The organism is Streptomyces sp. NPDC015131, from assembly GCF_043079975.1.
Lineage (GTDB): Bacteria > Actinomycetota > Actinomycetes > Streptomycetales > Streptomycetaceae > Streptomyces.
This window is the reverse complement of record NZ_JBIBVB010000006.1, coordinates 333,936-390,400: the sequence shown is the minus strand read 5'-3', so window position 1 is coordinate 390,400 and position 56,465 is coordinate 333,936. Positions and strand designations below refer to the sequence as shown.

The 56,465-nt window shown below is 74.1% G+C and carries 50 protein-coding genes and 1 tRNA gene (2 of these 51 cut by a window edge); 18 read left to right on the top strand and 33 right to left on the bottom strand.

The window, feature by feature from the left end:
* Nucleotides 1-50: the end of a sodium:solute symporter family protein gene (locus ACF08D_RS25050; RefSeq protein ID WP_392225379.1), read on the top strand. The gene continues 1,621 nt to the left of window position 1, outside the view; only the last 50 of its 1,671 coding nucleotides appear in the window; its start codon lies beyond the left edge, outside the window; the stop codon is at nt 48-50.
* 20 nt (nt 51-70) lie between these two features.
* Complete coding sequence (locus ACF08D_RS25045) at nt 71-358, top strand: hypothetical protein (RefSeq protein ID WP_392225377.1); 288 nt, start codon at nt 71-73, stop codon at nt 356-358.
* A 16-nt stretch (nt 359-374) separates the two neighbouring features.
* Here the strand turns inward: ACF08D_RS25045 and ACF08D_RS25040 are convergent, their stop codons facing one another.
* The 4 genes from ACF08D_RS25040 to ACF08D_RS25025 all read right to left on the bottom strand — a co-directional run bounded on the left by ACF08D_RS25040 (nt 375) and on the right by ACF08D_RS25025 (nt 6,933).
* Entirely contained in the window at nt 375-1,079 is a 705-nt protein-coding gene (locus ACF08D_RS25040) for a response regulator transcription factor (RefSeq protein WP_392225376.1), read from the bottom strand.
* Between the two features lie 215 nt (nt 1,080-1,294).
* Entirely contained in the window at nt 1,295-3,043 is a 1,749-nt protein-coding gene (locus ACF08D_RS25035; protein ID WP_392225374.1) for a PQQ-binding-like beta-propeller repeat protein, read from the bottom strand.
* Nucleotides 3,044-3,083: 40 nt separating this feature from the next.
* Entirely contained in the window at nt 3,084-4,886 is a 1,803-nt protein-coding gene (locus tag ACF08D_RS25030; RefSeq protein WP_392225373.1) for a PQQ-binding-like beta-propeller repeat protein, read from the bottom strand.
* A gap of 244 nt (nt 4,887-5,130) precedes the next feature.
* Nucleotides 5,131-6,933, bottom strand: coding sequence for an ABC-F family ATP-binding cassette domain-containing protein (locus ACF08D_RS25025; protein ID WP_392225371.1), 1,803 nt, complete (start codon nt 6,931-6,933; stop codon nt 5,131-5,133).
* A 107-nt stretch (nt 6,934-7,040) separates the two neighbouring features.
* Here ACF08D_RS25025 and ACF08D_RS25020 point away from each other — a divergent pair, with 107 nt between their 5' ends.
* Nucleotides 7,041-7,673 (top strand): lipoprotein, encoded by a 633-nt coding sequence (locus tag ACF08D_RS25020; protein ID WP_392225369.1) that lies wholly within the window; start codon nt 7,041-7,043, stop codon nt 7,671-7,673.
* A gap of 34 nt (nt 7,674-7,707) precedes the next feature.
* Here ACF08D_RS25020 and ACF08D_RS25015 read toward each other — a convergent pair whose 3' ends face one another.
* From ACF08D_RS25015 to rsmI, 7 genes are all read right to left on the bottom strand, one after another.
* Nucleotides 7,708-8,994, bottom strand: a complete 1,287-nt coding sequence (locus ACF08D_RS25015; RefSeq protein WP_392225367.1) for an acyltransferase — start codon at nt 8,992-8,994, stop codon at nt 7,708-7,710.
* A 48-nt stretch (nt 8,995-9,042) separates the two neighbouring features.
* Nucleotides 9,043-9,942 (bottom strand): 4-(cytidine 5'-diphospho)-2-C-methyl-D-erythritol kinase, encoded by a 900-nt coding sequence (locus ACF08D_RS25010; RefSeq protein WP_392225365.1) that lies wholly within the window; start codon nt 9,940-9,942, stop codon nt 9,043-9,045.
* Nucleotides 9,939-10,802 carry a 16S rRNA (adenine(1518)-N(6)/adenine(1519)-N(6))-dimethyltransferase RsmA gene (gene rsmA, locus ACF08D_RS25005; protein ID WP_392225363.1) on the bottom strand — a complete coding sequence of 288 codons (864 nt, stop codon included), beginning with the start codon at nt 10,800-10,802 and terminating at the stop codon, nt 9,939-9,941. The genes ACF08D_RS25010 and rsmA overlap by 4 nt, the downstream gene beginning before the upstream one ends.
* Nucleotides 10,799-12,328: a ubiquitin-like domain-containing protein gene (locus tag ACF08D_RS25000; RefSeq protein ID WP_392225361.1), complete on the bottom strand. Its 1,530-nt coding sequence runs from the start codon at nt 12,326-12,328 to the stop codon at nt 10,799-10,801. The genes rsmA and ACF08D_RS25000 overlap by 4 nt, the downstream gene beginning before the upstream one ends.
* A 96-nt stretch (nt 12,329-12,424) precedes the next feature.
* Nucleotides 12,425-13,294 (bottom strand): TatD family hydrolase, encoded by an 870-nt coding sequence (locus tag ACF08D_RS24995; protein WP_392225359.1) that lies wholly within the window; start codon nt 13,292-13,294, stop codon nt 12,425-12,427.
* Between the two features lie 28 nt (nt 13,295-13,322).
* Complete coding sequence (locus ACF08D_RS24990) at nt 13,323-13,736, bottom strand: hypothetical protein (RefSeq protein ID WP_392225357.1); 414 nt, start codon at nt 13,734-13,736, stop codon at nt 13,323-13,325.
* A gap of 128 nt (nt 13,737-13,864) precedes the next feature.
* Nucleotides 13,865-14,743 carry a 16S rRNA (cytidine(1402)-2'-O)-methyltransferase gene (gene rsmI / locus ACF08D_RS24985; protein ID WP_392225615.1) on the bottom strand — a complete coding sequence of 293 codons (879 nt, stop codon included), beginning with the start codon at nt 14,741-14,743 and terminating at the stop codon, nt 13,865-13,867.
* A gap of 73 nt (nt 14,744-14,816) precedes the next feature.
* Here rsmI and ACF08D_RS24980 point away from each other — a divergent pair, with 73 nt between their 5' ends.
* From ACF08D_RS24980 to ACF08D_RS24960, 5 genes are all read left to right on the top strand, one after another.
* Nucleotides 14,817-16,550: a dolichyl-phosphate-mannose--protein mannosyltransferase gene (locus tag ACF08D_RS24980; RefSeq protein ID WP_392225356.1), complete on the top strand. Its 1,734-nt coding sequence runs from the start codon at nt 14,817-14,819 to the stop codon at nt 16,548-16,550.
* A gap of 573 nt (nt 16,551-17,123) precedes the next feature.
* Nucleotides 17,124-17,672, top strand: coding sequence for a hypothetical protein (locus ACF08D_RS24975; RefSeq protein WP_392225354.1), 549 nt, complete (start codon nt 17,124-17,126; stop codon nt 17,670-17,672).
* Nucleotides 17,673-17,709: 37 nt separating this feature from the next.
* A complete protein-coding gene (locus ACF08D_RS24970) occupies nt 17,710-18,384 on the top strand; it encodes a hypothetical protein (protein WP_392225352.1) in 675 nt (224 codons plus the stop codon).
* 173 nt (nt 18,385-18,557) lie between these two features.
* Nucleotides 18,558-20,204: a penicillin-binding transpeptidase domain-containing protein gene (locus ACF08D_RS24965; RefSeq protein WP_392225350.1), complete on the top strand. Its 1,647-nt coding sequence runs from the start codon at nt 18,558-18,560 to the stop codon at nt 20,202-20,204.
* 151 nt (nt 20,205-20,355) lie between these two features.
* Complete coding sequence (locus tag ACF08D_RS24960) at nt 20,356-20,799, top strand: DUF6003 family protein (RefSeq protein WP_392225348.1); 444 nt, start codon at nt 20,356-20,358, stop codon at nt 20,797-20,799.
* Between the two features lie 189 nt (nt 20,800-20,988).
* Here ACF08D_RS24960 and ACF08D_RS24955 read toward each other — a convergent pair whose 3' ends face one another.
* The 5 genes from ACF08D_RS24955 to ACF08D_RS24935 all read right to left on the bottom strand — a co-directional run bounded on the left by ACF08D_RS24955 (nt 20,989) and on the right by ACF08D_RS24935 (nt 25,804).
* A complete protein-coding gene (locus ACF08D_RS24955; protein WP_392225347.1) occupies nt 20,989-21,813 on the bottom strand; it encodes a response regulator transcription factor in 825 nt (274 codons plus the stop codon).
* A 207-nt stretch (nt 21,814-22,020) separates the two neighbouring features.
* Nucleotides 22,021-23,187 carry a serine hydrolase domain-containing protein gene (locus ACF08D_RS24950; RefSeq protein WP_392225346.1) on the bottom strand — a complete coding sequence of 389 codons (1,167 nt, stop codon included), beginning with the start codon at nt 23,185-23,187 and terminating at the stop codon, nt 22,021-22,023.
* Nucleotides 23,188-23,233: 46 nt separating this feature from the next.
* The gene (locus tag ACF08D_RS24945; protein WP_392225345.1) at nt 23,234-24,016 is read right to left on the bottom strand and encodes an energy-coupling factor ABC transporter ATP-binding protein; all 783 of its coding nucleotides are present in this window, start codon (nt 24,014-24,016) and stop codon (nt 23,234-23,236) included.
* Nucleotides 24,004-24,765 carry a cobalt ECF transporter T component CbiQ gene (cbiQ, locus tag ACF08D_RS24940; RefSeq protein WP_392225344.1) on the bottom strand — a complete coding sequence of 254 codons (762 nt, stop codon included), beginning with the start codon at nt 24,763-24,765 and terminating at the stop codon, nt 24,004-24,006. Before cbiQ ends, ACF08D_RS24945 begins: the two co-directional genes overlap by 13 nt.
* A 1-nt stretch (nt 24,766) precedes the next feature.
* On the bottom strand, nt 24,767-25,804 hold the full coding sequence (locus ACF08D_RS24935; protein ID WP_392225343.1) for an energy-coupling factor ABC transporter permease: 1,038 nt from the start codon (nt 25,802-25,804) through the stop codon (nt 24,767-24,769).
* Between the two features lie 161 nt (nt 25,805-25,965).
* Here ACF08D_RS24935 and ACF08D_RS24930 point away from each other — a divergent pair, with 161 nt between their 5' ends.
* A complete protein-coding gene (locus tag ACF08D_RS24930; RefSeq protein WP_392225342.1) occupies nt 25,966-26,322 on the top strand; it encodes an SsgA family sporulation/cell division regulator in 357 nt (118 codons plus the stop codon).
* Between the two features lie 42 nt (nt 26,323-26,364).
* On the opposite strand, the gene ACF08D_RS24925 is transcribed toward ACF08D_RS24930, so the two are convergent.
* Together ACF08D_RS24925 and ACF08D_RS24920 are read right to left on the bottom strand one after the other, a co-directional pair.
* Nucleotides 26,365-28,533, bottom strand: a complete 2,169-nt coding sequence (locus ACF08D_RS24925) for an MMPL family transporter (RefSeq protein ID WP_392225340.1) — start codon at nt 28,531-28,533, stop codon at nt 26,365-26,367.
* A 98-nt stretch (nt 28,534-28,631) separates the two neighbouring features.
* Nucleotides 28,632-29,204, bottom strand: coding sequence for a TetR/AcrR family transcriptional regulator (locus ACF08D_RS24920; protein ID WP_392225338.1), 573 nt, complete (start codon nt 29,202-29,204; stop codon nt 28,632-28,634).
* A 160-nt stretch (nt 29,205-29,364) separates the two neighbouring features.
* Between ACF08D_RS24920 and ACF08D_RS24915 the strand changes: the two genes are divergently transcribed.
* Nucleotides 29,365-32,625, top strand: coding sequence for a S41 family peptidase (locus tag ACF08D_RS24915; RefSeq protein WP_392225336.1), 3,261 nt, complete (start codon nt 29,365-29,367; stop codon nt 32,623-32,625).
* Nucleotides 32,626-32,909: 284 nt separating this feature from the next.
* Here the strand turns inward: ACF08D_RS24915 and ACF08D_RS24910 are convergent, their stop codons facing one another.
* From ACF08D_RS24910 to ACF08D_RS24895, 4 genes are all read right to left on the bottom strand, one after another.
* A complete protein-coding gene (locus tag ACF08D_RS24910) occupies nt 32,910-33,122 on the bottom strand; it encodes a hypothetical protein (RefSeq protein ID WP_392225334.1) in 213 nt (70 codons plus the stop codon).
* A 97-nt stretch (nt 33,123-33,219) separates the two neighbouring features.
* Nucleotides 33,220-34,116: an SDR family oxidoreductase gene (locus ACF08D_RS24905; protein ID WP_392225332.1), complete on the bottom strand. Its 897-nt coding sequence runs from the start codon at nt 34,114-34,116 to the stop codon at nt 33,220-33,222.
* Nucleotides 34,113-34,991, bottom strand: coding sequence for an alpha/beta fold hydrolase (locus tag ACF08D_RS24900; RefSeq protein WP_392225330.1), 879 nt, complete (start codon nt 34,989-34,991; stop codon nt 34,113-34,115). Before ACF08D_RS24900 ends, ACF08D_RS24905 begins: the two co-directional genes overlap by 4 nt.
* Nucleotides 34,988-36,493: a flavin-containing monooxygenase gene (locus ACF08D_RS24895; RefSeq protein WP_392225328.1), complete on the bottom strand. Its 1,506-nt coding sequence runs from the start codon at nt 36,491-36,493 to the stop codon at nt 34,988-34,990. Before ACF08D_RS24895 ends, ACF08D_RS24900 begins: the two co-directional genes overlap by 4 nt.
* Nucleotides 36,494-36,783: 290 nt before the next feature.
* Here ACF08D_RS24895 and ACF08D_RS24890 point away from each other — a divergent pair, with 290 nt between their 5' ends.
* Nucleotides 36,784-37,410 (top strand): MerR family transcriptional regulator, encoded by a 627-nt coding sequence (locus ACF08D_RS24890; protein ID WP_392225614.1) that lies wholly within the window; start codon nt 36,784-36,786, stop codon nt 37,408-37,410.
* A gap of 34 nt (nt 37,411-37,444) precedes the next feature.
* On the opposite strand, the gene ACF08D_RS24885 is transcribed toward ACF08D_RS24890, so the two are convergent.
* Together ACF08D_RS24885 and ACF08D_RS24880 are read right to left on the bottom strand one after the other, a co-directional pair.
* Nucleotides 37,445-38,527, bottom strand: coding sequence for a DUF6528 family protein (locus tag ACF08D_RS24885; protein WP_392225326.1), 1,083 nt, complete (start codon nt 38,525-38,527; stop codon nt 37,445-37,447).
* Nucleotides 38,528-38,653: 126 nt separating this feature from the next.
* Nucleotides 38,654-39,451, bottom strand: a complete 798-nt coding sequence (locus tag ACF08D_RS24880) for an exodeoxyribonuclease III (RefSeq protein ID WP_392225324.1) — start codon at nt 39,449-39,451, stop codon at nt 38,654-38,656.
* 128 nt (nt 39,452-39,579) lie between these two features.
* On the opposite strand from ACF08D_RS24880, the gene ACF08D_RS24875 reads away from it, so the two are divergent.
* Nucleotides 39,580-40,059 carry a GNAT family N-acetyltransferase gene (locus tag ACF08D_RS24875; RefSeq protein WP_392225322.1) on the top strand — a complete coding sequence of 160 codons (480 nt, stop codon included), beginning with the start codon at nt 39,580-39,582 and terminating at the stop codon, nt 40,057-40,059.
* Nucleotides 40,060-40,259: 200 nt separating this feature from the next.
* On the top strand, nt 40,260-41,231 hold the full coding sequence (locus tag ACF08D_RS24870) for a trypsin-like serine peptidase (RefSeq protein WP_392225320.1): 972 nt from the start codon (nt 40,260-40,262) through the stop codon (nt 41,229-41,231).
* A gap of 46 nt (nt 41,232-41,277) precedes the next feature.
* Here ACF08D_RS24870 and ACF08D_RS24865 read toward each other — a convergent pair whose 3' ends face one another.
* The 8 genes from ACF08D_RS24865 to galU all read right to left on the bottom strand — a co-directional run bounded on the left by ACF08D_RS24865 (nt 41,278) and on the right by galU (nt 48,845).
* Complete coding sequence (locus ACF08D_RS24865) at nt 41,278-42,987, bottom strand: ricin-type beta-trefoil lectin domain protein (protein WP_392225318.1); 1,710 nt, start codon at nt 42,985-42,987, stop codon at nt 41,278-41,280.
* Between the two features lie 395 nt (nt 42,988-43,382).
* A tRNA-Ala gene (locus ACF08D_RS24860) sits at nt 43,383-43,456 on the bottom strand.
* 85 nt (nt 43,457-43,541) lie between these two features.
* Nucleotides 43,542-44,615: a gephyrin-like molybdotransferase receptor GlpR gene (glpR, locus tag ACF08D_RS24855; RefSeq protein ID WP_392225316.1), complete on the bottom strand. Its 1,074-nt coding sequence runs from the start codon at nt 44,613-44,615 to the stop codon at nt 43,542-43,544.
* Nucleotides 44,616-44,756: 141 nt separating this feature from the next.
* Nucleotides 44,757-45,380, bottom strand: a complete 624-nt coding sequence (locus tag ACF08D_RS24850) for a GNAT family N-acetyltransferase (protein WP_392225314.1) — start codon at nt 45,378-45,380, stop codon at nt 44,757-44,759.
* On the bottom strand, nt 45,377-46,006 hold the full coding sequence (locus tag ACF08D_RS24845; protein WP_392225312.1) for a molybdenum cofactor biosynthesis protein B: 630 nt from the start codon (nt 46,004-46,006) through the stop codon (nt 45,377-45,379). Before ACF08D_RS24845 ends, ACF08D_RS24850 begins: the two co-directional genes overlap by 4 nt.
* Entirely contained in the window at nt 46,003-46,503 is a 501-nt protein-coding gene (moaC, locus tag ACF08D_RS24840) for a cyclic pyranopterin monophosphate synthase MoaC (RefSeq protein ID WP_392225310.1), read from the bottom strand. Before moaC ends, ACF08D_RS24845 begins: the two co-directional genes overlap by 4 nt.
* A gap of 126 nt (nt 46,504-46,629) precedes the next feature.
* On the bottom strand, nt 46,630-47,937 hold the full coding sequence (glp, locus tag ACF08D_RS24835; protein ID WP_392225308.1) for a gephyrin-like molybdotransferase Glp: 1,308 nt from the start codon (nt 47,935-47,937) through the stop codon (nt 46,630-46,632).
* On the bottom strand, nt 47,934-48,845 hold the full coding sequence (galU, locus tag ACF08D_RS24830) for a UTP--glucose-1-phosphate uridylyltransferase GalU (RefSeq protein ID WP_392225306.1): 912 nt from the start codon (nt 48,843-48,845) through the stop codon (nt 47,934-47,936). Before galU ends, glp begins: the two co-directional genes overlap by 4 nt.
* A 92-nt stretch (nt 48,846-48,937) precedes the next feature.
* On the opposite strand from galU, the gene ACF08D_RS24825 reads away from it, so the two are divergent.
* Nucleotides 48,938-49,531: a 5-formyltetrahydrofolate cyclo-ligase gene (locus tag ACF08D_RS24825; RefSeq protein ID WP_392225305.1), complete on the top strand. Its 594-nt coding sequence runs from the start codon at nt 48,938-48,940 to the stop codon at nt 49,529-49,531.
* Between the two features lie 71 nt (nt 49,532-49,602).
* Here the strand turns inward: ACF08D_RS24825 and ACF08D_RS24820 are convergent, their stop codons facing one another.
* Entirely contained in the window at nt 49,603-52,491 is a 2,889-nt protein-coding gene (locus ACF08D_RS24820; RefSeq protein ID WP_392225303.1) for a penicillin acylase family protein, read from the bottom strand.
* A gap of 298 nt (nt 52,492-52,789) precedes the next feature.
* Between ACF08D_RS24820 and ACF08D_RS24815 the strand changes: the two genes are divergently transcribed.
* From ACF08D_RS24815 to ACF08D_RS24800, 4 genes are all read left to right on the top strand, one after another.
* A complete protein-coding gene (locus ACF08D_RS24815; protein WP_392225301.1) occupies nt 52,790-54,244 on the top strand; it encodes a potassium/proton antiporter in 1,455 nt (484 codons plus the stop codon).
* A 254-nt stretch (nt 54,245-54,498) separates the two neighbouring features.
* Complete coding sequence (locus tag ACF08D_RS24810; RefSeq protein WP_392225299.1) at nt 54,499-55,803, top strand: MFS transporter; 1,305 nt, start codon at nt 54,499-54,501, stop codon at nt 55,801-55,803.
* Between the two features lie 68 nt (nt 55,804-55,871).
* Nucleotides 55,872-56,201, top strand: a complete 330-nt coding sequence (locus ACF08D_RS24805; protein ID WP_392225297.1) for an FmdB family zinc ribbon protein — start codon at nt 55,872-55,874, stop codon at nt 56,199-56,201.
* A gap of 88 nt (nt 56,202-56,289) precedes the next feature.
* Nucleotides 56,290-56,465, top strand: the beginning of a protein-coding gene (locus tag ACF08D_RS24800; RefSeq protein WP_392225295.1) for an S-methyl-5'-thioadenosine phosphorylase. It continues 850 nt past the right edge of the window; the window shows 176 of its 1,026 coding nt (coding positions 1-176); its start codon is at nt 56,290-56,292; its stop codon lies off the right edge, out of view.

Below are 56,465 nucleotides of genomic sequence, written 5' to 3'. Positions count from 1 at the left end.
GGGGCGCCGTCGTCCTGGCCGCCGCCTGCTACCTGCCGTACTCCTTCTGACCGCCCCGGAGGCACCGACCATGACCGAGTCCGAACTGCACCGCGAAGTCACCGAGCTGGAGAGGAAGTCGGCCACCGCCGCCCGCCTCTTCGACATACGCCGCATCATCGGGGGCCTGTTCACGGTGTACGGGATCATCGTCACCGCCGCCGGGTTCACCGCGTCCGACGCGGACCTGCGGAAGGCCGCCGGCGTCAACATCAACCTCTGGACGGGCCTGGGCATGCTGGCCCTCGGGCTGTTCTTCCTGCTCTGGCTGCGGCTGCGGCCCACCGCGCCGCCGCCGCCCGCGCCGCCCGCCGGGTGAGCCGGCCGGCCGGACGTCACCCGGCGTCCGGCCCCGCCGCCCCCGGGGCCGGGCGCGACGACGCCGCCCGGTCCAGCAGCCCCGTCCGGGCGGCGAGCGCGGCGGCCTCCAGCCGCGACCCCACCCCGAGCTTCATCAGCACCCGCTGCACATGCGTCCGCGCGGTGCTGGGGGCGATCCGCATGCCCGCCGCGATCAGGCGGGTGTCCTCGCCGTCCGCCACCCGCAGCAGCACCTCCGCCTCACGGGGCGTCAGCAGCCGCAGCAGCCGCTGCCCCTCGTCGTCCGGCTGCGCGGCCGGGTTGAGCAGCTCGGCGAAGGCGCCCTGGAGCAGCTGGGGCGCCACCGCCGCCTCGCCCGCCCTGGCCTTGGTCATCGCCCGTTCGACGCCCTCGATCCGCTCGTCGTGCCGGACGTAGCCGGAGGCGCCCGCCGCGAACGCCGCCGCGATCCCGCGCGGGGACGGCACCGGCCCGAGCACCACCACGGCCACCTGGGGGCGCTCCCGCTTGATCGTCACGATCGGGTCGAAGACGCCCGGTTCCGCCGGGGCGGCCGTGCCCAGCAGGCAGACCTCCGGGGCGCGGCTCACGACCAGTTCGGCCGCGCCCGCCGCCGGCGCGGTGGCCGCGAGCACCCGGTGCCCGCGCAGCTTGAGCGCCGAGGCGAGCGCCTCGGCCAGCAGCCGGTGCTCGTCGACCACCATGACCCGCACGCCCATCGGTGCATCCCCCCATCCCCCGGGGCCGGCTCCCCCGCCGCCCCCGGCACTGTTGACCCGGCAAGCTACACGCTTGTTCGACGCCATGAGCGCCTTACGCGGGACAACCCCCCGGATTGTCGAATTCTCCGCCGCCGGGGCGTGCGCCCGCGTGAACGCCGACGGCCCGGCGCACCGGGGTCACCGGTGTGCCGGGCCGTCGGGCCGGGCGGCGGTCAGTTCGTGGTGAACGAGATCGCCAGGTACTCCCTGCGGTCCCCGGCCGAATCCCTCGGCGCGTCGAACAGGGTGTCCGAGATGAACAGCCGCCCGCCGGTGTACTGGATCTCGGCGGAGTCCAGGTTGAAGGACTGCTCGGCGTCGCGGACGGACTCGTCGGACGGGTTCTTCATCAGCACGGTCTGCTCGAAGGTGCCGCCGTCGATGCTGACGATCTGGCCGCCCTCGGAGTAGGGCGCCTTCTTGTACGCGACGATGTCGCCGCCGTCCATGCGCAGCGGGAAGAGCGAGTAGCGGTCGCCCGCCTCGGCCTTGTCGGTGGTCGGCTTGCCGGTGTTCAGGTCGAAGGACACGATCTCGTTGGTCCGGCCGGCCTCCCCGCCCGACTCGTGGTCCTCGGTGGGCACATAGAGCCGGTTGTTGCCCACGACCACCCTGCGGCACTGCTCCACCGCGAGTTCGCACTCCGCCGCGTACCGGTCGCCCTCGGCGGCGATCTTCGCCTTGAGCTTGCCGGTCTTCTCGTCGATGGAGAAGAAGTCGGAGATGCCGGAGCCGTCGCCCGCCGTGCGGCCCACGTCGGCCGCGACGACCAGCGGCTTGGTGGAGATGACGCCCGCGTCCTCGACGCCGGGCGGCATCTTGTACGTGGACAGCGGCGCGCCCGTCTTCGGGTCGAGGCTCTGGATGAGCAGCGTCTGGTTGTCGAGCGGGCCGCAGGCGCGGGCCGCGACGAGGGCCTCGCCGCCGGCGTAGCCCTTGTCCTCGCAGTCCTCGGCGTTGATCTGGGGCCGCCACAGCTCCTTGCCGGTGGCCAGGTCCCAGGCCGCTCCGCCGTCGAGGCCGCCGGCCGCGACGGTGGAGGCGCCGACGGTGACCTCGTCGAAGGCGGCCTTCTCGTCACCGGAGTCGGGGCTGGTGACCGACTTGCGCCACAGCAGCTTCCCGGTGTTCAGGTCGATGACGCCGACCTCGGTGCAGGGCTGGAAGTTCTTGGGCGCGACCCGCTTGGCGGCCTCGAAGGCGATGGCCGTCTTGTTGTCCTTGACGTGCCGGGAGGCGGCGCAGACCTGACCGGGGAGCGGCGTGGTCCACAGCGGGGTGCCCTTGGCGATGTCGTACCCGACGACCGACTCGACGCCCGGCTTGACGAAGGCGGTCGGGGTGACCCAGGAGCCGCCGACGTTGGTGAGGTCGGTGACCTTGGGCAGCGGCAGCTGGAAGGCCACCTTCGCCTGGGTGTCCGACGGCGCCTTCTCCTTGCCGGCGCCGTCCGGGGCGGTGCCGCCGCCCTTCTTGCCGCCGCCCTCACCGGTGCCGGTCGAGCCCTTGCCCTCGTCCCCGGACTCGCCCTGGGAGGCGGCGTACCAGAGACCTCCGGCGATGATGAGGACGACCGCGACGACCGCCGCGATGATGATCTTCGCCACGGTGGACAGCTTCCCGCGGCCCCCGCCCGGCACCGGCTGCTGCGCCGGCACGGTCGGGTAGCCGTAGCCCGGCTGCTGGTGTCCGTACCCGGCCGGCTGGGTGGGCGGCTGCTGCGGGTAGCCGTACCCGGGCGGCGCCGGGGGCTGCTGCGGGGCCTGGGGGTAGCCGTAGCCCGGGTTCTCCGGCGGCGGGGTCGGCGCCCCGAAGCCCCCCTGCGGCGGGGGCTGGTTCGGCGGGGGGCCGGCGGGCGGGCCGGGCGGCTGGTTCGGCGGGGGGCCGGGCGGCTGGTTCGGCGGCGGCGGTGGCTGCGTCATGGGGTGCGTACCTCTGGCTGGGGAAGGGGGCGGCGCGGCGTCACTTGCCGAAGGCCATCATCGTCTTGGTCTGCTTCTCCTCGGTGTCGTTGCGGGCGCTGACGCGGCCGCTGGCGATGAAGAAGCGTCCGCCGGAGTAGGCGTACTTCGGCGAGTAGAAGTCGCTCTCGATCTCGGCGGTCGACGCCGGGTGCTGGAGCAGCACCTTGGGGGCGCCGCCGGTGGGGGCGAGGGTGGCGACGCCGCCGCCCTTGTCCCACGAGCCGCTCATGTACATCAGGACGTTGCCGCCCTCCATGCGCAGCGGGGTCATCGTCCGCTCCGGTCCGGCGGCGGCGCGCCACTTGGGCTTGCCGGTGTTCAGGTCGAACGCCACGACGTCGTTGGTGCCGTTGCTGAGCTGGGCGGGCTCGGTGGACATGTAGAAGGTGTTGGCGTCGGCGGCGACGCCGGTGCAGCCCTGGAGGTTCTCGCCGAAGACGACGAACCCGCCGCCGCACTTGGGGTTGAACTTGTCCTTGCCGCCGTCGAGCGTGGAGCGGGGCTTGCCCGCGTCGGTGAGCGCGACGATGCTCCACTGCTTCTTGTCGGGCTCCTCGGTGGAGACGACCAGCGGGCTCACCGAGAAGACCTTGGTGACCTCCCAGTTCGCCGGGAACTTGTACGTCCACTTCGGCTTGCCGGTCGCCGGGTCGACCTCGCTGACCTCGTGCTGGATCTTGTCGTAACTGCCGGTGCGGCAGCTGGAGGCCGCGATCAGCTTGGGGCCGCCCGCGAAGGCGAAGGGCTTGCAGTCGCTGTCGGGTGTGCCGAAGAGGTGCTTGCCGTCGGCGAGGGAGAAGCCGTGCGCGTTGTTGCTGCCGGCGGCGGTGACGGTGTTGCCGCTGATGGCGAGCGTCATGTCGGACAGCGCGTTGAAGCCGGTGCCCTGCGGGACGGGCTTCTTCCAGCCCGCCTTGCCGGTCTTGAGGTCGATCTGCTGGAGGACGGTGCAGTCGGCCTTCTCGCCCGCCTTGTCGTTGACGCCGACGACGATGGTGCCGTTGTCGGCGGGGGCCACCGGGGCGGTGCACACCTCGGTGGTGAACGGCACTTCCCACTTCTTCTTGCCGTCGGCGACCGAGTAGCCGACGACGCTCTTGTACATCGCCTTGACGACGGTGTCGCCGACGACCCACGGGCCGTACACGTCCGCGCCGTTGCGGGGCAGGTCGACGTCGTTGGTCGTCAGCCACTCGACCTTGGCCTCGCCGGCCTTGCGCCCGGCGTTCAGGTCGTCGTTGGCCTCGCGGCCGTCGCCGCTGCCGTCGCCCTCGTCGACCGAGCCGCTGGGGGCGGGGGCGGCGCTGCTGCCCTTGGCGTCGGGCTGCTTGGGGTCGGTGTCGTCGCCGCTCAGCGCGAGGTACGTACCGCCGCCGACGACGAGCAGGGCGGCCACGGCCGCGCCGATGATGGCGGCCGGCCTGCCCTTGAAGGGGCCGCCGCCACCGGGCGGCGGGGTGGGCGCGCCGGGGTGGGGCGGCTGGGTGCCGTAGGGGTGGGGCCCGCCGCCGCCGTACGGGTTGGGCTGCCCGTACGGGCCGGGCTGGGCGCCGTACGGTCCGGGCCGGCCGGGCGCCTGCGGGTAGCCGTACCCGGGCGGGCCGGGCGGGGTCTGGGGGTAGCCGTAGCCGGGTGCGGCGGCCGGGGGCTGGGCGGGCGGCTGGGCCGGGGGCGCCGGCGGGTGGCCCGGCGGGGCGGCGGGCGGCGCGGGCGGGGCCTGGGGCGGCTGAGGCTGCTGGTGCGGGTCCTGCGGAGACCCGAAGCCCCCCTGCGGCGGTTGCTGGCTGGGCGGCTGAGACATCAGCGCTTCCCCCTTCGTGCGGCCCGCTGCCCGACCGGCCTCCCCCGCGATTCCGGCGTGCACGCACCGCCGGAAAGGAGCGAATCGGACATGGATTCCGCAGTGTCACAAGTGTCGAGCGGGGCTTCTTTCTATCACCCGGCCCGTGCGCGAAAGGGGCCGGTCCGCCCCTGTTCCCAAGGGAGGACCGGCCTGTGATGCCCTCGTTATCGGCTCTCCACGCCTTCCCCACGTCCCTCTGAGGTCAGGCGTCCTCGGCGAGTTCCAGCCATCGCAGCTCCAACTCCTCGCGCTGCGCGGCCAGCTCCCTCAGCTCGCCGTCGAGCTTCGCCACCTTCTCGAAGTCGGTCGCGTTGTCGGCGATCTGGGTGTGCAGTTTCGCCTCCTTCTCGGAGACCTTGTCGAGCTGCCGCTCGATCTTCTGCAGCTCCTTCTTCGCGGCCCGCGCGTCCCCCGCCGACTTCTCCCGGGCGGGCGCGGACGCGGCGGCCGGGGCGGGCGGCGCCGTCTCGGTCATCCGCTGCCGCCGCTCCAGGTACTCGTCGATGCCGCGCGGCAGCATCCGCAGGGTGGGGTCGCCGAGCAGCGCGTACGTCTTGTCCGTCGTCCGCTCGATGAAGAACCGGTCGTGCGAGATGACGACCATCGAGCCCGGCCAGCCGTCGAGGAGGTCCTCCAGCTGGGTCAGCGTCTCGATGTCGAGGTCGTTGGTCGGCTCGTCGAGGAAGAGGACGTTGGGCTCGTCCATCAGCAGCCGCAGCAGCTGGAGCCGGCGCCGCTCGCCGCCGGACAGGTCGCCGACGGGCGTCCACTGCTTCTCCTTGCCGAAGCCGAACTGCTCGCACAGCTGCCCGGCCGTCATCTCCCGGCCCTTGCCGAGGTCGACCCGGTCGCGCACCTGCTGGACCGCCTCCAGCACCCGCAGCGCGGGCGGCAGTTCGGCCACGTCCTGCGAGAGGTAGGCCAGCCGTACGGTCTTGCCGACGACGATCCGCCCGGCCGGCGGCTGCTTCTCGCCCTGGGTGGCGGCCGCCTCGGCGAGGGCGCGCAGCAGCGAGGTCTTCCCGGCGCCGTTGACGCCGACCAGGCCGATGCGGTCGCCCGGGCCGAGCTGCCAGGTGAGGTGCTTCAGCAGCAGCTTGGGGCCGGCGGTGACGGTCACGTCCTCCAGGTCGAAGACCGTCCTGCCGAGGCGGGCATTGGCGAACTTCATCAGCTCGGAGGTGTCGCGGGGCGGCGGCACGTCGGCGATCAGCGCGTTCGCCGCCTCGATGCGGAAGCGCGGCTTCGACGTCCGCGCGGGGGCGCCGCGCCGCAGCCAGGCCAGCTCCTTGCGCATCAGGTTCTGCCGCTTGACCTCCTCGGTGGCGGCGATGCGCTCCCGCTCGGCGCGGGCGAAGACGTAGTCGGAGTAGCCGCCCTCGTACTCGTGCACCGTGCCGCGCTGGACGTCCCACATCCGGGTGCAGACCTGGTCGAGGAACCAGCGGTCGTGCGTCACGCAGACGAGCGCGGAGCGCCGGGCCCGGAGGTGGCCGGCCAGCCAGGAGATGCCCTCCACGTCGAGGTGGTTCGTCGGCTCGTCGAGGACGATCAGGTCCTGCTCGGCGATCAGCAGCTTGGCCAGGGCGATCCGCCGCCGCTCGCCGCCGGACAGCGGCCCGATCACGGTGTCGAGCCCCTGCGGGAAGCCCGGCAGGTCGAGCCCGCCGAACAGCCCGGTGAGCACGTCCCGGATCTTGGCGTCGCCGGCCCACGCGTGGTCGGGGAGGTCGCCGATGACCTCGTGCCGGACGGTGGCGGCCGGGTCCAGCGAGTCGTGCTGGGTGAGCACCCCGAACCGCAGCCCCCCGCTGTGGGTGACGCGCCCGGAGTCGGCCTCCTCCAGCTTGGCGATCATGCGGATGAGGGTGGTCTTGCCGTCGCCGTTCCGCCCGACGACCCCGATCCGGTCCCCTTCGGAGACGCCGAGGGAGACCCCGTCCAGCAGGGCACGTGTGCCGTACACCTTGCTGACTGCCTCGACATTGACCAGGTTGACGGCCATTTCACTCCTGTGCAGGGGGACGGGTCGGCCTACCAGGGTAGTCGCCGCCGGGCGTGCGATAGCGTGCGGCGTTCGTTCGGACGGTCGGCTCAGGGGTGGGGTTGTTCATGGGGCGGTACGCGGTGGCGCGGGGCGCGGGCGCGGTGGCGGTGGCCGGGGCGGTGCTGACGGGGTGCTCCTCCGGGGCGGACGCGCCGGCGCCCGCGGTGACACCCGCGGCGGCGAAGCCGGCCGGCGGGGTGGGCAAGGGCGTCGTGCTCGGGACGAAGGGGACCCCGTGCGTGCTGCCGGTGACCTTCGAGACGGCGCCGAAGTGGACCGCGGAGGCGGTGTCGGCCGCCGCGGACCCGGACTTCGCGGCGCTGGCGAAGCAGGGCACGGTGACCCTGGTGTGCGAGGTGGACGCCAAGCCGGCCGGGCACGTCGGGTTCCTGCGCGTCTGGACGGGCGGCGACCCGAAGGAGACGCCGCGCGAGGCGCTGGAGGCGTACGCCGGCGAGGAGGAGAGCGCCTCGAAGACCACGTACCGGGAGACGAAGGCGGGGGCGCTCGCCGCCACCGAGGTGTCCCTCACCATCAGCAGCGAGTTCACGGACGGGCCCAAGCCGGAGCGGGCCTTCGCCGTCAGCACGCCGCGCGGCGTGGTCGTGGTGCACCTGGGCGGCCTGGACGCCGCCGAGCACACGGCGATGCTCCCGGCGTACGAGCTGGCGAAGCGGACCGTCGCGCTCGCGGGCTGAGCCCACGCGGGCCGGGCCGCCCGCCGGGCGCCGCTCAGGCGCGGCGGCCCGCCCGCTCCACCAGGAGCCAGCCCGCCAGCGCCATGCCCACAGCGGCCGGGGCGGTCACGGGGACGGCGATCAGGAGCGCCGAGCGCCCGGTGAGCAGCCCCCCGAAGCCGACCGCCGACAGGCCCAGCACCCCCAGCAGGCACAGGGTGATGCCCAGCGCGGCCACCGGTGACGAGCCCCCGGCGGCGGCCGGGCGGGCACCGGGCCGTTCGAACCGGCGGAACGCGGCGACCAGCAGGGCGGTGACCGCGGCGGCGGCGGCCAGCCGCAGCGGCACCTGGGCCCACCAGGCGGCGGACGCGGGCTCCGGGAGCGGGGCGCCGAGCGCGAGCATCGCGCCGTACACCCCGAGCATGGCCGTCAGGTGCCACAGGAACGCGGTCATGGCGACGCCGTTGGCGGCGACGACGGCCCGCCACACGGCGGGGCGGCGGGCGAGGCGGGCGCCCGGGCCGCGCAGCAGCTCCACGGCGCCGACCAGCCACAGGCCGTGGCAGAGCAGGGCGAGGGTGGGCGGCGCCATGTTGGAGACCTTCTCGCCCGGCATGCCGACCATGGACAGCGGGTACGGCCCGAGCGCGACCAGGGCGGCGGCGCCCGCGAGCCCGCCCGCGGCGAGCACCGCCGGCGCCCGGAGGCGGCCGTCGGCGCGGAGGAAGCCGAGCTGGTGCACGGCCAGCCACACGAAGGCGAAGTTGAGGAACTCGACGTACGGCACCCCGGCCGCGAACCGCAGCGCGTCCACCGCGACGGCGCCCGCCACCAGCGCGGCGAAGGCGCCCCAGCCGTACCGCTCGTGCAGCCGCAGCAGCGGCGGGGTGAGCGCGACCATCGCCAGGTAGATGCCGATGAACCACAGCGGCTGGGCGACCAGGCGCAGCGCCGTGCCGGTCAGGCCGCCGTCGCCGCCGGCGAGCTGGACGGCGAGCGCGGCGGCCGTCCAGACGCCGATGAAGACGGCGGTGGGGCGCAGCAGCCGCTGGAGCCGGGCCCGCAGGAACGCCGCGTAGCCGGGGCGGGAGCGGTGCGACAGGGCGTGCGAGAAGCCGCCGACGAAGAAGAACACCGGCATGATCTGGAGTCCCCAGGTGAGGACCTGCAGCTCGGGGACGACGGCCAGCAGGTTGCCGACGGTGCCGTCGGCGGTGACGGCGGCCATCAGCCAGTGGCCGAGCACCACGGTGGCGAGGGACGCGACCCGCAGGAGGTCGATGTACCGGTCGCGGGTGTCGGGGGTGCGGGCGGCGAGCTCGGAGACGCTGAGGGACATGCCGGTACGGTCCCGCGCGGGGCCGTACCGGGGTCAGCGTCCTCGTACTCAGGTACGGATCTGAGTAGCCCCGGGCGCGGGGGAGGTGGCCACGCGCGCGGTGCGGCAGGTGCCGGAGGCGAGCAGCGCGCCGGCGACCGCACGGGCGGCCTCCTCGTCCTTCACCAGGAACGCGGTGGTGGGCCCGGAGCCGGAGACGAGGCCGGCCAGGGCGCCGGCGTCGGTGCCGGCGGCGAGGGTCGCGGCGAGCGAGGGGCGCAGGGAGAGGGCGGCGGGCTGGAGGTCGTTGGCGAGGGCGCCGGCCAGCGCCGTGGCGTCGCCGGTGCGCAGCGCCTCCAGCAGGGCGGGCGAGGCGGCCGGGACGGGCACGTCGGTGCCGGCGGTGAGCCGGTCGAACTCGCCGTACACCGCCGGGGTGGACAGGCCGCCGTCGGCGACGGCGAAGACCCAGTGGAAGGTGCCGCCGGTCTCCAGGGGCTCCAGCCGTTCGCCCCGGCCGGTGCCGAGCGCGGCGCCGCCGACGAGGCTGAACGGCACGTCGCTGCCCAGCTCGGCGCAGAGGGCGAGGAGTTCGTCGCGGGAGGCGCCGGTGCCCCAGAGGGCGTCGCAGGCGAGGAGCGCGGCGGCGCCGTCGGCGCTGCCGCCCGCCATGCCGCCGGCGACGGGGATGTCCTTGGCGATGTGGAGGTGGACGTCCGGGCTGATGCCGTGCCGGGCGGCGAGGGCGGTCGCGGCGCGGGCGGCGAGGTTGGTGCCGTCCAGCGGCACCTGGTCCGCGTCGGGGCCGGAGCAGGTGACGCGCAGGCCGTCGGCGGGGGTGGCCGTGACCTCGTCGTACAGGGAGACGGCGAGGAAGACGTTGGCCAGGTCGTGGAAGCCGTCGGGGCGGGCGGCGCCCACGGCGAGCTGGACGTTGACCTTGGCGGGTACCCGTACGGTGATGCTCACGCTGCCTTGGCCTCCGCGATGCGTGCGAACTCTTCCACGGTGAGGGACTCGCCCCGGGCCTGGGGGGACACCCCGGCGGCGACGAGGGCCGCCTCGGCGGCGGCGGGGGAGCCGGCCCAGCCGGCCAGCGCTGCGCGCAGCGTCTTGCGGCGCTGGGCGAAGGCGGCGTCGACGACGGCGAAGACCTGCTCCTTGGTGGCGGTGGTCCGCACCGGCTCGGTGCGGCGGACCAGGGACACCAGGCCGGAGTCGACGTTGGGCGCGGGCCAGAAGACGTTGCGGCCGATGGCGCCGGCGCGCTTGACCTCGGCGTACCAGTTGGCCTTGACGGAGGGCACGCCGTAGACCTTGTTGCCGGGTCCGGCGGCGAGCCGGTCGGCGACCTCGGCCTGGACCATCACGAGGGTGCGCTCGATGGTGGGGAAGCGGTCGAGCATGTGCAGCAGGACGGGCACGGCGACGTTGTACGGGAGGTTCGCCACGAGCGCGGTGGGCGGCGGGCCGGGCAGCTCCTGGACGTGCATCGCGTCGGAGTGGACCAGCGCGAAGCGGTCCTTCCGCCCGGGCATGCGGGCGGCGACGGTGCCGGGCAGCGCGGCGGCGAGGACGTCGTCGATCTCCACGGCGACGACCCGGTCCGCGGCTTCCAGCAGGGCGAGGGTCAGCGAGCCGAGTCCGGGCCCGACCTCCACGACGACATCGTCGGGGCGGACCTCCGCGGTGCGGACGATGCGCCGGACGGTGTTGGCGTCGATGACGAAGTTCTGGCCGCGCTGCTTGGTGGGGCGTACGCCCAGCGCTGCGGCCAGTTCGCGGATGTCGGCGGGGCCGAGGAGGGCGTCGGGCTCAGTGGTGCTCACCGATACAGCCTACGGCCGCAGTGCGGCCAGGGACTCGCCCCCCGTTGCACGTAGAGCTTCTTCGCCCGGAATGTCTGCTCGGAGGCGGGCGCCTGCTGGGCGGTGCCGGTGCCGCCGAGGGAGCGCCAGGTGCCGGGGTCGAACTGGTAGAGCCCGCCGTAGGTGCCGGAGGGGTCGACCGCGTCGGGCCGGCCGCCGGACTCGCACTGGGCGAGGGCGTCCCAGTTCAGGTGGTCGGCGCCGGAGACCGCGGTGGGCATGGGGCGGGTGCCGACCAGCACCCTGCGGGAGACCGGCTCGCGGACGATCTCGTCGGCGATCCGGCGGGGTCTCTGCCGGACGCCGTTGACGGTGCGCAGGGAGTACGTGATGCGGCGCACGCCCTGCCGTCCCTGGCGCTCGACGACCTCGGTGCCCTGGTGGAGCGCCGGGTCCTCCACCCGCTCGACGTCGTACGGGATGGGCTCCTCGTGGATCTCGCGGGTGTCGGTGATCCGCATGATGGTGACGGTCTGCCCGTCGCGCGGGAAGCTGCCGGCCGGTACGGAGGTGGTGTCCCGCCGGCCGAGGGTGATGCCGGCCTGGTCGAGGGCCTCGCCGACGGTGGCGGCGTTGGTGCGGATGGTGCGCTCGCGGCCGTCGGCCATGAAGGTCACGGTGCGTTCGGTGCGGACGTCGAGGGCGAGGCCGCGCCGGGAGATGGCGGCGGAGCGGGACACCGAGAGGTAGGCGCCCTCGGCGCGGACGCCCAGCGCGCGCAGCGCCTCGTCGACGGTCCGGGCGGTGGTCCAGATGCGGCGGCGCTGCCCGTCGAGGGTGAGGGTGACGGGGCGGCCGTAGCGGAGGACGACCTCGTCCCCGGCGGCGAGGGCCTCGCCCGGGGCGGGGGCGACCAGGTCGTGCTCGCCGGGGGTGAGCCCCTCCTCGGCGAGGAGTTCGGAGACGTCGTCGGCGAAGGTGTGCAGGGTGCGCGGGGCGCCGTCGACGCTGAGCCGTACGGCCTTGTCGTCGGCGACGAACGCGGTGGTGCCGCCGGCCAGGAACGCCACGACGAGGGCCTGCGGGACCAGGCGGCGCAGCCCCTCGGAGGCGCCGGCCCGCTCCGGTGCGCGGCGGCGGGCGGCCCGGCGGGCGGCGGCCCGGCCACCGGCGGGAGCGGCGGCGGGGACGGCGGTGAGGGTGGGCGCCGCGGGGTCGGCGAACGGTGCGGGACCGGGCCGGGGGCCGGAGCCCGGAGCGGGGCCGGGGCCGGGGCCGGGTTCCAGGGCGACGACGAGGGTCTCGGCGTACGCGGGCTCGGCGTACGGGGCCCCGGTGTACGCGTTCTCGGCGTACGGGGCCCCGGTGTACGCGGGCTCGGCGTAGGGCGCGGCCTGGTGCGGCACGTCCGCCGCCAGGGGGGCGCCCGCCGCGGCCGGCAGGTCCCACGCGGTGTGCCCCGGCCCCGGGGCGGGGGCGGGCGCGGGCCCGGAGGCGCGGCGTCCGCCCCGGGGGGCGGCGCGGTGACTGCGCGGGGAGTTGCTCACGAGGCCGGGACCCTAGCGGAGGGTCGGTGACTCTCCAAAGCGACTCGGCCACAGAGGGTGGCGGCGCTGCCCTGGGCGGCTCAGGCCCGTTATCGCTCAGTAATCAAAGGCGCGCGCGGTGTTGACGGCGAGGGCGGTCGACATGGCCTCCTCGTCGATGCCCCGGACCGCCGCCATCGCGCGGACCGTGACCGGAACGAGATACGGGGCGTTGGGCCGTCCGCGGTACGGCACGGGCGTCAGGAACGGGGCGTCCGTCTCGACCAGCACGAGGTCCAGCGGGGCGACGGCCAGCGCGTCGCGCAGCGGCTGGGCGTTCTTGAAGGTCACGTTGCCGGCGAAGGACATGTAGTACCCGGCGTCGGCGCAGATCCGCGCCATCTCGGCGTCGCCGGAGTAGCAGTGGAACACGGTCCGCTCGGGGGCGCCCTCCTCGGCGAGGATGCGCAGCACGTCGGCGTGGGCCTCGCGGTCGTGGATGACGAGGGCCTTGCCGTGGCGCTTGGCGATCTCGATGTGGGCGCGGAAGGAGCGCTCCTGGGCGGCGATGCCCTCCGGTCCGGTGCGGAAGTGGTCGAGGCCGGTCTCGCCGACGGCCCGCACCTCGGGGAGGGCGGCGAGCCGGTCGATCTCGGCCAGCGCCTCGTCCAGTGCCCGGTCGCCGCCCGCCTCCCGGGCACCCTGCCGCGACCAGCCGTCCGGGTCCCCGAGCACGATCCTGGGGGCCTCGTTGGGGTGCAGGGCGACCGCCGCGTGGACGTTGTCGTGGGCGGCGGCCGTCTCGGCGGCCCAGCGGGAGCCCTTGAGGTCGCACCCCACCTGGACCACCGTGTCGACACCGGCGGCGGCGGCCTTGGCGAGGGCCTCCTCCACCGTGCCGGACTGCATGTCCAGGTGGGTGTGGGAATCGGCGACCGGGATCCCGAGGGGTTCGGGCAGCGGCGGCGGGGCGTCCTTGGAGCTCATGCCCCGATCGTACGGAAGGGGCCGGGCGCTACTTGCGGTGGAAGGCGTGCAGCAGGTCGGACAGGTGCCAGCGGTGCGGCTCCGTGGCGGCCGCCGGCCCGTCCGGCGGTGGGGCCTGCCGCTCCTGGGTGAGGGTCGGCCCGGCGGAGCCGACGGTGCCGGTGGTGGGCGCGGCCTGGTGCTGGGCCAGCAGTTCGAGCACCGAGGAGACCTGGCCGGCCCGCATGATGCGCACCAGGTGCCCGCCGCAGTTGGCGCACGTGGGGTTGGACAGCGGGGACGGGACGCGGCGTCCGCCCTCCGCCTTGTAGACGACGAACTCGTGACCGCTGATGTCGGTGTGGTGCTCTATCTCGTACGCCTGCTCCCAGCCGTGCCCGCACCGCATGCAGGCGAAGGCGTATGCCTCATGGCCGACCGGAGTGCTTGTGGTCTCGCTCATGCCAGCTCCTCTCCACTGCACCAGTGGACGCCTTCACGGGCGGGAGTGCGCGGGCACCTGCCGAATGTTGGGCCGGTCTTGGGACATCCCATGCCGAGAGGCCCGCCGGACGGCACGGTCTTTGCCTTTCACGATAGTCCTTTGCCCTCCGCCGGGCCCGGCCGAGAGGCGTTCTTTGCCGCCACGACGGCGTCGAAGACCTCCCGCTTGGGCAGGCCCGCCTCGGCGGCGACGGCGGCGATGGCCTCTTTGCGGCGCTCCCCCGCCTCCTCGCGGACCCGGACGCGGCGCACCAGCTCCCCGGCGTCCAGCTCCTCCGGTCCGGTCTCGGGGGCGCCCTCCACGACGACGGTGATCTCACCGCGTACGCCTTCGGCCGCCCAGGCGGCGAGCGCGCCCAGGCCGCCCCGCTTGACCTCCTCGTACGTCTTGGTCAGCTCCCGGCACACGGCGGCCCGCCGGTCCGCGCCGAACACCTCGGCCATCGCGGCGAGCGTGTCGTCCAGGCGGTGCGGGGCCTCGAAGTACACGAGGGTGCGGCGCTCGGCGGCGACCTCGCGGAGCCGGGACAGCCGCTCGCCGGCCTTGCGCGGCAGGAAGCCCTCGAAGCAGAAGCGGTCGACGGGCAGGCCGGACAGGGCGAGCGCGGTGAGCACGGCGGACGGGCCGGGGACGGCGGTGACCCTGACGTCCCGCTCGACGGCGGCGGCGACCAGCCGGTAGCCGGGGTCGGAGACGGACGGCATGCCCGCGTCGGTGACCAGCAGCACGCGCGCGCCGCCGGTGAGGGCGTCGACCAGCTCCGGGGTGCGGGCGGCCTCGTTGCCCTCGAAGTACGACACGACCCGGCCGGTGGTGTGCACCCCGAGCGCCTGGGTCAGCCGGCGCAGCCGCCGGGTGTCCTCGGCGGCGACGATGTCGGCCGTCTCCAGCTCGGCGGCGAGGCGGGGCGGGGCGTCCGCGACGTCTCCGATCGGGGTCCCTGCGAGTACGAGCGTTCCGGTCACCGTTCCTGTCACAGGGGTCATCCTCGCAGCCCGGACGGGCGACTCGCACAGGCGCGTTCCCTACGATGGCGCGGTGACCAGTACTGCCCATAGGGCCCTGCACGGGCAGGACGCCGGGAAAGAGCCGCCGCCGTGGCAGCGGCGCCTGCGCCGTTTCGGCCATGTGCCGAGGCCGGTGACGGGCCTGCGCGAGCGGTTGGTGCCCCCGTACGCCCGGCCCTCGGACCGGGTGTGGGCGGTGCTCGGTGTGCCGCCGGACGCGGTGGGGACGCTGGCGCGGCTTGCGGCGTGGGGCGGACCGCTGCTGGTGGCGCTGGTGGCGGGGCTGACGCGGTTCTGGAACCTGGGCTCGCCGCACGCGGTGATATTCGACGAGACGTACTACGCGAAGGACGCCTGGGCGCTGTTCAACCAGGGCTACGAGGGGGCGTGGCCCAAGGACGTGGACGCGTCCGTCCTCAAGGACCCCGGCGCGGTGGCGATCCCGGCGGACCCGGGGTACGTGGTGCACCCGCCGGTGGGCAAGTGGGTGATCGGCCTCGGTGAGCACCTGTTCGGCTTCACCCCGTTCGGCTGGCGCTTCATGGTGGCGGTGCTGGGGACGCTGTCGGTGCTGATGCTGTGCCGGATCGGGCGGCGGCTGTTCCGCTCGACGTTCCTGGGGTGCCTGGCGGGCGCGCTGATGGCGGTGGACGGGCTGCACTTCGTGATGAGCCGCACCGCGCTGCTCGACCAGGTGCTGATGTTCTTCGTGCTGGCGGCGTTCGGGTGCCTGCTGATCGACCGGGACCGGTCGCGGCGCCGGCTGGCGGACGCGCTGCCGGTGGACGAGGACGGGGTGCTGCGCCCCGACGCGGGCGTCGCGGAGCGGCTGAGCCTGGGGTGGCGGCCGTGGCGGATCGCGGCCGGGGTGATGCTGGGCCTGGCGGCGGCCACCAAGTGGAACGGCCTGTACATCCTGGCCGCGTTCGGGGTGATGACGGTGCTGTGGGACGTGGGCGCCCGCCGCACGGCCGGTGCCTTCCGGCCGTACGCGAGCGTGCTGCGGCGGGACCTGCTGCCGGCGTTCGTCTCGACGGTGCCGGTGGCGCTGGCGACGTACATCGCGTCGTGGACGGGCTGGATCGTCACCGGCAAGGGCTACTTCCGCGACTGGGCGGCCACCGAGGGCCGGGACAGCTCGTGGTCGTGGCTGTTCCCCGACTGGTGGCGCAGCCTGTGGCACTACGAGTCCGAGGTGTACGGCTTCCACGTCAACCTGACGTCGGGCCACACCTACGAGTCGAACCCGTGGAGCTGGATCGTCCTGGGCCGGCCGGTGTCGTACTTCTACGAGGACCCGCCGGCCGGGCGGGACGGCTGCCCGGCGGACGCCGCCGAGAAGTGCGCGCGCGAGGTGCTGGCGATCGGCACGCCGCTGCTCTGGTGGGCGGGGTGCTTCGCGCTGCTGTACGTGCTGTGGCGCTGGTTCTTCCGCCGCGACTGGCGGGCGGGCGCGATCGCCTGCGCGGTGGCGGCGGGCTGGGTGCCGTGGTTCCACTACCAGGAGCGCACCATCTTCCTGTTCTACGCGGTGGTGTTCGTCCCGTTCCTGTGCCTGGCGGTGACGATGATGATCGGCGCGATGCTGGGCCCCCCGGGCACCGACGCGGCAGCCGAACGGCGCCGCACGGCCGGCGCGGTCGGCGCGGGGGTGCTGGTGCTGCTCATCGTGTGGAACTTCATCTACTTCTGGCCGCTGTTCACCGGCGAGGCGATCCCGATGGAGGACTGGCGCGACCGGATGTGGCTGGACACCTGGGTCTAGCAGGGCACACACCATGAGGGCGCGGCTGCAGGGCTCAACGTGGCGATGCCAAGGACGCCGCGCTCGCTGTGCTGCCGGCTCGACACCTCGGTGGATGGCGAGTGCTCCATACGGCCAGCGCAGCCGAGCAGCGCCCCGCCGCGGCGGTGGATCGCGCGCAGCCGCATCGTTGGCCCACGTGCCCCGCGCCGAGCTCGGCGGCCGACGCCACGACCGGCACGAGCACTTCGCAGAGGAAGACCGTCTCCTCGCTCACGTCCTTGCTCCCTGAGCGCGACCCCGAGCCAGGCCGGACGTGACGGGGAGTGAGGGGCTTCGGCGACAGCCATTGGTGCGACCGGATGTGGCTGGACACCTGGGTGTGGGGCGGGCGTTCGGCCCGCTCCGGACTTCCCCCGGCGTTGTCAGTGGGTCTGTGTAGGCTGATCGACAGCCGGGGGGAACGGGCCGGGGGCGGGGTGCGCGACGTGTGCGGGAGCACAGGGCGCGGGCTGCCGTCCGTGGCGTGCGGGCTTGTGCGTGATCGCTGTTTCCCCCCGCGACACACGCATCTACGGGGATACGGGGAAACACATGAGACGGAGCACACGTGTGCTCTCGGCGCTGGGCGCCGCCGCCGGCGCGCTGATACTCGTCGCGCAGCCGGCCTCGGCCAACTCCTTCGGGCCGACGTTCGCCGACAACAAGGCGCACAGCTTCTTCTACGACGACGACCTGTCGTCCCAGCAGCGGTCCGGCATGGACTGGGCGCGGAAGAACTCGCTGGCGCCGACGGACATGACGACGAGCCTGAACTCGACGTACAACAACCAGGTCGACGTGTGGGCGTACGCCACGTGGAACCCCACGGGCGACCAGAAGAACTGGTACGCGTGGACGACCTGTGTGAAGAAGGTCAACTCCAGCAAGTGCGACCAGCACACCATCGTGTTCAACCACAGGATTCCGCACAGCAACTACAAGTCGCTGTCCTGCCACGAGATCGGGCACAGCGTCGGACTGGGCCACTCCAGCGGCAAGAACAGCAGCTACTCCTCGGCGAATCGTTCCTGCATGCGGAGCAACCCCGATCACAACTACTACGCCACCCATGACAAGGGCCACATCAATGGCCGTTACTGAACAGCGCACCGGGATCGCAGAGGAGAGTGGGCAACCGATGAGGACACGTAAGCGCCTCGGACCGGCCGCCGCCGGCGCCGCCGCCCTGGCCGTCCTGCTGAGCACCGCCGCGTGCTCCTCCGGCGCGCCGGAGGCCGGGCGGGCGCCGGAGGCCACGGCCGCGCCCGCCGGGTTCTGGGGGGCGCACGCCGGGGCCGCCGCCTCGGAGGCCAACCCCCCGGCGGACGTCGCCGATCTGGCCGGCCGGTCCGACCTGGTCGTCCTCGGCACCGTCACGGGCGCCGAGGAGGGCAAGGAGTACGCCGACCCGGGCAAGCCGGTCAGCCGCACGTCGAACATCCGCATCGCGGTCGACAAGGCCAGCAGGCCGGGGGTGAAGGAGGCGGTCGTCGAGTTCACCCGCGACCCGGCGCACGATCTGAAGGACGTCACCGGCAAGCTCCCCCAGGGGCAGTACGTCTTCTACCTGACGTCCTGGTACGAGGGCCCGGACGGCCCCGTCTACAGCTGTGCGGCTACGTCCGCGTGCGTGGTCGCGGCCAAGGACGGAGTCCTGGAGACACCCCGTGACCCCGAGGCGGCGAAGGAGCTGACCGAGGGCACCCGGGCGGCGGCCTCCGCCGGCGGGGCGGCGAAGGGCGCACGGTCGGCGGCGGCGCAGCCGCGGCTGAACAGTGCCGCGGACGTCTTCGCCCTCGGCGCGGCCGGCTGATCCACCTGGCCACCGACGGCGGACCGCCCCGGGCACCGGCGTGCCGGTGCCCGGGGCGGGGCGTGTTCCGGTCGGGTAACAGTCCGGCCGGGTGTCACAACTGTCCCGTAGGGTGACTCCCGTTACTCGCTTGAACGCGTTCAAGCGAGCTCCAGGGGAGGGGGCACTGCACGATGCGCAGTGGAGCGAGGACCGCCGTGGTCGGCGGGGTGTTCGTCGTCGTGGCGAGCGGCGTGGGGTACGGGGCGTACAACCTGTGGAACGGGATCACCGGCGGCAACGACGGCACGGGGGCCACCACCACCTCGGCCGCCGCGCCCCGGATCGCCGGCAGCGGGCCCGTGAGCGCCGAGGAGGCCGAGCGGACCGCCAAGGACTTCCTGGCCGCCTGGGCGAAGGGCGACGAGGCGGCGGCGGGCGACCTCACCGACGACCCCGCCACCGCGACCGCGGCCGTCGCGGGCTTCCGGGACCGGGCGCACGTCTCCCGGGCGGTCATCACCCCCGGCACACCGGCCGGTACGACGGTGCCGTTCACCGTCGACGCGACCGTCACCCACGAGGGGCGCTCCGCCCGGCTCGCGTACTCCTCGGAGCTGACCGTCGTCCGCGGGGCCGCCACCGGGCTGCCGCAGGTGGACTGGAAGCCCTCGGTGCTCCACCCGAAGCTGACCGACGGGGCCTCGCTGCGCACCGGCGAGGCGCCGGACCCGCCCGTGAAGGCGGTCGACCGCAAGGGCGCGGAGCTGACACCGGAGAAGTACCCCTCCCTCAAGCCCGTCCTGGAGCAGCTCCGCGAGCGGTACGGCGCGGAGGCGGGCGGCCGGCCGGGCGTCGAGACCTGGATCGAGTCCACCCGCGAGGGCGTGCCGAACCAGACCCTGCTCACCCTCGCCAAGGGTGTGCCGGGCGCGCTGCGGACCACGCTGGACGCGGACGTGCAGGCGGCGGCGGAGCGGGCGGTGAAGCGCTACCCCGAGTCCTCGGTGGTGGCCGTGAAGCCGTCGACCGGTGAGATACGGGCGGTGGCCAACAATCGTGCGGACGCCTTCAACGCGGCGTTCGAGGGGAAGCAGGCGCCCGGCTCGACGATGAAGATCGTCACGGCGGCGCTGCTGCTGGAGCGGGGCCTGGTGGCGGCGGACCGCCCGGCGGAGTGTCCCGAGGACGTGCTGTACCAGGGCCGTTCCTTCCACAACCTGGACCACTTCGCGCTGCCGCCGGGCAGCACTTTCGAGGACAGCTTCAAGCGGTCCTGCAACACCGCCTTCATCAAGCTGATCGACGACGTCGGCGACGACGCCGCGCTGGGCGCCGAGGCCCGGGACGTGTTCGGCATCGGCCTGGACTGGCAGACGGGCGTCGTCACCTCCGACGGCTCGGTCCCGGCGGAGAGCGGCGGGGTCGCGGCGGCCCAGTACATCGGGCAGGGCACCGTCCAGATGAACGTGCTCAACGTGGCGTCCATCGCGGCCACCGCCAAGCACGGCTCGTTCAAGCAGCCGGTCATCGTGGCGCCCGGGCTGGGCGACCGGACCGTCGCCACCGCCTCCCGCGCGCTGCCGGAGCCGGTGGCCCGGCAGCTGCGCGACATGATGCGCGCCACCGCGACCAGCGGCTCGGGCGCGGCGGCCATGGCCGGGGTGGGCGGCGACAAGGGCGCCAAGACCGGGTCGGCCGAGGTCGGCGGGCAGAACGACTCCAACAGCTGGTTCGCCGGCTTCTCCGACGACCTGGCGGCCGCGGCGGTCGTCCAGTCCGGTGGCCACGGCGGCGACGCGGCGGGCCCGCTGGTGGCGTCGGTGCTCAAGGCCGGCTGACGGGCCCGGGGACCCGGCGCCCCGGGGCTCGCCGCGGCGGGGGTGAAGGTGGTCGGCATCGGGCTGATGCCGCACCCGGGACGAGCGCTGAATCCGGCGAGCCTGGGTAAGGACACCGGTGCCACCCCCTGACCGGCGGAGAGTGAACGACATGACGGATGACGCCTACTTCTTCCTCACGGACGACCCGGCCACGCCCCTCGGGGTCCCGCTGCCCGTCGTGGGCGGCCTGGAGTGCCTGGAGACGTCCGCCGTACGGGCCTGGCTGGACGCCCAGGGCGTCTCGGCGTCCTCGCCGGAGGTCCGGGTCCTGCCCCCGGAGGAGACCGGGTTCATCCCGGAGGGCGCCGAGCGGCTGCCCGTCCCGCTGAGCGCGGAGGAGCTGGAACGCGTCCGCCTCGCGGGCGCCCCGGGCGCGGTGGCCCGGATCGAGGCGGAGCTGCTGAACTACCGCGACAGCGCCGAGGGGCGGGACGAGCTGCTCCACAAGGCGCGTGCCGCCGGGGTCCCCGCGCACCGGATCGTGGAGCTGACCGGGGTGGACCCGGCGACGGTCGCGGCCCTCACCGACGAGGGCGCCCCGACCGCGGGCTGACCACCCCGGCGCCGACCGGGGCCCACCCCGGCCGGCCCCGGCCCCGCACGTCCGGCCCCGGCCCCAGCCGCCCCGCCCCCGCGCCGACCGGGCCCCGCGCCGGCACGCCGCGCCCCGCCCCGCCCCCGCACCGCCCGCGCCCCGCACCGCCCCCGCGCCGGCCGGGCCCGGCACCCCCGCGCCGACCCGTCAGCCCGTCCGGCGGCGCGGTGCCGGGGGCAGCAGGCCCAGCTCCTGGGCGCGCAGGACCGTGCCGAGCCGGTCGGCGGTGCCGAGCTTGCGGTACAGGTTCTGCAGGTGCTTGTGCACCGTCCGCACCGAGACCCCCAGCCGGCGGGCCATGGCCGTGGCGGGCAGCCCCTCGGCGAGGGTGAGCAGCACCGCGGTCTCACGGGGCGTCAGCCCGCCCGCCCCGTCCGGCTCCTGGGGCCGGGGCCCGCCGTGCCACCGCTCCGCCAGCAGCCGGTGGTGGGCCGCGGCGGCGGCCAGCAGGGGCTGCACCCGCGCCGCGTACCGCAGCTCCCGGGTGCCGAAGTCGGCGCCGGGGCGGAAGACCATCAGGCCCCGGACCGCGCCGGCGGGCGTCCCGTCCCCGGGGGCGTCCTCCCCGTCGGGGAACGGCAGCCCCAGCGCGTGCCGGGTGCCGAAGGACCGCCGCAGGGCGCCGGCCGTCTCGCTGTGCCGCCACGCCCGCTCCCCGGCGAGCCGTGCCGCCGTGCGCGGGAACCGGTCGCCGCCGGGGCCGTAGTGGCCGGCGAAGGGGTAGCCGGACCGGATCAGCCGGGCGGTGTCGCCGTCCGGTTCGACCGGGCCGGGCGCGTCCCGCAGCCAGGCCCCGACCGTGCCGCCGGACGGGGTCCACTCGCCGTCCTTGACGAGCAGGACCGCGCCGCCGAGCGCGCGCAGCAGCTCTTGGGCGACCGACCGCCACACCTCGTCGGGGTGCCGGCTCTCCAGCACGGCGACGGCGAGGTCCAGCATCCTCCGGTAGTCGTCCTCATCCGGGTACGGCACCGCCGCGCCCCTCACTCGGCTCCTGGTCCATACGCACTTCTCCCCATGGCCCTCGCCCCGGCCGGCTGCCATCGTAGGCGTACCGGGTCCTCCTCACGGACGGATCGGGGGACCGTCCGCCGGGCCTCCCCCACAGCGTGCCCCGTACGGCCAGAGCCGGCCCGTACGGGGCGCGCGCACGTCCGCGCCACCCGCCCGGCCGGGGGCTCAGCCGACGCACTCCCGGACCGCCCGTATCAGCGCCTGGGCGCGCGGGTCCGCCGTGACGCCCTTGCGCATGCCGTTGGTGACATAGCCGAGCGCGACGCCCGAGGCCGGGTCGGCGAAGCCCAGGGAGCCACCGCGTCCGGGGTGACCGAACGAGCCGGGCGACAGCAGCGGCGAGGCCGGGCCGTGCAGCATGTAACCGAGGCCGAACCGGGTGGAGACCACCAGGACCCGGTCGGGCCCGGCGGACTCCTCGGTGCGGGCGACGGCGAGGGTGGCGGGGGCGAAGAGGCGGTGGCCGTCCACCGGGCCGAGGGTCGCGGCGTAGAAGCGGGCCAGCGCGCGGGCGGTGGAGATGCCCGCCGACGCGGGCAGTTCGGCGGCGCGGTGGGCCGGGTCGTTCTCGTCGGGGGCGGGCGCGATCGCGCCGAACGCGCGGCGGGTGAGCGAGGCCGGGTCGGCGTAGGCGTCGGCGACGGACCGCTTGGCGCGCAGCTTCAGCGCCCCGCCGCCCGCCGGTTCCGCCACGGGGCCGATGCGGCCGACCCGGTGGGCCTCGTCGGCGGGGAGGCCGATCCACAGGTCGAGGCCGAGCGGGCGGGCGATCTCCTCGGCGACCCAGCGGCCGATGCTGCGCCCGGTGACCCGCTGGACGAGCGCGCTCAGCAGCCAGCCGTAGGTGTGCGCGTGGTAGCCGTGGTCGGTGCCCGGCTCCCACACCGGCGCCTGGGCGGCGACGGCGGCGGCCGCGGTCTCCGGGTCGGCCGCCTCGGCCGGGGTCAGCGGCCGGTCGACGGCGGGGACGCCCGCCTGGTGGGACAGCAGGTGGCGGACCAGCGCCCGCTCCTTGCCGGCCGCCTTGAACTCGGGCCAGTACGTGCCGACGGGCGCGTCCAGGTCGAGCTGCCCGCGCTGGTGGAGCAGCAGCGGTACGGCGGCGGCGACGCCCTTGGTGGCCGAGCGGACGATCTGCGCGGTGTCCACGGCCCAGGGGGCGGTGCCGTCCACGTCGCGGGTGCCCGCCCACAGGTCGGCGACCTTGCGCCCGTCCCGGTAGACGGCGACGGCCGCGCCGCGCTCGCCGCGCTGCTGGAAGTTGCGCAGGAACGCGTCCCTGACCGGCTCGAAACCCGCCTGCACCGTCCCCTGGATGTCCTGGACGTCCACGCTTCCCACGCTCCTCACCCGATCGTTCACCCCATGGTGCAACGTGTCAGCGGGGCGCCGGCTTCCGGGTCGGCCGTGCGGTGGGGTCGAAGCCGAACGGCAGCTCCAGCCGGTGGCGGCGCATCAGTTCCGCGTCGGCCAGGAGGTCCCCGGTCGGGCCGTCGGCGGCGATGACGCCCTCGCTCAGCACCACCGCGCGGGGGCACAGTTCGAGGGCGTACGGCAGGTCGTGGGTGACCATCAGGACGGTGACGTCCAGCGCCCGGAGGATGTCGGCGAGTTCGCGGCGCGAGGCCGGGTCGAGGTTGGACGACGGCTCGTCGAGGACGAGGATCTCGGGCTCCATGGCGAGGACGGTCGCCACCGCGACGCGCCGCCGCTGGCCGAAGGAGAGGTGGTGCGGGGGCCGGTCGGCGTACTCCGCCATGCCCACGCGGTCGAGCGCCGTGCGGACGACGGCCTCCAGTTCGGGGCCGCGCAGTCCGGCCGCCGCGGGGCCGAAGGCGACGTCCTCGCGGACGGTCGGCATGAAGAGCTGGTCGTCCGGGTCCTGGAAGACGATGCCGACCCGGCGGCGGATCTCCGCGAGGTGGGCCTTGGCCACGGGCAGCCCGGCGACGGTGACGGAGCCCGCCCCGGCGGTGAGGATGCCGTTGAGGTGCAGGACGAGGGTGGTCTTGCCGGCGCCGTTGGGGCCGAGCAGCGCGACGCGCTCACCGCGCCCGACGGTCAGGTCGACGCCGAACAGCGCCTGGTGCCCGTCGGGGTAGGCGTAGGCGAGGCCGCGGACGTCGAGCGAGGGCGGGGAAGCGGGAGTCATAGCGTCCATCCCAGCAGACAGACGAGCAGGGCCGCGGACGGCAGGGCGGCGGCGGCCGACCACTGGGCGCGGGAGGCGGTGACCTCGTCGAGGACCGGCATGGTGCCGGTGTACCCGCGGCTGACCATCGCCAGGTGGACGCGTTCGCCGCGCTCGTACGAGCGGATGAACAGCGCGCCCGCCGACTGGGCGAGGACCTTCCAGTGCCGGAGGCCGCTCGCCTCGAAGCCGCGTGAGCGGCGGGCGACGGACATGCGCCGCATCTCGTCGGTGATCACGTCGCCGTACCGGATCATGAAGGTGGCGATCTGGACGAGCAGGGGCGGCAGCCGCAGCCGCTGGAGGCCGAGCAGCAGGGCCCGCAGCTCGGTGGTGGCGGCGAGCAGGACGGACGCGGCGACGCCGAGGGTGCCCTTGGCCAGCACGTTCCAGGCGTCCCAGAGGCCGGGCACCGAGACGGAGAGGCCGAGCACCCGGGTCTGCTCGCCGGGCACCACGAACGGCATCAGCAGGGCGAACGCCACGAACGGCACCTCGATCACCAGGCGGCGCAGCACGAACCCGGGCGGGACGCGGGCCGCCGCCTCGACGGCGCCGAGCAGCGCGGCGTACGCGGCGAAGGCCCACATCGCCTCGCGCGGGGTGCAGACGACGACCACCACGAAGGCGAGGACGGCGGCGAGCTTGCAGTGCGGCGGGAGCCGGTGCACGGGCGAGTCCCCGTGCCGGTAGAGCTTGTGGACGTGCCCGGCACCCATGTCAGGCGTCGTGGTCCGGGCGTGACGCGGCGCGCCGGCGGCGCACCGTCCAGAAGACGCCGGTGCCGACCACGACGGTCGCGGCCACCCCGATGACGCCGGCGAGGCCGCCGGACAGGCGGGCGTCGTCGAGGCCGCTGACGCCGTAGTCGGCGAGCGGCGAGTCGGCGGCGGCGTGCTCCTCCACCTTCTTGTCGATGCCCTGGTCGGCGGCGACCCTCTCCAGGCCGTCGGGGCTGGCGGAGGCGTAGTAGGAGACGCCGCCGGCCAGGACGAGGGCGGCGGCCAGGCCGGCGAGCCAGACCTTCCGGGTGGGGCGGGCGGGGGCCGGCGCGGGCTCGGCGGGCGCCGCGTCGACCAGTTCGCCGCCGACGCGCAGCTTCAGCGGCGCGCTCAGGCCGCGCGCGCCGTACACCAGGTCGGGGCGGACGGCGAGGACGGCGCCGACGGTCGCGGTGGTGATCAGGGCCTCGCCGATGCCGATGAGGACGTGGACGCCGGTCATGGCGGCGAGGACCGTGGTGACGGGGACGTCGGTGGTGCCGCCGATGGCGTACAGGCCGGTGAAGGCGATCGCCGCGGCGGGGACGGAGACCAGCGAGGCGACGAAGGTGGCCGCGGTCACCGAGCGGCGGGTGCGCGGCAGGACCGTGACCAGGCCGCGGAAGATCCCGTACGCGACGAGGACGGTGACCGCGCCCATCACGGTGATGTTGACGCCCAGCGCGGTGAGGCCGCCGTCGGCGAAGAGGACGCCCTGGAGCAGCAGGACCACCGCTATGCACAGCACGCCCGTGTACGGCCCGACGAGAATCGCGGCCAGCGCTCCGCCGAGCAGGTGGCCGCTGGTGCCGGCGGCGACCGGGAAGTTCAGCATCTGCACGGCGAAGACGAACGCCGCGACCAGCCCGGCGAGCGGTGCCGTCCGGTCGTCCAGCTCCCGCCGGGCGCCCCGGAGGCTGACGGCGACGACGCCGGCGGCGACGAGACCCGCCCCCGCGGAGACCGGCGCGTTGATGAATCCGTCGGGAACATGCATGCGACGACCGCTTTCGGACAGGCGGAATGTGAACGGCTCTGATGATGGGTCCTTCTGCGAACCCTGTGCAAGAGCGTCCACATGCCAGAAGCGGGGGCGGGCGCGCACCACGGAATGGTGGGACATTAGAGACAAACGAGGCGAATGTGAGGAGTCGGCCCATGTATCCCGCTGAGGAAGGCGTCGTGGTCCACACCAAGGCCCTGATCGTGACCGACGGCCCCCTCTCCCGCCCCGTTCCCGTCGCGGTGCGCCTGGTGCCGTCCGATGCGGGGCCGCTCGTCCGGCTCTCCTTCCCCGGCGGCACCGAGTGGAGCTTCCCGCGCACCCTGCTGGAGACCGGTCTGCGCGCCCCCTGCCGGGACGGCGACTTCGGCGTCTGGCCGTGCGGCCGGGTGCAGACCATCGTCGAGTTCCACGCGCCCGAGGGCGTGGCGGTGGTGCAGTTCGACTCCTCCGCGCTGCTGCGCTTCCTGCGGCGTACGTACGCCGCCGCCACGTCGCCCGTCACCCACTGAGGGGCGGCGGCGCGACGCGGCGGCGGCGCGGAAGGGGTGCCGTCAGGCGCGGACGAGTTCCCGCTCGCCGCCCTCGGGCGCGTCGTCGCTCAGCTCCTTGCGCAGGCCCTCGCCCTCGACGTCCACGTTCGGCAGGGCGCGGTCCAGAGCGCGCGGCAGCCACCAGGCGGCGCGGCCGAGCAGGGCGAGCACGGCCGGGACGATCGCCATCCGGACGATGAACGCGTCGAAGAAGACGGCGACCGCGAGGCCGAAGCCGATCATCTTCACCATCTGCTCGCTGGAGCCGATGAAGCCGGCGAACACCGCGATCATGATGACGGCGGCGGCGGTGACCACCCGGGCGCCGTGCCGGAAGCCGGTCACGATCGCCTCACCGGGCCGCTCGCCGTGGACGTACGCCTCACGCATCCGGGTGACGAGGAAGACCTCGTAATCCATCGCCAGGCCGAAGACCACGCCCACCATGAAGATCGGCATCATGCTCATGATCGGGCCGGTCTGCTCGACCCCGAAGACCGAGCCGAGCCAGCCCCACTGGAAGACCGCCACCACGGCGCCGAGCGCGGCGACCACCGACAGCAGGAAGCCGAGCGCGGCCTTCAGCGGCACCAGCACCGACCGGAAGACGACCATCAGCAGCAGGAAGGCGAGGCCGACGACCAGCGCCAGGTAGGGCAGCAGCGCGTCGTTCATCTTCTGCGAGAAGTCGATGTTCATCGCGGTGGCGCCGGTGACGAGGACGTCGTCGCCGGTGGTGTCGCGGATCGAGTGGACCAGGTTCTCGGTCTCCACGGACGAGGGGCGGTCCTTCGGCACGACGGTGATGATCGAGGTGTCCCCGGCCTTGTTCGGCGAGGGCGGGGTGACTGCGGCGACGCCGTCCAGGCCCTTGATCTCGGTGACGGTACGGTTCGCGGCGGCCCCGTCCCCGTCGACGACCACCATCAGCGGGCCGTTGGAGCCGGGTCCGAAGCCCTCCGACAGCAGGTCGTAGGCGCGGCGCTGGGTGGTGGAGGTCGGCTGGGCGCCGTCGTCGGGCAGGCCCATCTCCAGCGACGCGGCCGGGACGGCCACGGCACCGAGCCCGATGACGCCGACGAGCAGCACCGCGACCGGGCGGCGCAGCACGAAGCGGGCCCAGCGGGTGCCCATGTTGGGCTTGTCGCCAGCCGCTGCCTGCGGGTTCTTGCGGGCCTTGCGCCCGACGACCCGCTTGCCCGCGTAGCCGAGCAGCGCCGGGATGAGGGTGAGGGCGATGAGGACGGCGATCAGGACCGTGCCGGCCGCCGCGAAGCCCATCTTGGTGAGCATCGGGATGTTGACGACCGCGAGGCCGGCCAGGGCGATGACGACGGTGAGCCCGGCGAAGACGACGGCGGAGCCGGCGGTGCCGACGGCCCGGCCGGCCGCCTCCTCACGCTCGCGGCCCTCGGCCAGTTCGGCGCGGTACCGGGAGACGATGAACAGGGCGTAGTCGATGCCGACCGCGAGGCCGATCATCATGGCCAGGGTGGAGGTGGTGGAGCCCAGGTCCAGGGCGGACGCCAGCGCGGTGATCGTCGAGACGCCGATGCCGACGCCGATGATCGCGGTGAGCAGCGGCAGCCCGGCGGCCACCAGGGAGCCGAAGGTGATGACCAGGACGATGCCGGCGACGATCACACCGATGATCTCGCCCGCCCCGGTCTCCGGGACGGTCTGGAGCGCGTCGCCGCCGATCTCCACGGTGAGGCCGCTCTGCCGCGCCTCCTCGCCGGTCTCCTTCAGCGCCTCGCGGGTCGCGTCGGTCAGCTCCATGCCGTTGACCTTGTAGGTCACCTGCACATAGGCGGTGGTGCCGTCCCGGGAGACCGCCTGGACGGTGTACGGGTCGGTGACGTTGGCGACCTGGTCCGAGCCGGACCGCAGCTCGCCGACGGCCTTGCCGACCGCCGCCTTCGCGGCCGGGTCGGTCATCTTCCGCCCGTCGGGGGCCTGGAAGACCATCCGGGCCGTGGCGCCGTCGGCGCCGGCGGCCGGGAAGCGGTCCTCCAGCAGGTCGAAGGCCCGCTGGGCCTCCGTACCGGGTATGGAGAAGGAGCTGGACGTCGCGACGGGCGCGGAGGCGGCGCCCACGCCGGCGAGCGCCAGCAGCGCGACCCATATCAGGGCCACGAGGTGGCGGCGCCGGAAGGCGGACCGGCCCAGTCGGTAGAGGAACGTTGCCACGGGGGCGTCTCCCGGTGAGGGTTGGGACAAGGACAGGGGGAGTCGGCCCGACAGCGTGAGCGGTACGTGTCAGGTGCTGCTGGTGGTGCGGTGGAGCGTCAGACGCCCAGGGCGGGGAGGACCACGGCGTCGATGTACTCGGTCAGGAACTCCTGGTCGACCGGCCGGTCCTCGATGAGGGGCCGGGCGACGAAGGCGCCGATGACCATGTGCGGGACGAGCTTCAGCGCGGGGTTGTCCCCGGCGATCTCGCCCCGCCGCACGGCGCGGCCCAGCACCTCGTCGAGCCCGGTCATCTCGGGTTCGACGAGAAGCTCGCGCAGCGCCTGCAACAGGTCGGGATTGTCGTGGACGGCGGTGGCGAGACCCCGCATCAGCGCGGAGTCCCGCTCCATCTGGCAGTCGTCGGAACGGGCCAGCATCTCGTGGAAGTCGCCGCGCAGCGAGCCGGTGTCGATCTGGGAGATGTCGACCGGCTTGCCGTGCCGCAGGGCGTGGGCGACCAGCTCCGGCTTGCTCCCCCACTGGCGGTAGAGGGTGGCCTTGCTGGAGTGCGTACGGGCGGCGACGGCGTCCATGGTCAGGGCGTCGTAGCCGACCTCGCGGAGCAGGTCGAGCACGGCGTCGTACAGCTCGGCCTCGCGCTCCGGGGTGAGCCTGCCGCGTGCCATGACCTCGGCTCCCATCGAGACGAAACGGTTTCGTACACCAGGACTGTACGCCCGCTGCGAGCGAAACGAAACCGTTTCGTACGTGGTGTGGGTCACGGCCCCGCGGAACGCTTCCGGGCGCCGGGTTGCCGCACCCCCCGAGCGCGGAAAGCATGACGGTGTGAGCAGCGACGGCGCGTACCTCCGCTACCCCCATCTCCACGACGACCTGGTGTGCTTCGTGGCCGAGGACGACCTGTGGGTCGCCCCGCTGGCCGCGGGGGACGACCCGCCGGGCCGGGCCTGGCGGGTGACCGCCGACCGGACCCGGATCGGGCACCCCCGCTTCTCGCCGGACGGCCGGCACATCGCGTACACGAACTGGCGCAGCCTCGACCCCGAGATCCACCTGACCCCGGTCGACGGCGGCCCCGCGCGCCGGCTCACCTACTGGGGGGCGCTGGACACGCGCGTGTGCGGGTGGACACCGGACGGCGAGATCCTGGCCGTCGCCTCGCACGGCCAGCCCTTCGCCCACTTCTCCTGGGCCTACAAGGTGCCGCTCGACGGCTCCCCCGGCGGGCGCCTGCCGTGGGGACCGGTCTCCGACATCGCGGTCGCGGACGTCGACGGGCAGCACCTCACCCTCCTGCTGACCGGCAAGCCGCCGCACGAGCCCGCCTCGTGGAAGCGCTACCGGGGCGGGGCGACCGGGCGGCTGTGGCTGCACGGGGAACACCTGCTGCCGGACATCGGCGGCCACCTGGACTGCGCGATGTTCGTGGACGGCCGGATCGCGTTCCTCTCCGACCACGAGGGCGTCGGCAACCTCTACTCCTGCCTCCCGGACGGCTCCGGCCTGCGGCGCCACACCGACCACGACGCCTTCTACGCCCGGCACGCCTCGTCCGACGGGCGCCGCGTCGTCTACCAGTGCGCGGGCGACCTGTGGATCGTGGACGCCCTGACCCCCGACTCGGTGCCGCGCCGGCTGGCGGTCCGGCTCGGCGGGCCGCGCACCGGGCGGCGCACCTACCAGGTGCCCGCCGCGAGCAACGTGGACGCCGTGTCCGTGGACGAGACCGGCCGGGCCAGCGCCGTCTCCGTACGCGGCAGCCTCTACTGGCTCACCCACCGCGACGGCCCCGCCCGCACCATCGCCGACACCCCGGGCGTACGGGTGCGGCTGCCGGAGATGCTCGGCAGCAGCGGCCGGATCGCGTACGTCACCGACGCCGAGGGCGAGGAGGCCGTCGAGGTGGCCCAGCTCCCCCGCGCCAGCGGCGACCGCCCGCCGGTGCGGCTCGCGGCCGGCGCCCTGGGCCACGTCACGGAGATGGCCGCCGACCCGGACGGCGGGCGGCTGGCCATCGCCTCCCACGACGGGCGGCTGCTGCTGCTGGACGTCCCGGAGGAGGAGGCGGAGGCCACCGCGCCCACCGAGCTGGCCCGCTCGATCAACGGCCCCGTACGGGACATGGCCTTCTCCCCCGACGGCGCCTGGCTGACCTGGTCCCACCCGGGCATCGGCCGCTCACTGCGCCAGATCAAGATCGCCCGCATCGCGGACCGCACCATCGTGGACGTCACCAACGGCCGCTTCGAGGACGAGAGCCCGGTCTTCACCCGCGACGGCCGCTACCTCGCCTTCCTCTCCTGGCGGGGCTTCGACCCGGTGTACGACGTCCACACCGGCGACCTGTCCTTCCCGCTCGGCTGCCGCCCCCACCTGGTCCCGCTCGCCTCCACCACGCCCTCCCCGTTCGCGCTGTCCCCCGAGGGGCGGCCCGCGGCGGGCGGGCTGGACCTCGCGGAGGAGGCCGCCGAGGGCGACGGCACGGTGGTCGTGGAGTTCGAGGGCCTGGAGAACCGGGTGACGCCCTTCCCGGTCGCGGCCTCCAAGTACTCGTCCCTCCACCCGGTGGCCGGCGGCGGCCTGGTGTGGCTGCGCTGGCCGATCTCGGGCGCGCTGGGCGAGACGTTCGTCAACCCGGCCGACACCTCCGGGCGGCCCACCCTGGAACACTTCAACCTCGCCAAGGCCCGCCGTTCCGAACTGGTCGACCACCTCGACTGGTTCGCCGTCAGCGGCGACGGCACCCGGCTGGTCGTCTTCGACGAGGGCGACCTGCGGGCGGTCCCGGCCACGGAGAGCGGCGACAGCGACACCACCGTGTACGTCGACACCCGCCGCATCCTGCACGACGTGGACCCGGGCGCGGAGTGGCGCCAGGCGTACGACGAGGCGGGCCGCATCATCCGCGCGTACTTCTGGGACCCGGGCATGAGCGGCATCGACTGGGACGGCGTCCTCGACCAGTACCGCCCACTGGTCGAACGGGTCGCCTCGCCCGACGAGTTCGCCGACCTGATGCGGGAGGTGCTCGGCGAGCTGGGCACCTCGCACGCGTACGTCACGCCCGCGCGCCGCAACGAGGGCCCGCCGCACTACCAGCGCGCCCAGGGCCTGCTGGGCGCCAACTTCGTGTGCCGCGACGGCCGCTGGACGGTGCGGCGGATCCTGCCCGGCGAGTCGTCCGACTCCAAGGCGCGCTCGCCCCTGGCCGGTACGGGCATCCGCGAGGGCGCGGTGCTCACCCATGTCGACGGCCGGCCCGTGGACCCGGTGGCGGGGCCCTACCCCCTGCTGGCGGGTGCGGGCGGTACGACGGTCGAGCTGACGTTCCGCCCCGGCGAGGGCGAGGGCCGCCCCCGGCGCGTCGCGGTCGTCCCGCTCGTCGACGAACGGCCGCTGCGCTACCAGGACTGGGTGGCCAAGCGCCGGGAGGTGGTCCGCGAGCTGAGCGGCGGCACCTGCGGCTACCTGCACATCCCGGACATGGGCGGCTCGGGCTGGGCCCAGTTCAACCGTGACCTGCGGCTGGAGGTCTCGCGGCCGGCCCTCATCGTGGACGTCCGGGGCAACGCGGGCGGGCACATCAGCGAGCTGGTCGTCGAGAAGCTGACCCGCCGCATCCTGGGCTGGGACCTCACCCGGGGCGCGCAGCCCGTCTCGTACGCCTCGAACGCCCCGCGCGGCCCGGTCGTCGCCCTCGCCGACGAGGCCACCGCGTCGGACGGCGACATGATCACCGCCGCGTTCAAGCTGCTGGGCCTCGGCCCGGTCATCGGCCGGCGCACCTGGGGCGGCGTGGTCGGCATGACGGGCCGCCACCGCCTCGGCGACGGCACGGTGATCACGGTGCCCATGAACGCCGCCTGGTTCGACGAGTACGGCTGGTCCGTCGAGAACCACGGCGTGGCCCCCGACATCGAGATCCTGCGCACCCCGCTGGACTGGGCGGAGGGCCGCCACCGCCAGCTCTCGGACGCGGTGGAGGTCGCGCTGGACCTGCTGGCCCGCCACCCGGCGTCCCGCCCCCCGGACTACTCCCAAGTCCCCTCGCTGGCCCGCCCCCCGCTCCCCCCGCGGCAGGCGTGACGACGTCCCGTTCCAGCGTTCCCTGTGGTCGGCTGACTTCCCGAGCACGGACACCCCAGGGGCCTCCCTGGCGGCTCCTCCCGGTGCGTGAGAGGCGAGTGAGCCGAAGGGGGGCCGCGGGTGTCGAAAGGGAGAACGCGCGGAGGCCCTGAGGAACGAAGGGCCGAGCACGATCGACCGTCGACGCACGCTCAGGGCCCCCCGGAGACGAACCGAGCCAAAAGACAGGCAGAGCGCACCCGGCGTCCCGGGTGCGCCCTGCCGTGTGGCGTCAGCGTCGGACGTCAGACCTCGTCGCGCTCGCGCCGGTCCTGCGCCATGCGGTTGTCGCCCTGGGGGCGGCGCTCGTCGCGCTCGGGGCGGCCGCCCTGCTGCCGGTCCTGCTGCCGGTCCTGCTGCGAGCGCTCCTGCGTGTCGCGCTTGGCGTCCTGGGCCCGGCGCTTGGCCTGGTCCTTCATGTCCTGGGCCTTGTCCTGGAACTGGTCTGCGATACCCATCGAGGTGTCTCCTGAAAGCGTGTGGGGACTTGCGGGAACCGTGTTCGGCTCCCGGCCTCGATCAGACTGACACGACCGGACATACCACGCATTTCGATCATTCCGTGACGACGCGCTCACCCTGGGTGCGCTCCGCCTCGTCCGCCGCGCCGCCGGCTCCGACCAGGCCCCGTCGCACCTGGCCCAGGCGCGGCTCGAAGCGCCGCATCTCGCGCCGGCCCACGGTGCCGATGAGCGCCGGGAGGTAGCCGCGTACGGACTGCATGCCCCGCAGCCACCACTGGGCGTACACGTGCGCCGAGCGCCGCTCGATCCCGGCGACGATCCGGTCCACGGCGGGGCCGAGCGGGTAGGTGCGGTTGGAGGGCCACGGCAGCCGCTGCCGCAGCTCGGCCATCACGTCGTCCTGGTCGGCGCCGCGCACCATGTCGGTGTCGGTCCAGGAGAGGTAGCCGACGCCGACCCGTACACCCTTGTGCCCGACCTCGGCGCGCAGGCTGTGCGCGAACGCCTCCACCCCGGACTTGGACGCGCAGTAGGCGCTCATCATCGGCGCCGGGGTGATCGCGGCGAGCGAGGCGATCTGGAGGAAGTACCCCCGGCTCTCCATGAGCACCGGCAGGAAGGCCCGTCCGGTGACCGCGCTGCCGATGAGGTTGACCTCGACGACCCGCCGCCAGGCGTCCGGGTCGGAGTCCACGAAGGGGCCGCCGGCCGCGACGCCCGCGTTGGCGACCACGATGTCCACCCTGCCGAAGCGCTCCTTGACCTCGGCGGCGGCGCGCGCCATGGCCCGGTGGTCGGTGACGTCGACGTGCCACCAGTCGCTCTCGGTGTGCAGCCGCCCGGAGACCTCCTTGAGCAGCTCCGGTTCGAGGCCCAGGAGCGCGACCTTCGCTCCCCGCGCGGACAGTTTGCGCGCGAGGAGCTCCCCGACGCCCCGCGCCCCGCCGGTGACGACGGCGACCTGTCCTTCCAGGCTCACCCTGCTCATACGGCTTCCTCCTGCTCGGTACGGACGTAGGTGGCCACCAGGGCCCGGATACGGGCCGTGACGGCCTCGGGCGCCTCGACGGGCGTCATGTGCCCGATGCCGGGCAGCTCCTCCAGCCCGGCGCAGTCGGGCAGCGCGGCGGCCAGCGCCCGCGCGTGGACGGGCGGGGTGAGCCGGTCGGCGCTGCCGACGAGCACCGCCGTCGGCACGGTCAGCTCCGCCAGGCCCGCCGCGAGGTCGAGCGTGGCGAGGACGCGCGACCACGCCACGCGTACGCCGCGGGGGCAGGCGTGCACGATCCGGGCGCACTCGGCGACCCGCTCGGCCGCCGAACCGGGGCCCATGGTGGCGTACTTGAGGATGGCCCGGGACACGGGGGTCACCGGCCCGAGGGGGGCGCGGGCGCCGAGGACGGCGCCGGTCAGCCGCTCCCGCAGCCGCCCCGCCCGCAGGGGCAGCACCAGGGACTCGGCGACCAGCCGGGAGGGGCCGGTGCTGCAGAGCAGGACCGCCGCCGCGTGCTCGTGCAGCCCGGGCCGTCCGGCGGCGGCCATGAGGGCCATGCCGCCCATGGAGTGCCCGGCGAGGACGGCCTTCTCCCCCGGGGCCAGGGTCGCGGCGAGCACGGCCTCCAGGTCGTCGGCGAGGGCGTCGGTGGTGCACCCGCCGGGGCGGGCCGCCGGCGAACGGCCGTGGCCGCGCTGGTCGTAGACGACGACCCGGTGGTCGGCGGACAGGTCCCGCACCTGGGCGGCCCAGAAGAGGGTGGAGCAGGTCCAGCCGTGGGCGAGCACGACCGTGGGGGCGCCCTCGGGCCCGTACACCTCGGCGTGCAGCTTCGAGCCGTCGGCGGAGACGACGGGGACGGTCCTCACGCGGCGGCCTCCTCGGACAGCGAGCGGGCGCGGACGATCTCGTACTCGCCGAGGTCCACCGCGCGCGTGGCGCGGCGGAACTCGGAGGTGGTGCCCGGCCAGATGGTGGTGTTGCGCCCGCTGGCGTCCAGGTACCAGCTGTCGCAGCCGCCGGCGTTCCACACGGTCCGCTCCATCCGGGCCTGGACGCGGCGGTTCCAGGCGGCGACGGCGGACGGGCGGGCGGCGAGGGCGGCCCGGCCGCCGAGGGCGCCCAACTGCCGCAGGTAGTCGGCCATGTAGTTCAGCTGGGACTCGATCATCAGGATCATGGAGGAGTTCCCGAGGCCGGTGTTGGGCCCGATGATCGTCATCCAGTTGGGGAAGCCGGCGGCGGTCGCGCCGCGCAGCGACTCCATGCCGTCCTTCCACGCCTCGGCGAGGGTGACCCCGTCCGCGCCCACGACCCGTTCGGCGATGGGCATGTCGGTGACGTGGAAGCCGGTGCCGAAGACGATCGCGTCGACCTCGGCGCGGGTGCCGTCGGCGGCGACGGCGGCCCGGCCGCTGATCTCGGCCAGCCCGGAGGCGACGACGTCCACATTGGGCTTGGCGAGGGCCGGGTAGTACTCGCTGGAGAGCAGGATGCGCTTGCAGCCGATGCGGTACGAGGGGGTCAGCCGGGCGCGCAGGGCGGGGTCCTTGATGGCCCGGGCCATGTTGGCCTTGGCGAGGGACTCGACCAGGCGCAGTTCGTTGGGGCGCTTGGTGAAGGCGCTGACCTGGAGTTCCCTGATGCCCCAGAGGAGGCCGCGCCGGGCGGTCGCGGTGAGGGGCACCTGCCGGTGCAGCCACCGCTCGGCGCCGGTGATGGCCCGGTCCATGCGGGGCATCACCCAGGGCGGGGTGCGCTGGAAGAGGGTGAGGCTCGCGACCCGCGGCTGGATGGCGGGCACGATCTGGATGGCCGAGGCGCCGGTGCCGATCATCGCCACCCGCTTGCCGGCCAGGTCGTAGTCGTGGTCCCAGCGGGCGGAGTGGAAGACCTTGCCGCCCGCCTCCTGGAAGGCGGCGAGCCCGGGGACGTCCGGCACCTTGGGGTCGGACAGCGGGCCGGTGGCGGAGACCACGGCGTCGGCGGTGAACCGGCCGCGGGAGGTCTCGATCTCCCACCACAGCTCGTCGGTGTTCCAGCGCATCATCAGCACCTCGTGCCCCAGGCGCAGGTGCGGGCGCAGCCGGAAGGTGTCGGTGACGTGCTCCAGGTAGGCGCGGATGTGCCGCTGCCCGGAGAAGGTGCGCGGCCAGTCGGGGTTGGGCGCGAACGAGAACGAGTAGAGGTGCGACGGGACGTCACAGGCGCAGCCGGGGTAGCTGTTGTCGCGCCAGGTGCCGCCGACGGACTCGGCCCGCTCCAGGACCACGAAGTCGGTGATCCCCTCGCGGCGCAGCCGGACGGCGGCGCCGAGGCCGCCGAATCCGGATCCGATCACCGCCACTCGTACGTGCTCGTGCTGGCTCATGCCGCCTCCGCATCGGACAGTCGGGACAGACAGTCCGGGATAGTCTGATGTCCACGACCGTGCCAGCAATCACTGGCACGGTTGTTGGGAGAGTAGAGCAGCTCCCTACCGAGCGGTAGGGGTTGGGACGAGGAAAGTTACCGGCGGTACGACATAGGGTTGCGGGCGTGACGAACCAGCGGGCGAACGGACGGGCGAGCCGGACGGCGACCGGCGTACGAGCGGGCGGCAGGCCCGGCGGAACGGCGCGGGAGCCGGCCGGACAGCCCGCCGGGGCCCGGGAGTTCCGCATGGAGGAGCTGGCCCGGGAGGCCGGCATCACCACCCGTACGCTGCGGTTCTACCGCGAGCGCGGCCTGATCCCGCCGCCCCGCCGGGAGGGGCGCATCGCCTGGTACGGGCACCAGCACCTGACCCGGCTGCGGACGATCGCCGCCCTGCTGGAGCGGGGCCACACCCTCAACGGCATCGCCGACCTGGCCTCCGCCTTCGAGAGCGGGCGGGACGTCGGCGAGGTGCTCGGGCTGGGCGAGCCGACGGAGGAGGAGCCGGTGCGGCTCACCCCGGAGGAGCTGGCCGACCACTTCGGCGATCAGGTCACGGCCGAGAACCTCGCCGCCGCGCTGGAGCTGGGCTACCTCGCCACCGACGGCGAGGAGATCGTCCACGTCAGCCGCCGCCTGCTGGACGTGTCGGCCGCCCTGGTCGACGAGGGCGTCCCGCTGGCCGCCGTGCTGGCGGCCGGGGCCCGCGTCCGGGAGCACGCCGACGCCCTGGCCGCCCTCTTCGCCGACCTGCTGCACACCCACGCGGCCGGTGACGCCGATGTCGTACGGCTGCGCCCGCTGGCCAAGAGCGTGGTGGAGGCCGAGCTGTCGATGGCCCTCGACCGCCGGCTCCGCGCGCCCGGCGACTGACCCCGGCGGCGCCCGGCTCCCGGTGCCCGTCGCCTCAGTGGCCGGTCGGGCCGAGCCGCCACCACCGGGCCTTGTAGATCCCGCCGCCGGCCAGCCGGTGGGTGCGGCCGGGCAGGTGCACGGCGACCGTCCGCGTCCACCAGGTCTCCGCGAGGCCCTTCTCCGGCACGGTGGAGATCGCCTGCCCAGTCAGCGGGTCGTCGCCCACCGCCTTGACCCTCGCCCGGCTGATCGCCGCCGCGCCCGGGTAGTCCCGCAAAAAGGCGCCGGTGCTCTTCACGTACTGGTAGACGGCCGTGCCGCTGCTCACCCACAGCCGGTCCGGGTCGCCCGCGACCTGCCCGAGGTCATGGCCGTGCGGGGTCGGCAGCCGCGCCTCCCCGGCCGCCACCAGGGCCGGCTCCGCCGCCGTGCCGGCTACCCGCAGCGCCACCAGCCGGTCGCCGCCGAGCGCCCACAGCACCCGCCGCCCGGCGTCCCACTGGAGCCCGTGCGCGTCCTTCAGCGGGAACGAGGCGAACGGCACCTCCGCGTCCGGCGGCTCCGCGCCCGGCACCTCCGCGTCCGGCGCCTCCGGCCCGCCGCGCGAGGCCGCGTAGAGGCGCACGACGCCCCCGGTGCTCGCCGCGACGGCGACATTGCCGTCCGGCAGCAGCTCGATGCTGTGCGGGTTGTGCCGGATGGTGCCCGGCGAGAGGGTCGCGCCCCAGTACCGCCGGCCCGACGGGTACGCGACCACCGCCGCGAAGCCGTGCGAGGCGACGGTCAGCACATAGGTCCGGCCGCGCCACCGGCGCACCTTGGCCTCGCTCGGGTACACCCAGCTGGTCGCGGGGTCCAGATCGGCGTACCGGGCGTCCCCGAGCGGCGAGAACGCCCATCGCACGGCCGCCGGATCGGCGCCCGGGTCCCAGTCGGGGCGGTGCCCGTCGAGGACCAGGACGCGCCGGCCGGCCTGGTCGGTGAGGAGGACGTCGGGCGTCCCGGCGGGGATCACGGCAGCGGGAACCGGGACGGTGGCCGACGTCGGCACGGTGGCGGCGATCAGCACGCCGCAGACGAGCGCCGCGACCGGGAACGATCCCGGCGGCGTCCGGCGTACGACGGTGATGCGCACACCGCCTCACCCTGTCAGAAGCATTCCCCCGGTGTGGGGTTCGCCACACAAGTGAGGACAGACCCTCACTTCCGGATCTCCCGGCCCCGCTTCCTCCCCGCCCGGGGCGGGAGCCCTCAGGGCGGCCTAGAGGTCGTAGGCGGCGGAGACCGGCGCGTGGTCGCTCCACCGCTCGCCGTGCGTCGCGGCCCGCTCCACCCACGCCTTCACCGCGCGCGTGGCGAGGCCCGGCGTGGCGACCTGGAGGTCGATGCGCCAGCCGGCGTCGTTGTCGAAGGCCCGGCCCCGGTAGGACCACCACGAGTAGGGCCCCTCCTGCTCGGGGTGCAGGGCCCGGACGACGTCCACGTACCCCGCCTCGCCGTAGACGCGGGACAGCCAGTCCCGCTCCTCGGGCAGGAAGCCGGAGTTCTTCCGGTTGGCCTTCCAGTTCTTGAGGTCGGCCTCCTGGTGGGCGATGTTCCAGTCGCCGCAGACGACGACCTCGCGGCCGTCGGCGGCGGCGCGCTCCCGCAGGCCCTCGAGGTACGGCAGGAACTCGCCCATGAAGCGGATCTTCTCGTCCTGCCGCTCGGTGCCCACCTCGCCCGAGGGCAGGTAGAGGCTGGCGACCGTGACGCCGGGCAGGTCGGCCTCCACGTACCGGCCGGTGGTGTCGAACTCCGCCGACCCGAAACCGACGCGCACCGCGTCGGGCTCGCGCCGGGTGTAGAGGGCGACGCCCGCGCGGCCCTTGGCGGTGGCCGGGGCGTGGACGGTGTGCCACCCCTCGGGCGCCCGGACCGCCTCGGGGAGCTGGGACTCCTCGGCGCGCACCTCCTGGAGGCAGACCACGTCGGCCTCGGTGGCGGCCAGCCACTCCACGAAGCCCTTCTTGGCGGCGGCACGCAGACCGTTCACATTCACGGACGTCACAATGAGCATCCGGGCACCCTACCGATGACGCCTCGAAGATCGCCCCGCGCGATCACTCCGCGGGCGATCACCCCGCCATCACCCCGAGCCCCCGAGACCACCCCGAGATCACTCCGCATGAAAGTACGATGTATCGCATGATTGTCCGGTCCACCGCGTTCGACCACCCCGACGCCCGCAAGCTCAACGACATGGTGCAGCTCGAATACGTCGAGCGGTACGGCGACGGCGGCGACCTCACCCCGCTGAGCCCGGACATGTTCCGCCCGCCGCTGGGCCTCTACCTGATGGCGTACGACCCGGACGGCCGCCCCGTGGCCACCGGCGGCTGGCGCTCCCAGGACGAGAACCCCGAGGGGTACGCGGACGGCGACGCCGAGCTGAAGCGGATGTACGTGGTCCCCGAGGCGCGCGGCCTGGGCCTGGCCCGGCGCATCCTCGCCGCCCTGGAGGACGACGCCCGCGCGGCGGGGCGCACCCGGATGGTGCTGGAGACGGGCGACATGCAGCCGGAGGCGATCGCGCTCTACACCTCCAGCGGGTACGCGCCGTGCGCCAAGTTCGGCTACTACCGCGCGTACGAGAGCAGCCGCTGCTTCGCCAAGCCGCTGGTCTGATCCGGCAACACCCGCACCGGCACCCCACCTGCTCCCCACCGGAGCACTCCCCGCCGGGGCGAAACTGTCATGACGCGCTCCTGACAAACGCTCCCGGCCGTGGCACTCTGCCTCACGCACGTCGATCCGCACCGCTCTTCGTTCCCCCACCCTGCCCGGCCGCGCCGAGCGCGCTCCGGGCACGGCAGAAGGAGACATGCGTGAGAGGCCACCGCACCGCCCTGGGCGTCCTGCTGACCGCCGGAGCCCTGCTGACCGGAGCCCTGTCGGCCACCGCCGCCACCGCGGCCCCGCCGGCGCCCGCCCCCGGCGCCCGGACCGTCACCGCCGCCGAACAGCGCGAGGCACGGTCCTTCTGGACCGCCGACCGGATGCGCTCCGCCACCCCGCTCGACCTGGTGCTCACCCCCGGGGCCGCGAGCAGGCTCCGCGCCCCGGCGCCGGACGGCGCCCCGACGACCGTGGCCCCGACCCCGGCGGCCCCCGCCGCGTTCCCCCAGCCGGGCGGGGCGTGGACCGGCGGCGGCGCGGTCGTGAAGACCTCGGGCCGGGTGTTCTTCACCATGCAGGGCCGTACGGCCTCCTGCTCCGGCAACGCCGTCACCAGCCAGAACGGCAGCACGGTGATGACCGCCGGGCACTGCGTCAAGTACCAGGGCGCCTGGCACACCAACTGGGTGTTCGTGCCCGGGTACGACAACGGCCAGGCCCCCTACGGCCAGTGGACGGCCTCGAAGACGCTGACCACCCCGCAGTGGGAGGCGAGCGAGGACATCAACCACGACATCGGTGCCGCCGTGGTCGCCCCGCTGAACGGCCAGAAGCTCACCGCCGTCACCGGCGCGCAGGGCATCCAGTTCAACGGCGGCTACAACAAGCGGATGTACGCCTTCGGCTTCCCGGCCGCGTCCCCGTACGACGGCTCCAAGCTGATCCACTGCAGCGGGAACTCCTCCAAGGACTTCCTCTTCTCGCAGGACCACAGCCTGGGCTGCAACATGACGGGCGGCTCCAGCGGCGGCCCCTGGTTCACCGGTTTCGACGAGACCGCGGGCACCGGGCTCCAGGTGTCGGTGAACAGCTTCGGCTACGTCTTCCTGCCGAACCGGATGTTCGGCCCGTACTTCGGCAACGAGGCCAAGGCCCTGTACGACAAGGCCCAGGCGTCCTGACCCGCGGGCGGCCCGGCGGGGCGGCTCCCGCCGGGCCGCCCGCGGCTCACCTCGCGTCGCCGACCGGGCTCACCGCAGGCGCGGTGCCGCCGGGCGCCCGTACGGCGGGCGGCGCGGCGTCCGGCGGCGCGGCGTTCGGCGACGGGACGGCGGGCGGGGGCGCGGCGGGCGGCGGCGCGGGCTCGGCGTTCGCCGTGTCGGTCAGCCAGCGGTGGGACACCGAGGTGTCGCGCAGCTTGACGACCACGGTGGCGCCCGGCCGCACGGTGGCCGGCATCAGCCCGAGCCCCGCGTGCCAGCGGGGCACCAGGTGTCCCTGCACGCTCAGGTCGTAGCGGACGGTGGTGGCGCCCTGGGTGGCGCACAGCCGCAGCAGGGCCGCGCCGGAGGGCTCCTGGGAGTGCGGGCACAGGTCGGGGGCCGCGGCGTTGCGCAGCAGCCCGTCCGGCTCGTACCGCCAGGTCTGCGCCGGGGCGCCGGAGCAGGCGGCGAGCGTCAGCTCCGCCCCGACGCGCGGAAGGCCGTCCCGGACGTCCAGGCACAGCCCGCCCTCGGCGTTGCGCAGCCGGGTGGTCAGGACGCCCGCGCCGGTTCCGCTCCCGGTGCCGGTCTGGGCGTGGGCGGGGGTGGACGGCGGCCGGGAGCCGGGGCCCGAGGGGGCCGCCCCGGCGCTGTGCCCGGCGGCCGGGACGGGCGGGTCCTCCTCCGTCACCAGGCCCACCAGTCCCACCACGCCCAGCAGGCACGTCACGGCGAGGGCCCCGGCCACCACGAGCCCGGCGCCCGCCCGTCCGCCCGGCACCAGCGCCCCCAGCCGGCGCGCCGCGCCCTCCGGGACGACCGCCGCCAGGCGCCGTACCGCACCGGCGGGCACCCCGCGCGAGTGGCGGCCCGCCCGGCGCGGCCCGGCCGCGGCCGCCCCGGCACGGCCGCGGCCGGGCCGGGACTCGACGTACTCCCGCGCCTTCTCGCCCAGCACGCCCTCGGCCAGCAGCAGCGCCAGCCGCCCGCCGGACTGGCGCAACTGGTCGGCGGCGAACCGGCAGTGCCGGCACGTCACCAAATGCCGCTGGATATCGGGGATCAGCGCTCCACCGCGGCGCAGGGAAATGTCGAGCAGCCGGTTGTAATGGCGGCATTCCTGGTCCTCGGCGAGATCCCAGTGGGCGCGCAGGCAGCCGTCCCGGAAGAGTTCACGGGCGTCGTCGAGTGCCGCCGTCGCGGTCCGGGGATCGACGGCCAGCAATGCGGCGGGAATGGATATGCCCTCCGCCTCGACCTCCCGGTGCCAGAGCAGGACCTGTGCCGCTTCGGGCAGTTCCGCGAAGGCCCGGGCGGCGAAGCGCCGTTCGGGCGGCGGTCCGGCGGGCCGGGGCAGCCCGGTGAGGAGCGCCGCGACGCGGGGGTCGCCGGCCCACTGCGCGGCGGTGCGGCGCGCGGCCACCAGCAGCCGGGGCCGGAGCGCCGCGGGCCCGGTGCCGTCCCCGCCGCCGTGCCGCAGCTCGTCCAGGACGCGGGCGAAGGCGGCCGCCACGACCATCGGGACGTGGTCGCGGGAGGCCGTCAGGAGCGCCGCGTAGTCGGTCACCGCCCCGCAGTGGCGGGCCATCAGCGCGGCGGCCGGGTAGCCGTCGGCCGCGCCGCCGCCCGGCCCCGCGCCGAGCAGGCCGGCCAGGGCCGCGTCCGAGGCGCCGGAGGCGGGCGCGTAGGAGGGCGGCGGCGGGACGGCGGAAGGCTCGGGACGGCTGTCGGGCATGGGGCTTTCCATTCAGGGCTGTGCGACGAGGGCGGAAAGGTCACGCGGAGAGGGAGAGAAAGCGCGCACGACGCGGATCACACGGAAAACGTGTGAACGCGAAATCACGGGACGCGCGGAGCACACAAAAAACGCAGCCTGATTGGTACATACCTTTTCGACGCCAGGGCCTTTGTGGGCCGCCACCGCCCGGGAATGCGAAGTGCCGCGCGATTACGCCCTGTTGGGCCCGCGGGGCTGCACAGCTTTCCATAACCCGCCGGTAGGGAACAAGACTTCCGGCATCCGCCCGGATTTCCCGGGCACCTTCCGCGCCACGGCCCCCGCACGGTCCGGCGCCACCACAACGAGAAGATCCCGCCCGATCGGAACGATCGGACGGGATCTTGTGTGCGTGGACCTGTGGGGATTTGAACCCCAGACCCCCTCGATGCGAACGAGGTGCGCTACCAGACTGCGCCACAGGCCCTTGCGACGTGTGAAACATTAGCACCCCGATCGGGGTGCTCGGAAATCCGCACCCCCCAGGGCCCCGTGGCGCCGGTCACACCGCCTCACTCGTTGGCCGCGCGCGGCCGGTCCTCGTCGGCGTACTGGTCGAAGAGGGGCGTGCGCCCGTGGTCGCGGGCGCGGCGCGGCGGGTACGGGCTCGGGTGGGGGTTCTGCCGGGTGGGCGGCGGCGGGGTGGGCTCGGCCGCGGAGGAGCGGGCCGCGCTCCAGGTCTCCGGGTCGGTGACGTCCACGCCGCCGGTCGCGCGCGGGGCCACCGGGGCGGTGACATAGGTGGGCAGCGGCACGGGCACCGGGTCCCAGCTGTCGCCCCGGTCCGGGCCGTGGTCGCGCTGCTGGTCCACCCACTCGGCGTGGTCGGTCTGCTCGACCAGCGCGCGGCGCCCGGCCTCCTGCGGGGACAGCGCGGGGGCGGGCTCGGGTTCGGGCCGCTCGTGGCGGGCCTCGGGCACCTCGCCCGGCTCGGGGGCGGGCCGGCCGCCGCGCGGGCGGCTCTCGCGCAGGCGCTGGGCCGCGGCCTCGGCGCGGCGCCGGTCCATCACGTACACGAAGCGGCGGCGCTCCTGGCGGCGCAGGTGCACGATGTACGCGCTCAGCAGCACCGCCGGCACGGCGGGCGCCCACAGGAACGCGAGGCCGCCGACGGCGGCGACGATCGCGCCGAGCGTGAAGGCGAGGAAGAGGACCACCGTGGTGCGCCGGCGCCTGGCGAGGACCTTGGAGCGCCGGGCGCGCTCGGCCGCCGCCTGCGGGCGGGGCCGTCGGGCGGGCGCGGGTCCGGCCCGGCGGGCCGCCGGGGGCGCCGCCGGGACCTCCAGGCGCGCCTCCGTGTGGTCCGGGGGCGCGGCGAAGGCCCGGACGTCGACCGAGCTGAGGTGCTCGGTCTCGGCGTCCGGGTCGACGTCGGGCGACGCCGCCTGTTCGGCGGTGCGTTCGCGCAGCTCCTTGGCGTACCGGCGCTCCATCCCCGCGCGTCCGGACAGAAGCCGGATGGCGGTGCTGAAACGTTCCGTGGGACGGGCTTCGTTCAGCTCGTCCTGCCTGCGGAGCCACATCGGCACCAGGTAGGCGGCCCAGGCCCCGACGATGACTGCGTAGATGAGGCCGCTGCTGCTCACGCCTCACACCGTAGAGGGGTTCGCATCCGGCCATCGGCCAATTGGGCCGGTGTGTCGCACGATCTGGCTGATATCACTGAATTTTTTTGTGATTGGTCGGACCGGTTGCGAAAGAACGGCGACCGAATTCGAACACTTATTTTATTTACGGGGTGCTCCCCGGCCCGTCCGGTGCCAGCGGCGCAGCAGGCCCTCCGGCACCTCCTCGGCGGTGAGCGCGAAGACGAGATGGTCGCGCCAGGCGCCGTCGATGTGGAGATAGCGGGGCCGCAGCCCCTCCTCCCGGAATCCCAGTTTCTCCACCACCCGGCGGCTGGGCGTGTTCTCGGGCCGGATGCACACCTCGATCCGGTGCAGGCCGACCGTACGGAAGCAGTGGTCCACCGCCAGCGCCACCGCGGTCGGCATGACGCCCCGGCCGGCCACGTCCCGGTCCACCCAGTACCCGACGTGGCCCGAGCACATCGAGCCCCAGGTGATGCCCGCCACGGTGAGCTGCCCGACCAGCCGGCCCTCGTACTCGACCACGAACGGCAGCATGCGCCCGGCGTTGGCCTCGGCGCGCAGGTGGCGGACCATCTGCCGGTAGGTGGGGCGCTGGGCGAGTGGGACGCCGGGCGCGGGCGGCGGGACGGTGGCCTCCCAGGGGCGCAGCCAGTCGCGGTTGCGCCGGTTGACCTCGCGCCACTCCCGCTGGTCGCGCAGCTTTATCGGCCGCAGGACGACGGCGCCGTCCGCCAGCGTCACCGGCCAGGCGGGTTTCATGACGGTCTGGGGTGGTCGCCGCCGCGGAGCTGGTCGACCGCGTGCGCGAGGAGCGGTTCCAGTACGGCGAGGCCGTCGCGGACCCCGCCGGTGGAGCCGGGCAGGTTGACGATCAGGGTGCGGCCGGCGACCCCGGCGAGCCCGCGGGAGAGCGCGGCGGTCGGCACCTTCTCGCGGCCGTACGCCCGGATCGCCTCCGGGATGCCGGGGACCTCGGCGTCCAGGACGCGGCGGGTGACGTCGGGGGTGCGGTCGGTGGGCGAGACGCCGGTGCCGCCGGTGGTGAGGATGACGTCGTACGCCGCCTCGACCCCGGCGCGCAGGGCGGCCTCGACCGGGTCGCCGTCCGGGACGACCTGGGGCCCGTCGACGGTGAAGCCGAGCCGGGCGAGGCCCTCGGCGAGGATCGGGCCGCCCTTGTCCTCGTACACCCCGGCGGACGCCCGGTTGGAGGCGGTGACGACCAGCGCGCGGTACGGGGCGCCGCCGGCCGGTCCGGTGGCAGGGGCCCGGGGGGCGTGCGCCGCGGGGGCGTGCGCCGGCGTGTGGGCGGGGGCGCCCGGGGGCTCGACGGGCTCCTGCCCGGGGGCGTGTGCGCCGTGGACCTGGCCGGCCCGGGGGCTCACGCCGATGTCCCTTCGGCCTCGCCGCGCCGGTAGGTGCCGGACTTGCCGCCCGTCTTCTCCTCCACCCGGACATCGGTGATGACGGCCGACTTGTCCACGGCCTTGATCATGTCGACGACGGTCAGCGCGGCCACCGACACGGCGGTGAGCGCCTCCATCTCCACGCCCGTGCGGTCGGTCGTCCTCACCGTCGCCGCGATCTCCACCGCGTCGTCCGCGACCGACAGGTCGAGCTTCACCCCCGAGACCGCCAGCGGGTGGCAGAGCGGGATGAGGTCGGGGGTGCGCTTGGCGCCCATGATGCCCGCGATCCGGGCGGTGGCGAGGGCGTCGCCCTTGGGCACGCCCTCGCCGCGCAGCAGCTCGACGACCCGCGGGGAGACGAGGACCCGGCCGGTGGCGCGGGCGGTGCGCGCGGTGACGTCCTTGCCGGAGACGTCGACCATGCGGGCCGCCCCCGACTCGTCGATGTGCGTCAGGCTGCCTTGCGTACTCACTGCTGAACTCCGCCTCGCGTGTTCCGGCGCCGATTGCCCCGCACGGCCATTGTCGCGCCGCCGGGGGCCGGGGGTGGTCCCCCGGGAAGGCACAGCGGCAGACACGGTACCGCCACGCCCCGCCGGTCAGCCGATGAGGATCACGTCCAGTTCGGCCCCGGGCTCCACGGCGGTGGCCTCCTCGGGGACCACCAGCAGGGCGTCCGCCTGGGCCAGGGCGGCGATCAAATGCGACCCGGTGCCGCCCACGGGGGTGACGGTGCCGGCCTCCGCGTCGTACCGCCCGCGCAGGAACTGGCGCTTGCCGGCCGGCGAGGACAGCGGCTCCTTGGCCTCCAGGGCGGCACGCACGCGTGGCCGCCGGCTGTCCGGCACGTCCCCGAGGCCCATCAGCGCCCGGATCGCGGGGCGCACGAACAGCTCGAAGGAGACGTAGCTGGAGACCGGGTTGCCCGGCAGGGCGAGCAGCGGGGTGTGGTCGGGGCCGATGGAGCCGAAGCCCTGCGGCTTGCCCGGCTGCATGTCCAGCTTCCGGAAGTCGATGCCGCCGCCCGGCTCGTCCTCGTCGGCCACCGAGGACAGGGCCTCCTTGACCACGTCGTACGCGCCGACGCTGACCCCGCCCGTGGTGACCAGCAGGTCCGCGCGGATCAGCTGGTCCTCGACGGCGGCGCGCAGGGTCGGGGCGTCGTCGGTCACGGCGCCGACCCGGTAGGCGATGGCGCCCGCGTCCCGGGCGGCGGCGGCCAGGGCGAAGCTGTTGGAGTCGTGGATCTGGCCGGGGCCCAGCTCCTCGCCGGGCTGGACCAGCTCGCTCCCGGTGGAGATCACCACCACGCGCGGGCGGGGGCGGACCCGGACGGTGCCGCGGCCGATCGCGGCGAGCAGCCCGATCTGCGGCGGGCCGAGGACCGTGCCGGCGCTCAGCGCCAGGTCCCCGGCGCGGACGTCGCTGCCGCGCGCCCGGACATGGGCGCCGGCCGCGGCCGGGCGGTGGACCCGGACCTCGCCGCTCGCGCCCTCCGGGGCGGCGCTCGCGGCGCGCATGCCGGTGGCGGGCGCCCCGCCGGTGCCGCCGTCGGTCCACTCCACCGGGACGACGGCCTCGGCGCCCGGGGGCAGCGGGGCGCCGGTCATGATGCGGGCGGCCTGGCCGGGGCCGACGGTGGGCAGCCCTCCGCTGCCCGCCGCCACGTCGCCGATCACGGTGAGCACCGCCGGGAACTCCTCGGTGGCACCGGTGACATCGGCGACCCGTACCGCGTATCCGTCCATGGAGCTGTTGTCGAAGGGCGGCAGGGCGGCGGGCACCATGACGTCCTCGACCAGGACACAGCCCTGGGCGTCGGGCAGCGGCAGCTCGATGGGGTCGAGCGGGTGGACCGCCTGGAGGATGTCCTCCAGGTGCTCGTCCACCGACCAGGTCGTACTCACAGTCCCTGCATCTCCTCGGTGACATACCTGCGCAGCCAGGTGCGGAAGTCCGGTCCCAGATCCTCACGTTCGCACGCGAGTCTGACAATGGCCCGCAGGTAGTCGCCCCGGTCACCGGTGTCGTAGCGGCGGCCCTTGAAGACCACGCCGTGCACCGGACCGCCCGCCGACTCGTCGGCGGCGAGCTTCTGGAGGGCGTCGGTGAGCTGGATCTCCCCGCCCCGGCCGGGCGCGGTCTCCCGCAGTATCCCGAAGACGGCGGGGTCGAGGACGTACCGGCCGATCACCGCGTAGTTGCTGGGCGCGTCGGCCGGGTCGGGCTTCTCGACCAGGTTCGTCACCCGCACCACGTCGGAGTCGGCGGTGGGCTCCACGGCGGCGCAGCCGTAGAGGTGGATCTGGGACGGCTCGACCTCCATCAGCGCCACGACGCTGCCGCCCTCGCGCTCCTGGACCTCGACCATCCGCGCGAGCAGCGGGTCGCGCGGGTCGATCAGGTCGTCGCCGAGGAGGACCGCGAAGGGCTCGTTGCCGACGTGCGGGGCGGCGCACAGGACGGCGTGGCCCAGCCCGCGCGGGTCGCCCTGGCGGACGTAGTGCATGGTGGCCAGGTCGCTGGACTCCTGGACCTTGGCGAGGCGCTCCTGGTCGCCCTTCTTGACGAGGGCCTCCTCGAGCTCGTAGTTGCGGTCGAAGTGGTCCTCCAGGGGACGCTTGTTGCGGCCCGTGATCATCAGCACGTCGGAGAGGCCGGCGCCGACGGCCTCCTCCACGACGTACTGGATGGCGGGCTTGTCGACCACAGGCAGCATCTCTTTGGGAGTGGCTTTCGTGGCCGGCAGGAACCTGGTGCCGAGGCCGGCGGCGGGGATGACAGCCTTGCTGATCCTGGGGTGCGACTGGTTCATGCGGAGCACCATATCTGGTCGTTATGGGCGGAAGATTACTTCCGTTTACGTTCGTCCTCTTTGTAGGGGGACGCGAGGTGTGTGAGGTGGCCATGGCCGATGACCTGTCCGAAAAGACCGTTCTGCGGCGCCAACTCCTCGCTACTCGCACCCTCCTGACCGGTGATGACGTCAGGAACGCCGGTTCGGTTCTCGCCGATCTCGCCCTGAACCTGCCCGAGCTGCGGCGGGCCCGGACAGTCGCCGCGTACGTCTCGACCGGGAGCGAACCGGGCACGCGCGCGGTGCTGGACGGACTGCGCGAGCGGGGCGTCCGGGTCCTGCTGCCGGTCCTGCTGGAGGACGACGACCTGGACTGGGCCGCCTACGAGGGCGCCGAGGGGCTCGTGCGGGCCCGCCGCGGCCTCCTGGAGCCCTCGGGGCCCCGGCTCGGCCGGGAGGCCGTCCTGGAGGCGCAGACGGTCCTGCTGCCGGGCCTCGCGGTGGACGTCCGGGGCATGCGGCTGGGGCGCGGCGGGGGCTCCTACGACCGGGTGCTGGCCCGGATCGCCCGCGGCGGGCACGACCCGGCCCTGGTGGTGCTCCTCTACGCGAACGAGGTGGTCGAGCGGGTCCCGGAGGAACCGCACGACCACCCCGTGCACACGGCGGTGACCCCGGAGGCCGTCCTCCGCTTCCGCGCCTGACAGGCCCGGACGGCGAGCGTCGACGCCCGCCGGGGCCCGCCGGGACCGGTCCCGGCGGGCCCCGGCGCGTCCTACGGCGTGAGGGCCAGGGTGTCCTCGGTCGCCGCGTCCACGGCCCGCTTGCCGTAGGGCCAGTCGAGCAGCTCGCCCTTGGCCCACTTGTCGGTCTGGTCGGTGTAGTGGGCGCTGTAGGCGTGCCCGGAGGCACCCGTCAGGTTGATCCACCGGGACTTGTCCCAGTCGCCGACGTTCACCACCATCCGCATGGACGGCACCCAGACCACCCCGTACCCGCCGGCCGCGTTCCAGCCGGTGGCGTTCACCGCCGCCTCCCCGCCGGACAGGTTCCACGGGCCCCGGTTGAGCAGCGACTGGACCAGCCCCGGGCCCTCGGTGCCGAGGGTCTGGTTCTTCAGGGTCAGCTGGTGCAGCCGGCCCCAGCTCCAGCTGTCGACGTCCTTGCCGAGCTTGGCCGTCAGCTCCCAGCGGGCGTCCACCATGGCGCGCTTCAGCAGCTCGTCACGGGTGGCGGTGCCGTTCCGGTCCGTACGGCTCGGGGCGGACTTCCACCACGCGTTGTCCTCGTCGGCCAGGATGCGCCGGACCACCTCGTACCAGCGGTCGCCGCCGTCCGGCTGGGCCGACTCGGCGTCGCGCTGACCGCACTCCCGCACCAGCCGGTTCTGCTCGTCGACGGGTCCGGTGGAGTCCGCCGGGCGGACGTTGAGGCACTCGCCCTTCACCCGCAGCTCCTTGGGGAGTTTGTTGCCGAACGCGAGCTTGAGGACATTGCGCCAGACGCCGTTGAAGTAGGCCGCCGCCCCGGAGTCCGCGTCCTGGGTGTAGTTCCAGCCCTCCAGGAGCTTCTGCGCCTCACGGACGTGCGGGTCGGAGATGTCGATCTTCAGCAGGTAGGGGGTCAGCAGCTTGGCGATCTCGCTGCTGTTGTCCATCTGCATGGTCCGCATGTCCTCGGTCGAGACCTTGGCCCCGTCCTTGGTCTTGGACTCGATCAGGTCGTTGATCCGCTGGCTGCGCGAGCCGTAGCCCCAGTCCTCGGTGAGCCGGTACGGGTACGCGTCCGGGTCGATGACGGCCTGGTTGGCGGTCACGATGTAGCCGCGCTCCGGGTTCTCCTCGTACGGCAGCTCGTCGAAGGGGACGAACTCCTTCTTCCAGGTGTACCGCTTGTCCCAGCCGGGCGCCGGGAGGGTGCCGTCGTGGCCCTTCTGGCGGACCGGGATCTTCCCGGGGGCCTGGTAGCCGATGTTGCCCTCGGCGCCCTTGGCGTCGGCGTAGATCAGGTTCTGGGAGGGCACCTCGAAGTCGCGGGCGGCCTCGCGGAACTGCTTGAAGTCGGTGGCGCGGTTCAGCTTGAAGACGGCGTCCATGGACTTGCCCGGGTCCAGGGCGGTCCAGCGCAGCGCCACCGCGTAGCCGTCGCCCCGGTCCGGCGCGGGGCCGGTGACCGGTGCCTCGTCGCCGACCTTCTCCAGCTCGTTGCTGCGGTCGGAGACCAGGGGGCCGTTGTTCGTCGTACGGACGGTGATGGTCCTGGCCTTCGCGCCGGCAATCCTGATGACCTCCTGGCGGGTGACGAAGGGCAGCTCCTTGCCGTCGTACTCGTAGCCGCTGTCGGTGACCTTCTCCAGGTACAGGTCGCTGACGTCCGCGCCGAGGTTGGTGAAGCCCCACGCGATGTCCTGATTGTGGCCGATGACCACGCCGGGCATCCCGGCGAAGGTGTACCCGGCCACGTCGTAACGGCACTTGTCCGAGACGGAACGGCAGTGCAGGCCCATCTGGTACCAGAGCGAGGGCAGCTGCGGCGCCAGGTGCGGGTCGTTGGCCAGCAGCGGCTTGCCGGTGGTCGTGTACTTGCCGGAGACGACCCAGGAGTTGGAGCCGATGCCGTTGCCGTTGGGGCCGAGGAGCGCGGGGATCTGCTCCAGGGAGGCGGACAGCGCGGACAGCTGCGACTGGAGGCCCTGACCGGCGCCCTGGGGCGTGCTCGCGCCGACGCCGTTCCCGGTGCCCGTACCCGTATCCGTACCAGTGCCCGCGCCGAAGCCGCCGCTGTTGCCGGTGCCGGTGCCGTCGGAGCCGTTACCGGTGCCATTGGAGCCGGTTCCGTCGGAGCCGTTACCGGTTCCGTCGGAACCGTCCGGACCGTTGCCGCCGGAGCCGGAGGCCGAGGGGTCGAACTTCCCGGTGGCCTCGTCGACGCCGCCCTTGTCCACGATCGGACGGTGCAGGTCGTACGGGTACGCCGGGTACAGCTCCTTGATCTGCTTGTCGCTGAGCCGCGTGGTCATCAGCGAACGGTCGATCTCCTCCTGCATGTTGCCGCGCAGGTCCCAGGCCATCGCCTTCAGCCAGGCCACGGAGTCGACCGGCGTCCAGGGCTCGATCGCGTAGTCGTTGGTGAAGGACAGGGCGGAGTACTCGACCGAGACGTCACGCCCCTCCTTGCCCTTGAGGTACGCGTTGACGCCGTCCGCGTACGCCTGGAGGTTCTTCTTGGTCTCCGGCGACAGGAGCTTGTCGTACTCCTCCTGCGCCACCCGGTGCCAGCCCAGCGTGCGCAGGAAGGCGTCCGTCTCGACCTGCCCCTTGCCGAACATCTCCGACAGGCGCCCGGACGTCATGTGCCGGCGCACGTCCATCTCCCAGAAGCGGTCCTGCGCCTGGACGTACCCCTGGGCGCGGAACAGGTCCTCGTCGGTGGAGGCGTAGATCTGCGGTACGCCGTAGCCGTCCCGCTTCACGTCGACGGGTGCGGACAGCCCTTCGAGCTTCAGGCTCCCCGTGGTCTGCGGGAACGGGGCGCGCACGGTGCTGACGCTCCAGTAGGCGCCGTAACCGACGCCCGCGACCAGCGCCAGCACCAGGGCGATCACGAGCAGACGGGCACGTCGCCCCTTCTTCTTGGTGGAAGCGGCGGTGGTGTTGGAGGGCATCGCTGTCCTTCGAGGCGCAGGCTGGTCCTGGAGTGCTGGGAGCAACCATAGGCGCAGCGCCCCGCCGGCCCGGACGCGGTGTCAGTAAGGGGCCCTTCCGGGACCCCGGAGGGATCCTGGTGGGACCCCTCCCGGGGACCCGGGACGGGCGCCGCGTCCGGACCCCGGCGTCAAGGACGCGTTAATGATTAGGTAAAGTAACGAATGACGCTGCGGGAACGATCCGGCGCGTATGTGAGGAAAGGGTCGGCCACTGACTGTCCACCAGCTCAACGAACTCCTGTTCATCTGCTCGCTCGTGCTGCTCATCGCCGTCGCGGCGGTGCGGATCTCGTCCCGGAGCGGGCTGCCCAGCCTGCTCCTGTACCTCGGGATCGGGATCGCCATCGGGCAGGACGGGATCGGCAACGTCCACTTCGACAACGCCGAATTGACCCAGGTGATCGGCTATGCCGCGCTTGTGGTGATCCTGGCCGAGGGCGGCCTGGGAACCAAGTGGAAGGAGATCAAACCCGCGTTGCCGATGGCGGCCGTCCTGTCGACCGCCGGCGTCGCGGTGAGCGTGGGTGTCACGGCCGCAGCGGCGCACTACTGGGTGGGCCTGGACTGGCGGCAGGCGCTGATCATCGGCGCGGTGGTCTCCTCGACGGACGCCGCCGCCGTCTTCTCCGTCCTCCGCAAGGTGCCGCTGCCCTCGCGGATAACGGGCACCCTGGAGGCCGAGTCCGGCTTCAACGACGCCCCCGTGGTGATCCTGGTCGTCGCCTTCTCCACGACCGGACCGGTCGACAGCTGGTACGTGCTGCTCGGCACGATCGCCATGGAGCTGGCCATCGGCGCCGCCGTCGGGCTCGCGGTGGGCTTCCTCGGCTCCTTCGGGCTGCGGCACGTGGCGCTGCCCGCGTCCGGCCTCTACCCGATCGCCGTGATGGCCATCGCCGTCGTCGCGTACGCGGCGGGCGCCATGGCGCACGGCAGCGGCTTCCTCGCGGTCTACCTGGCCTCGGTGATCCTGGGCAACGCCCGGCTGCCGCACGCGCCCGCGAACCGGGGCTTCGCCGAGGGGCTGGGCTGGATCGCCCAGATCGGGATGTTCGTCCTGCTCGGGCTGCTGGTGACCCCGCACGAGCTGGTGGACGACTTCTGGCCGGCGGTGATGGTCGGCCTGGTGCTGACCCTGGTGGCCCGGCCGCTGTCGGTCTTCCTGAGCCTGCTGCCCTTCCGGGTGCCCTGGCAGGAGCAGGCCCTGATGTCGTGGGCGGGCCTGCGCGGAGCGGTGCCCATCATCCTGGCGACCATCCCCATGGTGTCCGGGATCGAGGGCAGCGAGAAGATCTTCAACATCGTCTTCGTGCTCGTGGTCGTCTACACCCTGGTGCAGGGCCCCACCCTGCCCTGGCTGGCCCGTGCGCTGCGGCTGGGCGACGGCTCCGAGGCGGCCGACCTCGGGATCGAGTCCGCCCCACTGGAGCGGCTGCGCGGGCACCTGCTGTCGGTCGCCGTCCCCCAGAAGTCCCGGATGCACGGCGTGGAGGTCGCGGAGCTGCGGCTGCCGCCGGGCGCGGCGGTCACCCTCGTCGTACGGGAGGGCAAGAGCTTCGTACCGTCGCCCGCGACCGTGCTGCGGCGCGGCGACGAGCTGCTGGTGGTCGCCACCGACCCGGTCCGCGACGCCACCGAGCGGCGGCTGCGGGCGGTGGGCCAGGGCGGCAAGCTGGCCGGCTGGCTGGGGACGGCAGGAAGCGGAAAGTGAACATCCGGTTAATCGGAGGCGGCACCTGAGAGGTATCGGCCATTTCACAGGTGCCGCACCCGCCGCCCCCTGTATCATGAAGGCACACTGATCGACGCAACTCTGCCTGACGCAGAGCTGGCGCGACCGTATGGCGGCCGTGACGCTCCCCCGCAGTGGAGCCCGGTATCTACCGCAGTTCCGCGCAAGAGGACAGCTCTCGGCGGCTCCCGACACCCTGGGGAGCGCTACCAGGCGGCAGAAAGGCACAAGCCGTGCCCTCCGCTGTCAACACAGCCACGGACACGACGCTCACCTCGAAGGACCCCGCCCGGCGTCCCGGATACGGGCAGCTCCTGCGCACCCCCGGGGCCTGGTCGTTCCTGCTGCCCGGCTTCGCCGCCCGCCAGCCCTTCGCGATGCTGACGATCGGCATCGTCCTGCTGGTGCAGCACACCACCGGTTCGTACGGCAGCGCCGGCGCCGTCGCCGCGTTCACCGGCGTCTCCATGGCCCTGTTCGCCCCGCAGAGCGGCAAGCTCGCCGACCGCTTCGGCCAGCGCGCCGTCCTGGTGCCCGGCGTCCTGGTGCACACCGCGTCGGTGTCCGCCCTGACGGCCCTCGCCCTCGCGGACGCGCCCCTGTGGGCGCTGTTCGCCGCCGCGGTGCCCACCGGCGCCTCCGTGCCGCAGATCGGGCCCATGGTGCGGGCCCGCTGGGCCGCCCGGCTGGAGGGCTCGCCCCTGATGCCGACCGCGGCGGCCTTCGAGTCCGTCACCGACGAGTTCACCTTCGTCGTCGGCCCCGTCCTCGCCACCGCGCTGTGCACCGGCGTCCACCCGGCGGCCGGTCTGGTCGCCGAGGCGGCACTGACCCTGGTCGGCGGCCTGCTCTTCGCCGCCCAGCGCCGCACCCAGCCCGCCCACGGCCTGGCCGCCGCCCACGCGCGCGTGGACCGCGTCTCCGCCCTGTCGGTACCCGGCGTCCGGGTCCTGGCCATCGCCTTCCTGGGCATCGGCTCCGTCTTCGGCGGCATGCAGGTCTCGCTGACCGCGTTCACCGAGGAGATCGGGCAGCCCGGCATGAACGGCCTGCTGTACGGGCTCTTCGCCGCGGGCAACATGCTCGCCGGCGTCGCGGTCGGCGCCATCGCCTGGAAGTCCGGGCCGCGCCGCCGGCTGATCCTCGGCTACACGGGCCTGACGCTCGCCGCCTCGCTGCTGTGGTCCGCGCACTCCGCGGTGCTGCTGGGCGCGCTCGGCCTGGTCGTCGGCCTGTGCATCGCCCCGGCCCTGATCAGCGGGTACACCCTGGTCGAGTCGCTGGTCCCGGCGTCCGCCCGCACCGAGGCGTTCACCTGGCTGACGGGCGCCGTCGCCCTGGGCCAGGCCGCCGCCGTGACGGTGGCCGGACGGCTCGCCGACGCCCACGGCTCCGCCGCCGGTTTCCTGGTCCCGCTGGCCGGTACGGCCCTGGCCCTGGCCACCCTGCTGGCGCTCCGGTCGCGGCTGCTGCCCCGCCCGGCGACCCGGACCGTGGCACGTGGTGTCGGTCACCGCGTACCGGTGACGGTGGACTGATCCCGCGGAATACGTCAGTATGGACTGTCGTTAGCACTCATCGAGTGAGAGTGCCAGGAGGAAGACAAGTGCCGACCTACCAGTACCAGTGCACCGAGTGCGGCGAGGGCCTCGAGGCGGTGCAGAAGTTCACCGATGACGCTCTGACCGAGTGCCCGAGCTGCCAGGGACGCCTGAAGAAGGTGTTCTCGGCGGTCGGCATCGTCTTCAAGGGCTCCGGCTTCTACCGCAACGACAGCCGCGGCTCGTCGTCCAGCAGCTCGCCCGCCTCGAAGCCGAGCTCCTCGGGCTCCTCCCCGGCCTCGTCGACGGCGTCGGCGTCGTCGTCCTCCTCGGCGTCGGACTCCAAGCCCGCCGCGTCGAGCACGGCCGGCAGCGGCTCCAGCTCCGCCGCCTGACCCTCCGGACTCCCCGGGACCCTGCCGTCCAGTGACGGCGGGGTCCTCGGCGTATCCGGCGCCGGGCGGCTTGGCTAGGGTGACCGCCATGGCGAAGGCAGAGGCAGCAGGCAGCGGCGAGTTCGGCACGAGGCCCGGTTCCGGGCCGGGGTCCGTCTCCGGCACGGAGGCGGGGGCCGGGTCGGGTACGGAGGCGGGGGCCGTCTCGGGTACGGAGGTGGGGGCCGTCTCGGGTACGGAGGCGGGGCCCGGGTCCGGCGCGGT

Excerpts from the sequence above, each read along its gene's own strand:
- ACF08D_RS24975 (WP_392225354.1), top strand. The coding sequence starts at position 17,124 with ATGAGACGGAGCACACGTGTGCTCTCGGCGCTGGGCGCCGCCGCCGGC.
- ACF08D_RS25040 (WP_392225376.1), bottom strand. The coding sequence starts at position 1,079 with ATGGGCGTGCGGGTCATGGTGGTCGACGAGCACCGGCTGCTGGCCGAG.
- ACF08D_RS24970 (WP_392225352.1), top strand. The coding sequence starts at position 17,710 with ATGAGGACACGTAAGCGCCTCGGACCGGCCGCCGCCGGCGCCGCCGCC.
- ACF08D_RS24930 (WP_392225342.1), top strand. The coding sequence starts at position 25,966 with ATGTATCCCGCTGAGGAAGGCGTCGTGGTCCACACCAAGGCCCTGATC.
- ACF08D_RS24880 (WP_392225324.1), bottom strand. The coding sequence starts at position 39,451 with ATGCTCATTGTGACGTCCGTGAATGTGAACGGTCTGCGTGCCGCCGCC.
- ACF08D_RS24865 (WP_392225318.1), bottom strand. The coding sequence starts at position 42,987 with ATGCCCGACAGCCGTCCCGAGCCTTCCGCCGTCCCGCCGCCGCCCTCC.
- ACF08D_RS25030 (WP_392225373.1), bottom strand. The coding sequence starts at position 4,886 with ATGTCTCAGCCGCCCAGCCAGCAACCGCCGCAGGGGGGCTTCGGGTCT.
- cbiQ (WP_392225344.1), bottom strand. The coding sequence starts at position 24,765 with ATGGGTGCCGGGCACGTCCACAAGCTCTACCGGCACGGGGACTCGCCC.
- ACF08D_RS25025 (WP_392225371.1), bottom strand. The coding sequence starts at position 6,933 with ATGGCCGTCAACCTGGTCAATGTCGAGGCAGTCAGCAAGGTGTACGGC.
- ACF08D_RS24990 (WP_392225357.1), bottom strand. The coding sequence starts at position 13,736 with ATGAGCGAGACCACAAGCACTCCGGTCGGCCATGAGGCATACGCCTTC.
- galU (WP_392225306.1), bottom strand. The coding sequence starts at position 48,845 with ATGAACCAGTCGCACCCCAGGATCAGCAAGGCTGTCATCCCCGCCGCC.
- ACF08D_RS24920 (WP_392225338.1), bottom strand. The coding sequence starts at position 29,204 with ATGGCACGCGGCAGGCTCACCCCGGAGCGCGAGGCCGAGCTGTACGAC.
- ACF08D_RS24965 (WP_392225350.1), top strand. The coding sequence starts at position 18,558 with ATGCGCAGTGGAGCGAGGACCGCCGTGGTCGGCGGGGTGTTCGTCGTC.
- ACF08D_RS24910 (WP_392225334.1), bottom strand. The coding sequence starts at position 33,122 with ATGGGTATCGCAGACCAGTTCCAGGACAAGGCCCAGGACATGAAGGAC.
- ACF08D_RS24820 (WP_392225303.1), bottom strand. The coding sequence starts at position 52,491 with ATGCCCTCCAACACCACCGCCGCTTCCACCAAGAAGAAGGGGCGACGT.
- ACF08D_RS25045 (WP_392225377.1), top strand. The coding sequence starts at position 71 with ATGACCGAGTCCGAACTGCACCGCGAAGTCACCGAGCTGGAGAGGAAG.
- ACF08D_RS24960 (WP_392225348.1), top strand. The coding sequence starts at position 20,356 with ATGACGGATGACGCCTACTTCTTCCTCACGGACGACCCGGCCACGCCC.
- ACF08D_RS24895 (WP_392225328.1), bottom strand. The coding sequence starts at position 36,493 with ATGAGCCAGCACGAGCACGTACGAGTGGCGGTGATCGGATCCGGATTC.
- ACF08D_RS24850 (WP_392225314.1), bottom strand. The coding sequence starts at position 45,380 with ATGAAACCCGCCTGGCCGGTGACGCTGGCGGACGGCGCCGTCGTCCTG.
- ACF08D_RS24905 (WP_392225332.1), bottom strand. The coding sequence starts at position 34,116 with ATGAGCAGGGTGAGCCTGGAAGGACAGGTCGCCGTCGTCACCGGCGGG.
- ACF08D_RS24945 (WP_392225345.1), bottom strand. The coding sequence starts at position 24,016 with ATGGACGCTATGACTCCCGCTTCCCCGCCCTCGCTCGACGTCCGCGGC.
- ACF08D_RS24825 (WP_392225305.1), top strand. The coding sequence starts at position 48,938 with ATGGCCGATGACCTGTCCGAAAAGACCGTTCTGCGGCGCCAACTCCTC.
- ACF08D_RS24935 (WP_392225343.1), bottom strand. The coding sequence starts at position 25,804 with ATGCATGTTCCCGACGGATTCATCAACGCGCCGGTCTCCGCGGGGGCG.
- ACF08D_RS25015 (WP_392225367.1), bottom strand. The coding sequence starts at position 8,994 with ATGTCCCTCAGCGTCTCCGAGCTCGCCGCCCGCACCCCCGACACCCGC.
- ACF08D_RS25035 (WP_392225374.1), bottom strand. The coding sequence starts at position 3,043 with ATGACGCAGCCACCGCCGCCGCCGAACCAGCCGCCCGGCCCCCCGCCG.
- ACF08D_RS24995 (WP_392225359.1), bottom strand. The coding sequence starts at position 13,294 with ATGAGCTCCAAGGACGCCCCGCCGCCGCTGCCCGAACCCCTCGGGATC.
- ACF08D_RS24890 (WP_392225614.1), top strand. The coding sequence starts at position 36,784 with ATGGAGGAGCTGGCCCGGGAGGCCGGCATCACCACCCGTACGCTGCGG.
- ACF08D_RS24875 (WP_392225322.1), top strand. The coding sequence starts at position 39,580 with ATGATTGTCCGGTCCACCGCGTTCGACCACCCCGACGCCCGCAAGCTC.
- ACF08D_RS25020 (WP_392225369.1), top strand. The coding sequence starts at position 7,041 with ATGGGGCGGTACGCGGTGGCGCGGGGCGCGGGCGCGGTGGCGGTGGCC.